The sequence below is a fragment of the Actinomycetospora lutea genome (genome assembly GCF_028737205.1).
In the GTDB taxonomy this organism is placed as follows: Bacteria; Actinomycetota; Actinomycetes; order Mycobacteriales; family Pseudonocardiaceae; genus Actinomycetospora; species Actinomycetospora lutea.
Genome location: NZ_JAQZAL010000034.1, coordinates 1 through 57,326 on the forward strand (window position 1 = coordinate 1; position 57,326 = coordinate 57,326).

Below are 57,326 nucleotides of genomic sequence, written 5' to 3' on the forward strand. Positions count from 1 at the left end.
ACTGCTCGCGTCCACTGTGCATATCCCAACGACCACACACCCCACCCCACAGGCCTGTGGGGGTGGTGGGGTGTTCCGGTGGTCACAGCGGAGGGGAAACGCCCGGACCCATCCCGAACCCGGTAGCTAAGCCCTCCAGCGCCGATGGTACTGCGACCGACAGGTCGTGGGAGAGTAGGACACCGCCGGAACACCCGACCACCCCCACACCGGGGGACACACCCAGCACCACCCAGCACCACCCCCAGAGGGGCGAGACTCCCACCCAGGAGCGCGCCCCTCTTTTCGTCTCTCCAGGTCCGTCGAACGGGCTCTGCTGCTACGGCGACCGGCCCAGGAATGGCGCGGAGTCCGCGACGGTTTGTCCACACCGCATCGCGCCATCCACAGCGCGTCGTCCGACGCTCACACTTCCCGTCGTGTCACCGGGAGGCTTTCCCCGCGGGCCGAGGAATCGCCTCGGCGCGGAGCGAGCGGAGTGCAACGTGAACGAGACGATGGTGACGGTGACGGGCAACGTCGCCGGCGACGTCATCACCAAGCGAGTGGGCGCCAACCAGGAGCACCTCCTCGTGACCTTTCGGGTCGCGAGCTCGGAGCGCCGCTACGACAAGGCGTCCGACACCTGGGTCGACGGCGATCGCTTCACTGCGTCGGTGAACTGCTGGCGGCGGCTCGCCGACGGCGCGCGGCTGCTCGTCAAGGGCGATCCCGTGGTCGTGACGGGGCGTCTGTCGGTGCGCGAGTACGAGGTCGAGGGCGTGCGGCGCTACATGACCGAGATCAGCGCCACGGCGGTCGGTCCCGACCTCGGGCGGTGCACCGCCACCGTCAACCCTTGGCGCAGCGCAGCGGTGGAGGGCACCGAGACCGTCCCCGCCCAGCCGGGCGGGACCGACGGAGGGCGGGCGGCCGACGTCGAGATGACCGGTGGCACCGAGGGTGCTCCCGGGCCGGCAGGCCCGCCCGTGGAGCCCGCGCACCAGCTGGGCGATGGTGAGGTCGGGGCGCCGACGGAGGTCGAGGACGCGGCCGCGGAGGGGGCAACGGTGACCGGCATCGCGGCGGGCGAGCGGCGCCGGACGAGCGCCGGGCGCGCGAGCGCGTGAACCGCCCCGGGGCCGGTGGGCGCCGAGTCGCGGCAACTACCATCGAGGGCGTGGCTGAGTTCATCTACACCATGAAGAAGGTTCGCAAGGCCCATGGTGACAAGGTCATCCTGGACGACGTCACGCTGAGCTTCCTGCCCGGCGCGAAGATCGGTGTCGTCGGGCCCAATGGGGCGGGCAAGTCGAGCGTCCTGAAGATCATGGCCGGACTCGACCAGCCCAACAACGGTGAGGCGTTCGCGGCCCCGGGGGCGACCGTCGGCATCCTGCAGCAGGAGCCGCCGCTCAACGAGGAGAAGACGGTCCTCGGCAACGTGCAGGAGGGCGCCGGCGAGGTCTCCACCAAGCTCGCGCGCTACAACGAGATCGCCGAGCTGATGGCCACCGACTACTCCGACGAGCTCATGGAGGAGATGGGCGCCCTCCAGGAGGACCTCGACAACGCGGACGCCTGGGACCTCGACTCCCAGCTGCAGCAGGCGATGGACGCGTTGCGGTGCCCCCCGGGCGACGAGCCGGTCACGCACCTCTCCGGCGGAGAGCGTCGTCGTGTCGCGCTGTGCAAGCTGCTGATCAGCAAGCCCGACCTGCTGCTGCTCGACGAGCCCACCAACCACCTCGACGCCGAGAGCGTGCAGTGGCTCGAGCAACACCTCGCGAACTACGAGGGTGCGGTCCTCGCCGTCACCCACGACCGGTACTTCCTCGACAACGTGGCGGGCTGGATCCTCGAGCTCGACCGCGGCCGGGCGATCGGCTACGAGGGCAACTACTCGGTGTACCTCGAGAAGAAGGCCGACCGGATCGCGGTCCAGGGGCGCAAGGACTCCAAGCTGCAGAAGCGGCTCAAGGACGAGCTGGCGTGGGTCCGCTCCGGCGCGAAGGCGCGCCAGGCGAAGAGCAAGTCGCGCCTGGCCCGCTACGAGGAGATGGCGGCCGAGGCGGAGAAGACGCGGAAGCTCGACTTCGAGGAGATCCAGATCCCGCCCGGCCCCCGCCTGGGCAACGTGGTGGTCGAGGTGAGCCACCTCGACAAGGGATTCGACGACCGCCTGCTCATCAAGGACCTGTCGTTCTCCCTGCCCCCGAACGGCATCATCGGCGTGATCGGGCCGAACGGCGTCGGCAAGACGACGCTGTTCAAGACGATCGTCGGGCTCGAGAAGCCGGACTCCGGCGAGGTCCGGGTCGGCGACACGGTCAAGCTGTCGTACGTCGACCAGGGCCGCGAGGGCCTGTCCGGCACCGACAACGTCTGGAAGGTCGTCTCCGACGGGCTCGACTTCATCCAGGTCGGCAACGTCGAGATGCCCTCGCGGGCCTACATCTCGGCGTTCGGGTTCAAGGGCCCCGACCAGCAGAAGCCGGTCAACGTGCTCTCCGGCGGTGAGCGCAACCGCCTGAACCTGGCGATGACCCTGAAGCAGGGCGGCAACCTGCTCCTGCTCGACGAGCCGACCAACGACCTCGACGTCGAGACGCTGTCGTCGCTGGAGAACGCGTTGGAGAACTTCCCCGGCTGCGCCGTGGTCGTCTCCCACGACCGCTGGTTCCTCGACCGCGTCTGCACCCACATCCTCGCGTGGGAGGGCACCGACGATCACCCGGCGTCGTGGTTCTGGTTCGAGGGCAACTTCGCCGACTACGAGGAGAACAAGATCCAGCGTCTCGGCCCGGACGCCGCCCGGCCGCACCGGGTGACGCACCGCAAGCTGACCCGGGACTGAGGACCCGGACGCGGTGGACGGGTCGGCGCGGCAGCCCGCTGCCCAGGCGCTCAGTGCGGGAGCGATCCTCGCGGTCGCCGAAGGCCTGCGGTGGACCGATCCGCAGCTGAGCGTCGCGCTGGCCGAGCACGTCGCGCGGTCGGCGGGGGACGACGCCGACGCGCGGGGTGCGGCCGAGCGCTCGGCGGTGCTCGCACTCGGGCAGTCGGACCACGCGGCCGCGGTGATCCTGCGCGCCGTGCCGCTCCTGCACGACGCCGAGCGCGAGGCGCGCGCCACCGATGCGGCGCTGCTGCGCTGCGAGCTGGCCCTCGCCGCGGTGCGCTGCGAAGAGGTCGACGGCGCCGAGGCCCTGCTCGAACCGCTCGCCGCCGGCCGCGTGCTGCCCGAGACGGTGCGTGCGGACGCGCTGGTCGCCTGGGCAGCGGCGCGCGCCGCGCGGGGGGACGTCCCCGGCGTCGACGCGGCCGCCCGGCAGGTCGAGGACCTCCTCGGCGCGCCGACCGACGACGTCCGCCGGCTCACTGTGCAGCGGTCGCGGGCGCACGCGCGCCGCGCGGCCGGCGACGCGACGGACGCCCTCGCCGTGCTCCGCGACGCCACGACCGGCGAGGCGAGCGCCGAGAGCGGCCGGGCGACGGCCATGCTCGTCGCGGAGACGGTCGAGCTGCTCGCCGAACTCGGGCGCGTCGACGAGGCCCGGGAGGCGGGCGCGCCCGTTCTCGCGACGACCCCGCAGGCCACCACGGCGCTCCCGGTCGGCCGGGTGCGCAACACCCTCGCCCGCGTGTCCCTGACGGCCGGGGACCTCGACACCGCTGCACGGCTGGCCCGCGAGGCGGAGTCCGACCTTCTGGCCCACGGTCACGAGGCCCCGGCAGCCGAGGCCGTGGAGGTGCTCGCCGACGTCGCCGCGCGCCGGGGCGAGAGCCGCGAGGCGCTCGACGAGCTGCGGCGCGCGCACGCCCACGCGACCGCGGCGCGCGAGGAGACGACCCGGGCCCGGATCGCCCTGGCCGTCGCCCTCGCGCGGGCCGAGGAGCCGCCGCCGGCGAGCGACGAGCCCGCCCCGGCTCCGGAGGAGCCCGCCGAGGTGCCCCCTGCCGCCGACCCTGATCCGCTGGCCGCCGTCCGTGCCTCGCTGGCCGCCCTGGACGTCCCGGGTGAGGCGAGCGGCCCCTCGCCCGCCGACCTGTTGAGCGCGGCGCTCGCCGCGACGGAGCTCGGCTCGTTCGAGGACCTCACGTCGCCGCAGGGGACGGAGGCCACCGCCGGTAGCGCCGAGGCGCCGCCCGCCGCGCCGGAGCAGGAGCCGGCGCCACGCCGGCGACGGACGCGGTACCGCGACGAGGAGGACCCGGGCGCCGCGCTCGCCGCGGCCCTGGCCGCCGCGCGCCAGGGAGGCATCGGGGCGTTCGCGACGGCCGCGGAGCCGACCCCGAACGGTGACCAGCCCCAGCACGGGGCGCGGGACGACGCGCACCCTGACCCGTGGGGCAGCGCCCGGGACGCCGGCAGCGACGACGGCGCGGCGGAGACCCGCAGCCGGCGTCTCGCCCGGGCCCGCGCCCGGTGGGAGACGAGCGACCCGCTCCTGCCGCCGCGGCGCCCGGAGGCGGCGATCGGCGACGGGACCGCGCCCGACGGGACGGGCGAGCAGGCCGGCGACGACCGACGGGGACGGCCCGACCGCCCCGCCGAGCAGCATCACGCGGCCCACGGCGAGCGGCACCACCGGCACCGGGCCCCGCCGGAGAAGTCCGCCGACGGGGGCGGAGCCGGCGCGCCCGACCACGACCCCGCGGCCGGCGGCCTCCAGGTCGGGCCCGGCGGGCCCAGTCGGTTCGGCGATGTCGGCGGGTCCAGCGGAATCGGCGGGGCTGGCTTGCTCGGCGAGGATCGCGAGGCGGGGCGCAACGGTCACGGCGCGGTGGGCGGCGGGCAGGTCATGCGCGACGCCGCCCGCCCGATCACTCCTCGCGACGACGGCCCCGCGCGCGCCGTCCACGCCGTGGCCACGGGCAACGGGCACGTCCCGGCGGAGCCGACGGGCACGGACACCCGGCGGGACGAGGAGCCGGTGACGGTCGCCGGACGCCGGGGCGACGCGCTGGGTACCGTCCACGGCACCTCGACCGCCGACGACGACGAGTACCGCCGCGAGCTGGCGCTGACGCTGGTCGACCTGCTCAGCGAGTACGAGGACGCCGCGCCGCCGCCCCCCGTGGCCGGGAGAACGGCGGCCACGAGCGCGGGTCCCCGGGCCGACGCGACGCCGCCGGCGCACAGCAGCCGCACCGGGGTGCCGTCGGCTCGGCGGGCGGACGACTCCGGCCCCCGCCTGGCCGACCTGCTCGCCGACGCCATGGACGCCTACCACTCCGCCGACCCCGGCGCGCACGACCGCGGCGCCCGGCGCTGACCGTCGCCACCCGCGGATCGGTGCCGTGACCCCGACGTCCGGACGGCGGCGGACCGCAAGCGGATCGTTATGGTGGCGGACGTGGACGCCCGGAGGAACGGCGACGATCCCCAGGCCGTGCGGGTAGCGGCCCGACGGCTTCGCGGACACGGGGGCGTGGCATGACGACGGGCACGCAGCCGGTCGCCACGCACGCCTCCGTGGACGGGTGGCCCGCCGACCGGGGGCGACTGCGCACGGTGGCCGCGGACCACAGCCCGCCGGACTCGGCGCTGGGTGAGCTCGCGATCGCCTACTTCGACCGCGTCCCCGACGGCGAGCTCGTCGCGGACCCGAAGGACGCGCTCGCCACGGTGCGCGCCCACCGCAGCCTCGCGCGGCTGCGGGTGCCGGGGAAGCCGGTGACGGCGGTGCTCGACACCCCGGGCTCGGCGGGGCGGATCTCGGTGCTCGTCGTCACCGACGACATGCCGTTCCTCATCGACTCGGTGCTCGCCGAGCTCGACCGCACCGGGGCGAGCGTGCACCGCGTCGTGCACCCCGTGGTGGTCGTGCGCCGCGACGTGCGGGGCGAGCTGCTCGACATCCTCCCGCTCGCCGACCCCGCGGCCCCGCCGCCGGGCACGGTCGCGGAGTCGTGGATGAACATCGAGCTCGGCGACCTCCCGGGTTCCGACCCGGCGCGTGACCTGGCCGCCGACCTGCACGCACGGCTCTCGAGCGTGCTCACCGACGTGCGCGAGGTCGTCGAGGACGGCGACCGGATGAACTCCACGGCCCGGGCCCTGGCCGACGAGCTGGACGGCGCGGGCGGGAACGCCGAGACCGCGGACACCGTCGCGCTGCTGCGCTGGTTCGCGCAGGGCAACCTGATCATGCTGGGGTACCGGCGCCAGGAGCTCGTCGACACCCCGGAGGGGCCGGCGCTGCGCGGCGTCCTCGCGACCGGGCTGGGCGTGCTGCGGCGCGACAGTCTGGTCGCCCGCACGCTCACGGCGAGCCCGGACAGCGTCAGCCCGGCCGGCACCGGCGGCGACACGACGTCACGGCGCCTGCTCGTGCTGACCCGCGCGAGCGCGCGCTCGACCGTGCACCGCCCCGAGCACCCCCTCTACGTCGGCGTGAGCATCTTCGACGAGGACGGCCGGCTGGTCGGCGAGCACCGGTTCCTCGGCATCCTGACGGTCGCCGCGCGCCACGCCGACGTGCTCGGCATCCCGGTGGTCTCGCGCCGGGTGCAGGAGGTCGTCGCCGAGGCCGGGCTGCCCGTCGACTCGTGGTCGGGGCAGCGGCTGCTCGAGGTGCTGCAGACCTACCCGCGTGCCGAGCTGCTGTGCACCGACCGCGCGTCGCTGGAGGCGACGGCCACCGGCGTGCTCGACCTCGCCGAGCGCCGCCGGGTCCGGCTGTTCCTGCGCCGCGACCCGTTCGGTCGCTACTTCTCCTGCATGATCTATCTGCCGCGCGACCGGTACACCACCGCGGCGCGCCTGCGGATGCAGGACGTCCTGATGCAGGAGCTGCGCGGGACCGACCTCGAGCACACGGCGCGGGTCACCGAGGACCAGCTCGCGCTGCTGCACGTCACGGTGCACACCGGGCGCGAGGACCCGGTGACCCCCGACCTCGACACGCTCACCGACGACCTGGCCGAGGCCGCCCGCACGTGGTCGGACCGCCTGCGCGAGGCGGCCAGCGGCGAGGAGCGGGCGGTCATCGCGGCGATCGGGGAGCCGTTCGCCGAGGCCTACAAGGAGGACTTCGGGCCGGAGCGCGGGCTCCTGGACCTGCGGGTGCTCGAGGGCCTGACCCCGGGCGACACCCACGGCGGGGACGGCATGGACCGCGACACCGCCGTCCGGCTCTACCGCCCCACCCACCCCGAGGCCGGCGACCGGCGCCTCAAGCTCTACCTCGCGGGGCGGCGCGCGACGTTGTCGTCGGTGCTGCCGGCGCTGCAGTCGCTGGGCGTGGTCGTCGTCGACGAGCGGCCCTACGGCGTGACCCGCGGCGACGGCGTCGCGTGCTGGATCAACGACTTCGGCCTGCGGCTCAGTGCGACCGAGGGCGCCGAGGCGGTGCCGCCGGGCACCGAGCACGACTTCACCGAGCGGTTCGCCGAGGCGTTCGACGCCGTGTGGAGCGGGCTGGCCGGCGCCGACGGGTACAACGCGCTCGTCGTGCACGCGGGACTGACCTGGCGCCAGGCCGCGGTGCTGCGGGCGTTCTCGCGCTACCTGCGCCAGATCGGCAACGCCTACGGGCAGAGCTACATCACCGACGTCGTGTGCGCGCACCGCGACGTCGCGGTCGGGCTCGTCGAGCTGTTCGAGGCCCGCTTCGACCCCGCCCTCGACGAGGACGAGCGGGAGCACCGGGTTGCCGAGGTCGATGGCCGCCTCACGACGGCGATCGCCGAGGTGACGAGCCTCGATGCGGACCGGATCCTGCGCTCGCTGCTCGGGGTGGTCCGCGCGGTGCTGCGCACCAACTACTTCCGCCGTGACGAGCACGGCGCGCCGCGGCGATTCCTCGCGCTCAAGCTCGACCCCGCGCAGGTGCCGGGGGTCCCGGAGCCGGCACCCGCGATCGAGACCTTCGTCTACTCGGCCCGCGTCGAGGGCGTCCACCTGCGCTTCGGCGACATCGCGCGCGGCGGTCTGCGCTGGTCGGACCGCCTGCAGGACTACCGCACCGAGATCCTCGGGCTGGTGAAGGCGCAGGCCGTGAAGAACGCGGTGATCGTCCCGGTGGGCGCCAAGGGCGGGTTCGTCGTGAAGCACCCGCCGGCCCCGACCGGCGACGCCGCCGCCGACCGCGACGCCACCCGCGCCGAGGGCGTCACCTGCTACCGGATGTTCATCTCCGGGCTCCTCGACCTCGTCGACAACCGGGCCGGGCACGCCGCCCAGTCGGCGATCCGCACCCCGGCGGACGTCGTGCGCTACGACGGCGACGACCCCTACCTCGTCGTCGCGGCAGACAAGGGCACGGCGACGTTCTCCGACATCGCCAACGGGGTCGCGTTCGACTACGGGTTCTGGCTGGGCGACGCGTTCGCCTCCGGCGGCTCGGTGGGCTACGACCACAAGGCCATGGGCATCACCGCCCGCGGCGCGTGGGAGTCGGTGCGCCGCCACTTCCGCGAGCTCGGGCGCGACGTCGCGAGCGACGAGGTCACCGTCGTCGGCGTCGGCGACATGTCCGGCGACGTCTTCGGCAACGGGATGCTGCTCTCCGAGCACCTCAGGATCGTCGCCGCGTTCGACCACCGGCACGTCTTCCTCGACCCCGACCCGGACCCGGCGGTCTCGTTCGCCGAGCGCAGCCGCCTGTTCGGGCTGCCGCGCTCGTCGTGGGCGGACTACGACGAGTCGCTGATCAGCGAGGGCGGCGGGGTGTTCCCCAGGACGATGAAGGCGATCCCGGTGTCGCCGCGCGCCGCGGAGGTGCTCGGGATCGAGGCGGGCGAGCTCGACCCGCCGTCGCTCGTGCGCGCCGTGCTGCGCGCGCCGGCGGACCTGCTGTGGAACGGCGGCATTGGCACCTACGTCAAGGCGTCGACCGAGACCCACGCCGACGTCGGGGACAAGAGCAACGACGCCGTGCGTGTCGACGGCGACGAGCTGCGCGTGGCGGTGGTGGGCGAGGGCGGCAACCTGGGCCTGACCCAGCGGGGGCGCATCGAGTACGCGCGCCGCGGCGGCAAGGTCAACACCGACGCGATCGACAACAGCGCGGGCGTCGACTGCTCCGACCACGAGGTCAACATCAAGATCCTGCTGGACTCGCTGGTCGAGCGCGGGGAGCTGGCGCCGACCGAGCGCGACGAGCAGATCGCCGCCACCACCGACGAGGTCGCCGACCTCGTGCTCGTCGACAACGTCAGCCAGAACGAGGTCCTGGGGGTGTCGCGGGCGCACGCGGCGCCGATGGCCCACGTGCAGGAGTCGCTGGTCGACGACCTCGAGGCGCGCGGCCGGCTCGACCGCGAGCTCGACGTCCTGCCCAGCACCGAGGAGTTCGCGGCCCGGCAGGCGGCGGGGGAGGGCCTGTCGAGCCCGGAGCTCTCGACGCTCATGGCGCACGTCAAGCTCGACCTCACCGACGCCCTCGCGGCGTCCGAGGTGCCCGACCTCGAGGTGTTCACGCGACGCCTGCCGTCCTACTTCCCGGCGGTGTTCGCCGAGCGCTACCCGGAGGCGGTGGCGGCGCACCCGCTGCGCCGCCAGATCGTCACGACCATGCTGTCGAACGCCGTGGTCGACGGCGGTGGGCTGACGTACGTGCACCGCCTCGGCCAGGAGGTGGCGGCGACGCCGGGCGACGCGGTGCGCGCGTACCACGTCGCCACCACGGTGTTCGGGCTCGACGTGCTCGCCGACGACATCGCGGCGGGGGACCGGACGCTGGCCACCCTCGTCGCCGACCGGCTCACCCTCGCCTCGCGCCGGCAGCTCGACCGCGCCGCGCGCTGGTTCCTCACGCACCGCCCGCAGCCGCTGGCGATCGGCGCCGAGGTCGCGCGCTTCTCGCCGTGGGTGGCGCAGCTGGCCCCGCGGGTGCCGGAGCTGCTGCGGGGCCGTGAGGCCGAGGGCCTCGCCGAGCACACGCAGGCGTTCGTGGACGAGGGCGCGCCGGTCGACCTCGCCCGGCGCGCCGTCGGCGGCCTCTACGCCTTCGGCCTGCTCGACGTCGTCGAGATCGCCGAGTTCGCCGAGCGGGAGCGGGGCGGGCTGCGCGCGGACGACGGCGAGGTCACCGACGACGAGATGTTCGCGGTCGCCGAGCTGTACTACGCGCTCTCCGAGCACCTCGGCTTCGACGCCCTCCTGACCGCGGTCGCGGGGCTCGAGCGCTCCGACCGCTGGCACGCGCTCGCGCGGCTCTCCCTGCGCGACGAGCTCTACTCGTCCCTGCGCGCCATCACGCTCGACGTGCTCGCCGACACCGGGTTCGACGAGTCGGCGGACGAGAAGATCGAGCACTGGGAGCAGGCGAACGCGTCGCGGCTGATGCGGGCGCGCTCCGCGCTCGCCGAGATCGCGAGGGTCGGTCGCGCGGACCTCGCGACGGTCTCGGTCGCCGCCCGCCAGATCCGCAGCATGGTCCGCTGACCCCACACCCTCCGGAGGCACACGCGTGGCGCCCTACGTCAACGACGTCGCGGTGCGCTGGTCCGACCAGGACGCCTACGGGCACGTCAACCACGCGCGCGTGGTGACGCTGCTCGAGGACGCCCGGACCGGCCTGCTCTTCGACGCCGCGGCCCGGGCGGGCGTCGCGGCCTTCGAGGCCGGCCTGCTCGTCGCCTCGCTCGAGGTCGCCTACAAGCGGCCGATCGCGTGGAGCCCCGCCGGGGTGCGCGTGCTGATGACCGCCGAGGACGTGCGGGCCGCGTCGTTCCGCGTCGCCTACCGGCTGCTGCTGCCGGACGGCGACGGCGACGGGTCCTTCGACGAGGCGAAGCCGGCGGTCACCGCCACCACCCAGCTCGTGCCCTACGACCTCGCCACCGAGCGGCCGCGGCGTCTCACCGGCGAGGAGCGGGAGTTCCTCGCGGGCTACACCGCGTGAGCCTCGTCGTCCCCGCGGCGGCCGACCGCGCCGCGCTCGCCGACGTCGTCGCCCGCGTGGTGCGCCTCGACCCGGCCGCGGTGGTGCGGCTGCGCGCGGGCGGGGACACGGTCACGCTGTGGGCGGGCACCCCGTTCGCGGTGCTCGTGACCACCGCGGCGCCCGGGCACGTCGATCCCGCCGACGTCACGGTGATGGGGTCCGACCTGCTCGCGGCGCTGTCGGTCGTCGACGCCCCCGAGGTGGACCCGGGCCGGGCGGTGGACGACCGCTGGCGCGGCGACCTGCCGGGCGAGGTGGGCTGGGACGTGGTGGGGGAGATCCCGGCGGCGGAGATCGACGACGTCGTCGCGCGCGCCGACCCGGCGGGGCTCGACGCGACGGCGTGGGAGGGCGGCGGCGTGCGCGTGCCCGCGCGCTGCGTCGTCGCGGTGGCCGGGATGGGCCGGCCGGAGGGCGGCGCGCCGGTGCCCGTAGCGCTCTCGGGCGACGGGGCGTGGATGCGCCTGGACCTCGGCGGCGCGGCGGTCGTCCGCCACCGCCGCCCGGCCCTCACCGTCCTTGTGTGAGCGAACTCCGGGGCTATGGCCCCGAACTTCGCTCACGTATCAGCCGAGGTGGGCGCGCAGGAAGTCGCGGGTGGCGCTCCAGGCCTTGAGGGCCTGCTCGGGGTCGTAGGTGCCCAGGTGGTTCTCCTCGTTGAAGAACGCGTGTCCCGAGGGATAGATCCGGAAGTCCGGGATGACGCCGGACTCCGCCTCGATCCGCTCGGCGAGCTCCTCGACGGCCTCCGGCGGGGCCATCTCGTCCTCCTCGCCGAAGTGGCCGAGCAGGGGCGCGGAGAGGGTCGCGAAGCTCGGGTAGTCCTCGCCCAGCACGCCGTAGAACGGCACCGCGGCACCGATCTTGTCGCCCTGCTGCGCGGCGAGGACCAGCACGAACCCGCCGCCCATGCAGAAACCGACCGCGCCGACCTGGGCTCCCACGACGGCCTCGTGCCCGAGCAGGAAGTCGACGGCGCCGGCGAGGTCGGTGGCCGCCTGATCGACGGGCAGCTCCTGCATGAGCCGGCCAGCCTCGTCGGCGTCGTGGGTGGTGGTGCCGCCGTAGAGGTCGGGCGCGAGGGCCACGAACCCCTCGGCCGCGAGGCGGTGGGCGACGTCGGCGATGTGGGCGGTGAGGCCCCACCACTCCTGGATGACGATGACGCCCGGTCCCGACCCCGATTCGGGCAGCGCCAGGTAGCCGTGGGCGGTGCGCCCGCCGGAGGGGAACGAGACGTTCTGCAGCGGGTTGTCGGGCACCGTCACCAGGCCTTGTTCATCATGCTCGTCGCGGCCATCTCGAAGTACTCCCACATCTGCCGGCGCCGCTCCTCGGGCAGGTCGGCCTCGTCGACGGCGACGCGCATGCAGCGCAGCCACGCGTCGCGCTCGAGCGGCCCGATGGGGAACGGGCCGTGCCGCATGCGCAGCCGGGGGTGTCCGCGCTGGTGGGAGTAGGTCTGCGGGCCGCCCCAGTACTGCTCGAGGAACATGAGCAGCCGCTGCTCGGCCGGGCCGAGGTCCTCCTCCGGGTAGAGGGGACGCAGGACCGGGTCGTCGGCGACCTGCTCGTAGAAGCGGTGCACGATCCCCGCGAACGTCTCGTGCCCGCCCACGACCTCGTAGAACGTCTCGGGTCGGCCGGCCTGTGGTGCGCTCACCCCACCACCGTCCCAGATCCGGTGCCGGCGGGTGGCACCAGACCTGCCCACTCACACCGCGGGGGTGCCGGGTCCCGCGACCCCGGGCCGGCCGGCGAACGGGTAGGGCGCGGGCACGCCCGAGGCGTCGAGCTGGGTCTTGATCTCGGCGGCGACGGCACGCTGCACGGCCCACTGCTCGCCGGGGCGGGTCTTGATGGTCAGGCGCATGAGCACGCCCTCGGCGGTGACGGACTGGACGCCGAGCATCTCCGGCGGCGCGATCACCTTGCTCGCGATCTTGGGTTCGGCGCACTCGGCGTTCGCGGCGCGCTCGGCGATCTCGAGGGCATCGTCGACGTCGGCGCTGTGCCCGACGGGGATGTCGACGACGGCCACCGAGTAGCCCTGGCTGGAGTTGCCGACGCGCAGCACCTCGCCGTTGCGGACGTACCAGACGGTCCCGGCGATGTCGCGCAGCGTCGTCACCCGCAGGCCGACGGCCTCCACGGTGCCGGTGGCCTCGCCGAGGTCGACGACGTCGCCGACGCCGTACTGGTCCTCGAGCATCATGAAGATGCCGGACAGGAAGTCGCGGACGAGGTTCTGCGCGCCGAACCCGATCGCGACGCCGACGATGCCCGCCGAGGCGATGATCGGGGCGAGGTTGACCCCGAACTCGCCCAGGATCAGCACGAACGCGACCCCGTAGATCAGGATCGTCGAGAACGACCGCAGGACCGACCCGATCGCCTGGGCGCGCTGCGTGCGCCGCTCGACCATCAGCGGGGCGGCGTCGCGCAGCGTGCGCACGGCGCGGTCGCGCAGCGGGCGCAGCAGCGCCGGGACCCGGCCCTCGCGCGCCCCGCTGGTCAGGCGCCCGATCGCGCGGTGCACCGCGAACCGCAGCACCACCGCGACGACGATGATCAGGAGCACGACGACGAGGTGCGTGATCAGCTGGTCGGCCGAGCGGGAGAGCCAGTCGGTCTGCGTGAGCTCGTAGACGCGCTGGCACAGCGAGCCCTGGTCGGCGGCGCACGCCGGCGGTTGCGAGGGCAGCGACAGGGGCGACGAGAAGTCGAGCGCGGGCCCCGGGGCGGGCGTCGGGGTGGCCGGGGGCGGCGTCGGCGGCGGCACGGTCACGTTCCCCGACGGTAGAGCACGGTCCGGCGGCCCTCCCGACGTCCACCCGACAGCCGGCGACGCCCCGGTGACACGCCGGTGGCGCCCCGATGCGTTCGGTGAGAACACACGTGCGATCGGGCCCGTTGTGTGGTCGACTAGGGCCAACTCGGCGGGAGGTGGTCGTGTGCACGAACGACAACCCGGCAGCGTGACTCCGCTGGTCAGCGAGGTCCCGCCCACCACCGCGCCCCTCGGCGCGTCCGACCCTCCCGATCCCCCCGGCCTGACCGTCGCTCCCCCTCTCGCTCTCGACTCCCCGGACGATCCCCTCGCCCCGCCGCCGTCGCCGCCGTGGGGCCGACGCCGGGTCCTGCTCCTCAACGCCACCTTCGAGCCCCTCACCGCGCTGCCCCTCCGGCGCGCGATCGTGCTGCTGGTCTGCGGCAAGGCCGAGGTGGTCCACGGCGACGCCGCCGGCCTCGTCCTGCACTCGGCCACCGGCTCGGTGGAGGTCCCGTCGGTCATCCGGCTCCGCACCTACGTCCGCGTGCCCTACCGGGCGCGGGTGCCGCTGACGCGGGCCGCGCTCATGCACCGCGACCGGTTCCGGTGCGCCTACTGCGGCGGGCGCGCCGAGACCATCGACCACGTGGTGCCCCGCAGCCGTGGCGGCACGCACACCTGGGAGAACTGCGTCGCGTGCTGCGCGCGGTGCAACCACCGCAAGGCGGACAAGCTGCTCGCCGAGCTCGGGTGGCCCCTGCGCACCATGCCGACCGCGCCCCGCGGGCGGCACTGGCGCCTGCTCGCCGGGCTCGTCGACGCCGACCCGCTCTGGCTGCCCTATCTCGGGGAGACCGCCGCCTGACGCGTCGCCCGGACCGCCGATGCGGCACCATCGGGCAACCGTGAGCGATCTCCACGAGCTGAGCGCCCTCGAGACCGCCGCCGCGGTGCGCCACGGCGACGTCACGGCCCTCGAGGTGGTCGACGCCGCCCTCGCCCGCGCCGAGCGCCTGGGACCCGCCCTGGGCGCGTTCACGGTGCTCACGGCCGAGCGCGCCCGCGCCGCGGCCCGCGCGCTCGACCGTGACGGGGTGGACGGCGCCGGCCCGCTCGCCGGGGTGCCGACGGCCGTCAAGGACCTCACCGCCACCGCCGGCGTCCCGACGGGGCGGGGCTCGGTGATCTACGACGGCTGGGTCCCCGACCGCGACGACGACGTGGTGGGCCTGCTGCGCGGCGCCGGGACGATCAGCATCGGCAAGACCGCGGTGCCCGAGTTCGGGCTGCCCTGCTACACCGAGCCCGCCGTGGGCCCGCCGGCCGTCACCCCGTGGGACCGCTCGCGCTCGGCCGGCGGCTCGTCCGGCGGGGCGGCGGCCGCGGTCGCCGCCGGCATCCTGCCCGTCGCGCACGGCACCGACGGGGGCGGCTCGATCCGGATCCCCGCCTCGGCGTGCGGGCTGGTCGGCCTCAAGACCACCCGCGGGCGCATCCCTGCTGGTCCGGCCGGCGGCGACCCGGCCGGGCTCTCGGTGCACGGCCCGCTCGCGCGCACGGTCGCCGACGCCGCGGCGCTGCTCGACGCGATGGCCGTGACCGCGCCGGGGGAGCCCTTCGTCCCCGCCGCGCCCCCGCGGGGCGGTTTCCTGGGGGCGCTGGCCGGGCCGGCGCCCCGGCGGCGGATCGCGCTGGCCGTGGACGCGCCGCTGGACGGGGTGGCGGTCGACCCCGCGTGCCGCGCCGCCGCCGAGGACGTCGCGACCCTGCTGGCCGAGCTCGGGCACGAGGTCGAGCCGGTCGCGCTCCGGCTGCCCGACGAGGGCGTCGCCGCGTTCCTGACGCTGTGGACGGTGCTCTCGCTCGGCGACCCCGTCGAGCCCGCCGACGAGCCGCGCCTGCAGCCGCTGACGCGGTACCTGCGGGCCCGCGGGCGGGAGGTGACGGGGGCGGCGGCGATGGCCGCGCTCCACACGGTGCAGGTCGTCACGCGCGCCGTCGTCGCCGAGCGCGCGGGCTACGACGCGGTCCTGACGCCGACCGTCGCGCTGCCGCCGCGCCCGCTCGGGTGGTTCACCGAGACCGGCGACCCCGCCGACGACTTCGCGCGCCAGATCGCGTTCACGCCGTGGACCGCCATCGCGAACCTCACCGGCGAGCCCGCGATCTCCCTGCCGCTGGGGTGGTCGGCGGGCCTGCCGCTCGGGGTGGCGCTGCGGGGGCGGCGCGGCGAGGAGTCGGTGCTGCTGGGCCTGGCCGCCGAGCTGGAGGCCGCGCGCCCGTGGCGGGACCGTCGTCCGCCCGAGGGGTGGAACGAGGTGTGAGCGAGCGTCCTACGACGGGACGTCGTGGGAGACGGAGCGCAGCGGGAGCTCGACCCGTCGGGATCGGCGCCGATCCACTACGGTGCTGCGCGTGAGCCCGCTGACCACCTTCCTGCTCTACGGTGTGACCTCCATCGCGGGGATCGCCCTGATCGCGGCCATGACCCTCATCCGCCCGTCGTCGCGCGGCGCGCGCTACCGCTCCGGCGACGCGTGGGACCACGAACCGCTGTGGTGGATGGGCAACCCCCGAGGCTCGGGCGTCGCCGGGCCGACCGTCGAGGCCGTGCCCGCCGGCGCGGCCGCCGAGCACACCGCCCGAGGAGGCGCTCGTGGCACGTGGTGAGGTCGTCCCGGCCGTTCAGGACGCGCCGGGACAGACGACCCGACTGACCAGCGGTCCCGGTGTCCTCGAGGACCCGGTGTACGGCCAGGCGCGCGTCGCCACCGCCTCCGGGCGGATCTCCGAGGCGGCCGACGTGCTCGCCGAGGACTCGCGCACCCCGTTCTCCGCGTCGCAGCTCTCCCGGCTCGACGAGGCGCTGACGCTGGCCTGCCGCGAGACCGGGCTGCTGTTCACCCTGTGGGTGGGCGCGCTCGGCACCCGCTCGCGGGAGCGCGCCGAGGAGCTGCACGCCTCGCTCGGCGACCGCGCCGACGAGGCGATCGTCGTCGCCGTGTCCCCGGGCGAGCGCGTCGTCGAGATCGTCACCGGCGCCGAGTCGAGCCGCCGCATCGACGACCGCGCCGCCAAGCTCGCGGTGATGAGCATGGTCGCCTCCTTCAAGGAGTCCGACCTCGTCGGCGGCATGGTCGAGGGCATCACGATGCTCGCCGACCAGGCCGGCGGCGCCCACTAGCGCATCCGGGGGTACCCGGGCCGCCTGTTCGCGCCATTCGTTCGTGCCCGGGGGCGGCCTCAGCCGCGGTCGAACTCCCGGGCCGCGAGGGCGCGCACGACGCCGGCGCGCCCCTCGGTGACGAGGCGGCGCAGGGCCGGCGGGTGGTCGCCCGCGAGCCAGACGTCGGCGGCCTCGACCGTCGCGGGCTCGACGGCCCAGGACGGGAAGAGGCCCTGCACCATCGGCTGCGCTTGCTCCGACGAGCGGCGCGCCCACACCTCGTCGACGACCGCGAAGTACGTCCCCACGTAGTCGGCGAGCAGCGCCTGCTGCGCCGGGTGCGAGAAGCCCATGATGATCGCCGAGTTGATGGCGTTGGGCAGGGTGTCGTCCTCGACCGCGCGCCGCCAGGCCTCGGCCTTGGCCTCCGGGGTGGGGATCAGCGCGCGGGCCCGCTCGGCCATCCGGCGCCCGGTCGCGGTGTTGTCGCGCGCGTACTCCTCGTCGATCTCCGCCTCGCCCGCGGCGCCGTGGGCCACGAGCGCGTGCAGGAGCCGCCAGCGCAGGTCCGTGTCGACGGTCAGGCCCTCGAGCGGTGCGGACTCCGAGCGCCACCCGGCCAGGGCGTCGAGCGCCTCGGGGGTGAGCACCGAGCCGGCGAGCGCGTTGACGATCGCGAGCTGGTGGTCCGAGCCGGGAGACGCAGCGGAGCGGAGCTCGACCTCGTCGGAAGGCTCGGCGTGGGCGAGCTCGAGCAGGCGGGCCACGAACGTCGGCCACCCCTCGGCGACCGCCCAGGACGGCTCGGCGTACGACGCGAGGGCCGTCTGGGCCTGCAGGAGCAGCCGCTGCACGACGCCGACCTCGGACTCGGCGGCGATGCCTCCGGTGACGAGCGTGACGAAGTCGCGGGCGCGCAGCTCGGCCTCGCGGGTCATCTCCCAGGCCGCCGACCAGCACAGGGTGCGGGGCAGGGGCTCGGCGATGTCGCCGACGCGGTCGATCAGCGTGACCAGCGAGCGCTCGTCGAGTCGCATCGTGCAGTAGGTCAGGTCGTCGTCGTTGACGAGCACGAGCGCGCCGGCCTCGACGCCGATCAGCTCCGGCACCTCGGTGCGCTCGCCGCTGACGTCGAGCTCCACGCGGTGCCGGCGGACGAGCTGGCCCGAGCCCCGCCCGTTCGCTTCCTGGCCGTCGCCGTAGATCCCGACCGCCAGCCGGTGGGTGCGCAGCTCGCCGGCGCCGGGGCGGGCGCCGCCCTGGACGACCTCGAACGCCGTGTACTTCCCGTTCTCGCCCACCGAGAACGACGGCGCGAGCGAGTTGAGCCCCGTGGTGCGCAGCCACTGCGCGCTCCACCCCGACAGGTCGCGGCCCGACGCCTCGGTCAGGGCGCCGAGCAGGTCGTCGAAGGTCGCGTTGCCGTAGGCGTGGCGCGAGAAGTACAGCCGCAGCCCGGACAGGAACTCCTCCTGCCCGACGTAGGAGACGAGCTGCTTGAGCACCGAGGCGCCCTTGGCGTAGGTGATGCCGTCGAAGTTGACCTCGACCGCCTGCAGGTCCGGGATGTCGGCGGCGACGGGGTGGGTCGAGGGCAGCTGGTCCTGGCGGTAGGCCCACGACTTCTCGACGTTGGCGAACGTCGTCCACGCGTTGCGGTACTCGGTGGCCTCGGCCTGGCTGACGACGCTGGCCCACGTCGCGAACGACTCGTTGAGCCACAGGTCGTCCCACCAGCGCATGGTCACGAGGTCGCCGAACCACATGTGCGCCATCTCGTGCAGGACGGTCTCGGCGCGGCGCTCGTAGAGGTAGCGGGTGACGCGGCTGCGGAAGACGTAGTCCTCGAGGAACGTCACCGCGCCGACGTTCTCCATCGCGCCCGCGTTGAACTCGGGCACGAAGAGCTGGTCGTACTTGTCGAAGGGGTAGGGCACCCCGAAGTTGCGGTGGTAGAAGCCGAAGCCCTGCCTGGTCTCGGTGAACAGCCGCTCGGCGTCCATGTACTCGGCGAGGCTCGACCGGCAGTAGATGCCGAGCGGGATCGAGCCGTGCTCGTCGGTGTAGGTGTCGGTCCACTTCGCGTACGGGCCCGCGACCAGCGCCACCAGGTAGGTCGAGATGCGCGGCGTCGGGGTGAACACGTGCCGGGTGACTCCGCCGGCCTCGCTCGCCTCGGCCGCCGCGCCGTTCGCGATGACCTCCCAGCTCGACGGTGCCGTGACTGCGGCGGCGATGGTCGCCTTGAGGTCGGGCTGGTCGAAGCAGGCGAACATCCGCTTCGCGTCCGCCGTCTCGAACTGGCTGTAGAGGTAGACCCCGCCGTCGACGGGGTCGACGAAGCGGTGCAGGCCCTCGCCGGTGTTCATGTAGCGGCAGTCGGCGTCGACGACCAGCTCGTTGTCCGCGGCGAGGTCGGGCAGCGCGAGCCCCTTCTCCTCGTCGTAGTCGGACACGTCGAGCTGCGTGCCGTTGAGCACGGCTGCGCGCACCCCGGCGGCGACGATGTCGATCCAGCTCGACGCGCCGGGCTGCGCGCAGCGGAAGCGCACGGTGGTGATCGACCGGAACGTGGACTCGCCGGGTCCGCCGGTCGCCGGGTCGGTCAGGTCGAGGTCGATGTCGTAGGAGTCGACCTCGAGCAGCTCGGCGCGCGTCGCGGCGTCGTCGCGGGTCAGGTTCGGGGCAGCCACGGCGCCACCCTAGGCCGACCGGGAACATCACGGGCCGTCCCGGGGGTTGGCCCGAGTGAGGACCTCGGAGAAGGGAACCCGACCGTCATGGCAGACAAGACCCGCGTCGACTTCTGGTTCGACCCGCTGTGCCCGTTCGCCTGGATCACGTCGCGCTGGATGCTCGAGGTCGAGAAGGTGCGTGACGTCGAGACGCACTGGCACGTCATGAGCCTGGCCGTGCTGAACGAGGGCAGGGACCTGCCCGAGAACTACGCCGAGATGATGAAGAAGGCGTGGGGTCCCGTCCGGGTCGCGATCGCCGCGGCGCAGCAGAAGGGCGACGACATCCTCGCCCCGCTGTACACCGCGATGGGCACCGAGATCCACAACAACGGCAACAAGGACTTCGACGACGTCATCGCCAAGGCGCTCGACGAGGTCGGTCTCGACAGCTCGCTCGCGCAGGCCGCGCACACCGACGAGTACGACGAGGCCCTGAAGAAGAGCCACCACGAGGGCATGGACCCCGTGGGCATGGACGTCGGCACCCCGGTCATCCACGTCGAGGGCTCGGCGTACTTCGGTCCCGTGCTGACCCGCATCCCCAGGGGCGAGCAGGCCGGCCGGATCTTCGACGGCGCGAAGCTCCTCGCCGGCTACGAATACTTCTACGAGCTCAAGCGCACGCGCGACACCGAGCTCCAGTTCGACTGACCGCCCGGGAGGACCGACGCCGGCGTCACATCGACGCCGGCGCCTCCTTCTGCTGGAGCGCGAACAGGCTGGTGTAGCCGCCCGACCAGTCCGGCGGCACCAGGCACGGCCGCGGGTCGTGGTGCGCCCAGCGCGCCCGCTCGCCGCGCACGACCTCCTCGGCGTGGCTCGAGGGCAGCGGGTTCGCGGTGTACGGGAACGCGTCGGCGGCCTTGTAGACGTTGAGCAGCAGCGGGCGCCCGATCGGCGAGTCGTTGGCCGCCGAGTGGTGCGCCGCGCGGCAGTTGTGGATCGTCACCGAACCCGCGGGGCCGGGCAGGTAGGCGGTCCGGTTCACGTCGAGCCCGGCCGCGTCCTGCGGGTTCAACGCGCCCGCCCACGCGCCGTCGTCGCCGTACAGGTCATACAGCGGCCCGTCGTGGCTGCCGGGCAGGACCCCGAGCGGGCCCTGCTCCATCCCGCAGTCGTACAGGTAGGTCCCGAAGGTCAGCGGCGTGTAGTTGGTGTGCGGCCAGTACTGGATGTCCTGGTGCCACTTCACCTCGGCGCCGCCGCGCGCCCACTTGAAGTTGAGCTTCGAGTGGTGGAAGGCGACGTCGGGACCGACGAGATCCGCGGCGACGTCGGCGAGCACGGAGTCGCGGGCGTAGGCCCAGTAGTCCGGGTGCTGGTCGACGGGGCTCGTGACGCGGCGCAGGCGCGGGGCGTCGGCGGTGTGGTCGGGCTCGAGGTCGAAGACCCGGTCGGACGCGGTGAGCGCCCGGCTGCGCTCGACCATCTCCTCGGTGGCGGCCCGCAGGCGCTCCAGCCACTCCTCGGGGATCAGGCGCTCGAGGAGCAGGTAGCCGTCCGCCCAGTACGACTCACGCTGCTCCTCGGTGAGCACCTTCGCGGGTGTGCGTCGGATGTCGTCGATGAGCATGAGGGGCCTCCACGCTGTGTGTCCGTGCTCACACGGTAGGTCACAGCAGCGGCCACGTCGCCCCGTCGGGCAGGGTGGGGACATGGAGACGACGACCGGGACGGACACGCTGACGCGGCACTGGATCGACGGGGCCTGGCAGGAGGGGTCCGGGTCGATCGCCGTGGTGAACCCGGCGACGGAGCAGACGATCGCGGAGGTGCCCGCCGGCGGCACGGCCGAGGTCGACGCCGCGGTGCTGGCCGCGCGGCACGCGTTCCCGCGGTGGGCGGCGACGCCGCTGGCCGCCCGGGTCGCGATGGTCCTGGCGATCCGCGAGGGCATCAAGGCGCGCAGCGGTGAGATCGCGGCGTCGATCACCGCCGAGATGGGCTCGCCGACGAAGTTCGCCAACTCGGTCCAGGTCGGCATGCCGATGGCGACCTCGAAGGGCGTCGCCGGGCTCGCGGAGTCGTTCCCGTGGACCGAGGAGATCGGCAACTCGCTGGTCGTCCGCGAGCCGGTCGGCGTGGTCGGCGCGGTGACGCCGTGGAACTACCCGCTGCACCAGGTGGTCGCCAAGGTGGCGCCGGCGCTGGTGGCGGGCTGCACGATCGTGCTCAAGCCCAGCGAGGTCGCCCCCCTGACCGCCGGCATCCTCGCCGAGATCACCCGCGAGGCCGGCCTGCCCGCCGGCGTCTTCAACGTCGTGCACGGCACGGGCCCCGGGGCCGGCGAGGCGCTGGCCGCGCACCCGGGCGTCGACATGGTGTCGTTCACCGGGTCGGTGCCCGCGGGCCGGCGGGTGCAGGAGGTCGCCGCCGGCACCGTCAAGCGCGTCGCGCTCGAGCTCGGCGGCAAGTCCGCCAACATCGTCCTCGACGACGCCGACCTCACCCAGGCCGTCAAGCTCGGCCTCGGCAACTGCTTCATCAACGGCGGGCAGACCTGCACCGCCTGGACCCGGCTGCTCGTGCCCCAGTCGCTGCACGACCAGGTCGTGGAGATGGCCGTCGAGCAGGCCGCCAAGTACACGGTGGGCGACCCCACCGAGGAGTCGACCCGCATCGGGCCGATGTCCTCGGAGCGCCAGCGCGAGCGCGTCGAGGGCTACATCACCCAGGGCGTCTCGGAGGGCGCCGAGCTCGTCGTCGGCGGGCCCGGCCGTCCCGAGGGGCTCGACAGCGGCGCGTACGTCCGCCCGACGATCTTTTCCGGCGTGCGCCCGGACGCCACGATCGCCCAGGAGGAGATCTTCGGCCCGGTGCTGTCGGTGATGCCCTACGGCGACGAGGACGAGGCCGTCGAGATCGCCAACGCCACCGTCTACGGGCTCGCCGGCGCGGTGTTCGCGGGGTCGCAGGAGCGCGGCCTCGAGGTCGCGAAGCGCATGCGCACCGGCCAGGTCGACGTCAACGGCGGCGCGTTCAACCCCCTCGCCCCCTTCGGCGGCTACAAGCAGTCGGGCACCGGGCGCGAGCTGGGCCGCTACGGGCTCGAGGAGTTCCTCGAGGTCAAGTCGATCCAGCTCTGAGGACCTCCGCCAGGACACGGGCATGGCTGTGGTCGGTGTCCCTGGTCGCGGTCAGCAGCGTCAGCGGGCCCGTCGTGTCGCGCAGTATCGCGAGCGCCGACGCGGCGGGCTCGACCGCGAGCTCGGCGCGGTAGCGGCGGGCGAACTCGTCGTACTTCGCCGGGTCGTGGGCGAACCACCGGCGCAGCTCGGCGCTGGGCGCCACGTCGCGCAGCCACGCGTCGTGGTCGGCGTCGGCGGCGGCCAGCCCGCGCGGCCAGAGCCGGTCGACGAGCACCCGCGTCCCGTCGTCCTCGGCCCGCTCGTCGCGCACCCGCTTCACCTGCACCCTCATCGTCGGGGATGGTGCCGGACGTGACGACCGAACGGGGCGGCGGGCCGCGCGCACCCGCCGGCGTCGCGGCGCTCGCCGACGCGACCCCGGCCGAGCGCGACCGGCTGGTCGACGGGGTGCGCGCCGCCGCGATCGTGGTCGTGATCCTGTGGCACTGGGTCGGGTCGCTGACCCACCGCGGCCCGGACGGCGTCGTCGTCATGCCGAACCCGGTCGACGCCGTGCCACTCGGGTGGGCGGCGACGTGGGTGCTGCAGGTGATGCCGGCCTTCTTCGTCGTCGGCGGCTTCGCGCACCTGGCCGGCTGGGACGCCGCCGGTCGCCGCGCCGGTCCGTTCTACCGGCGGCGGGCGCGGCGCCTGCTCGCACCGGTGGCGGTGTGGGTCGTCCTGTGGGCGGCGGTCGAGCTGGTCGCGACGCTCGCCGGGTCGGCGACGCCGCTGGTGGCGTGGTTCCCGGGGGTCCTGACGCCGCTGTGGTTCCTCGGGGTCTACGCGCTGGTCACCGCCCTCGTGCCGGTGACGGCGACGTGGCACCGGCGCGCCCCGGCGGGGACCCTCGGCGCGCTGCTGCTCGCGATGGTGGTGGCCGAGACGCTGCGCTCCGTCGTCGCGCTGCCCGTCCTCGGTGCCGTGTCGTCGGGGCTGGTCTGGCTGCTCGTCCACCAGCTCGGCTACCTCTGGCGCGACCACGGCCGGGTCCCGCCCGGTGTGGCGCTGGCGGTCGCCGGTGGGGGGCTCGGGTCGCTCGTGGTGGTGACGGGCGTGCTCGGCTACCCGCGGTCGATGGTGGGCGCGAACCTGTGGCCGACGACGCCGGCGATCGTCGCGCTGGCCGTCCTGCAGCTCGGCCTCGTGGCGCTCCTCGCCCCGGCGGCGGACCGCCTGCTGCGCCGGCGCCGACCCTGGCGGTGCGTCGTGGCGGTCAACGCGACGGCGATGACGCTGTTCGTGTGGCACATGACGGCGTTCGCCGCGGTGTTCCTCGTGGTGGAGCGCCTCGGCGCCGCGCCGGGCGGGGTGCCGGACGCCGGCTGGGTGCTGGCCCGCCCGTTCTGGCTGCTGGCTCCGGCGCTGGTGCTCGTCGGGCTCGTCGCCGTGTTCCGACGGGCCGAGCTGCGGTAGGGGTCAGGGCACCGCGCGCCACAGGACCTGCTGCAGGTCGTCCAACCAGCGCCGGTACGACTGACCCGACGACGGCGGGTGGTACTCCAGGCCGAGGGACTCGGCGGCGGCCCGCGTGGCGTCCTCGGTGGGGAAGCGCTCGAGCAGCTGCTGCGCCTGGCCCGCCGCCGCCCACACGTCGTCGCGCGGCCACTGCTGCGCGAACGCGGCGAGCCCGCCCTCGACCGACCCGTGGTCGTCGCCCACGTCCTGGTGCAGGTAGCCGGTGAACACCCCCGCGAGCGCCTGCCACTCCGGTGCCGTCGGGTCGGCGCCGTCGACCCGACGCCAGGGCACCGGGTAGGCGGTGTGCACGTGGAAGCCCTCGGACATGGTCGGGTCCCGACGCAGCACGACGAGCGAGGCCGTGACCTCGACGATGTCGGCGGCGGTCTCCGCCCACTTGGGCACGTGGCGCCCCGTGACGGTGCCGTGGTCCCACGTCACGCCGAGCGTCGGGCGCGCGGTGGCGAGCCACGCCCGGATGACGGCGTCGTTGCCGGCCAGATTGTCGGCGACGCACCGCTCGGCCACCTCGCGGTCGGTGAAGCTCGACGACTCGATCGACCGCCCGGACGCCGCGACGTCCTGCCTCCCGGGCTGCCAGCCCCAGGCGATGCCGTCGAGGTCGATGCGGGGGTTGGTCACGACTCGGGTCCTTCGATGGACGGGCGCGGACGACCGCGACGCTCGTTGAGCCGGGTCGGGCGCTGTGGGTTTCGGAGGACCCGTTCGAGCTCGGCGAGCCAGTCACGGATGCTCCACCCCGCGGCCTCGGGATGGTAGTCACGCCCGAGGGGCTCCAGGGCACGCAGCGTGTCGGCATCGTCCGTCGTGCCGTCCAGGACTCTGCGTACCTCGTCCGCGGCGCTGAGGCGCTGCGCCTTCGAGGCGTCGCCGCAGAAGGCGAGCACGGTGTCCTCCGGCGGGCCCCAGATGTCCTCGAAGTCCTGGTTGAAGTAGGCCACCAGCAGAGTGCGCAGCTCAACCCACTCAGCAGCTTCTCTATCGATCTTCACAAGGCTCCTCACTAGGGGCGCGGGTAGGAGGTCAGGATGCGATAGCCGTCGGGCATCGACGTATCGCGAAGCAACACGATGCGTGATGTCGTGGCGTCGGTGATGTCGTGCAGACCGGTGGCGGTGACGGGTGAGAAGCGACCAATGACCTCTCCATGCGCGTACTCGAACTCCTTCGGCAAGGTCGGCGGTGGAGTCGATTGCAGCCACTGCTCGATCGCGGCCCGATTGGCGACAGCGTTCTCGTGGATCCGCTGCTCAGCTGTCGGCCTGTCCGTGTAGGTCGAGGCCTCGATCGGGTCGTGTGCCCGTGCCTGGCGGTCCAGCAGTTCTTGATCTGTGGCTCCGACGTGGGCCTTGCGCGGGGAGAGCGTGTGGCCGCCCGCCGCCTGGTGGCTCGCGAGCCCTCCGTTCGGGGCGATGGGTGTGTGGTCGCTCGGACTTGGATCGGGCGCCAGGTCGCCGAGGCGTCCGAGTTTCGTGAGCCCCTTGCCGCCCAGGGCGGCGGCGATGACGCCGGGGCTGCGGCCGATGGCCTCGTCCAGGCCGCCGGTCCGGTACGAGTCGACGACCGGCGCGACGGTGCCCTGGACGATCGTCCCGACGGCGCCGAGCGGGTCGGTCACGGCAGCTTGGGTGGTCTCCCAGGTCCTCGCCCAGGTGGCCCCGACGTCGTCGCCGAAGACGTTGACGTGGTCGACGACCCCGCCGACGGTGTCGGTGACCTCGTCGACCACGTCCCCGCCGGCCTTGACCAGCCCGTCCCACGCGTTGCCGTCGGGCGGGCGCGCCGGGGCCGCGAGGAGGCCCGCCAGGCCCGCGCCGGCCGCGTCCAGGGCGCGCGCCGCGACCTCCGCCGCGCCCCGCGCACGGTCCTCCGCGGACAGCATGATCGCGGTGCCGTCCTGGACCGCGAGGCGCCCGGACTCGCGGGCGGCGTCGGCCGGGGCGCCCGAGCCGACACCGACCAGCAGCGCCCGGCCCTGCACCGCCATCCGCTCGCCCTCGAGCCAGTCCTGCTGCGCCCGGCGGAGCTCGGCCGCGAACACCCGCAGCGGCTCGGCGGCGGCGCGCACGGCGTCGGCGGCGGTGCGGGCGCCCGTGGCGGCGGTCCCGACGGTCGTCGCCGCGAGCACCGCGGCGCTCCCGGACCACGCCACGGTCGCGCTGCGCCCGTGAGCGTCCACCGCTCCGCCGACCGCAACGAGGTCCTGCGCGGACCGGGCGAGGGCGTCCGCGGCGGCCTCGACCGCGGCCGGGTCGCCGGGGAGGCCGGGCATCAGCGCCCGCCCAGCCCGGGCAGCAGGACGGGTGGTGCTCCCGGAGCCGCCGGTCCGCCCAGCCCGCCCGCGACGCCCTCGTCGCCGGTGCGGTACGTGGCCGCCGAGGCCTCGAGCGACGCGGCCGCGTCGGTGATCCGCGTCGACACGGTGCCACCCGCGCCGTCGAGCGCCTGGCCGAGCCGGGACGCTGCCGTCGCCAGCGGTTCGGTGCCGCAGGCCCCGGACGCCGAGGCGATGGCCGCCGAGGCCGCGCGGCATGCCGCCACGAGCTCGCCGGCGTCCCCGCGCAGTGCCGCCGCGCCCGCCCGCAGCTCCTCGGGGCGGACGTCGAACCCCTCGCCCGGTGCGGTCACGCGGCCCCCGTCCGATCGCTCCTCGGATCGGATGCTGGCAGGGATGCGGGTGGCGCCGAGGGCGTTTCGCGGAAGTCGGGGATCCGGGTGCGGGCTGCTCGCCGCATCGATCTCTCGAGGGTGTCACCGGTGCACTCGCCGCACCGGCGACACCAGCGGCACTCTCGAGAGATCGTCCTGGCGAGCTACCCCGCGTCCGCGCGCACGTCGAGCCCGAAGTGTTCGACGAGCCAGTCGACGCACTCGTGGATGAAGCGCACGCGGTTCTCGGTGCGCTGGATCTCGTGGCCCTCGTCGTCGAAGAGCAGGTAGCGCACGGGCACGCCGGCGGCCTTGGCGCCGTGGACGGCGAGCTCGGCCTCGTGGACGGGCACGTTGGTGTCCCACCTGCCGTGCACGACGAGCAGGGGCGCGCGCAGGTGCTCCATGCGGTGCACGGGAGAGAGCTCGCGCAGCAGGTTGCGGTCGTGGATCGGGTGGCCGTACTCGCCGACCGCGGCGTCGGCGATCCACGGCTCGGTGCGGGCGAAGAACGTCTCGAAGTCGGCCATGCCGCACACGTCGATGCCGACGGCGAAGAGCTCGGGGTGGTTCACGAGGGCGGCGAGGGTCAGGTAGCCGCCGTACGACCGGCCCATCACCGCGACGCGGTCCGGGTCGGCGACGCCGGACTCGACGAGGTGCTCGACGCACGTCGCCACGTCGCGGATCGCCGCGAAGCGCCCGGCGCCGTTGTCGGCGTTGACGAACGAGCGCCCGAAGCCCGACGAGCCGCGCACGTTGGCGGCGTAGACGGCGACGCCGCGCGCGAGCAGGTGCTGGTAGAGCGGCGTGAACACCGGGCGCTCCTGCGCCTCGGGCCCGCCGTGCAGGTAGATCACGGTGGGGAAGGGGCCCGCCTGCCCGCGCGGCCGGTAGAGCCAGCCGGGCAGGCGCAGGCCGTCGGGGGTACTGACGACCTCGAGCGTCGGGTGCACGAGCTGGCCCGCCGCCCAGCGCGGCTCCTCCTGCGGGCAGATCAGGGCCGTCGTGTCCGACGACAGCTCGTGGCACCACACGGCGGCCGGGACCTCGGGCGACTGGATGCCCATGACCAGCGAGTCGCCGTCGTGGCTGAAGATCGCGCTGACGACGACGTCGCCGGGCGGGGCGTACGACGAGCACTTGCCCGAGCCGAGGTCGAGCAGGTCGACCTCGCTGCGCCCCTCCACGTTCCACACGAGCGCGGCGAGCCCGGCGTCCTCGGTGAGCGCGAACCGCTCGAGCTCAGCGTCGGTGCGCTCGGCGAGCACCTCCGGGGTCATGGGGCTCGCGTCGGTGGCGACGTCGACGGCCACGAGCGCGGCCCGTTCGCGGCCGCCGTCGGTGAGCAGCAGCATCTTCGTGCCGTCGGGGGTGAAGCGGCCGGCGACGACGCTGGAGTCGCGGGTGATCGCGACGGGGTGCTCGACGGCGCCGGGCGGGCCGCCGGGGCCGCGCTGAACGTCGATCTCGTGCCAGCCCTCGGTGCCGTCGAGGTCGACGATGCCGACGTGGCGGGACCCGCGGCGGCCGCGGCGCAGCAGCACGCGGCGCCGGTCGCGGCTCACGTCGAGGATCTGCAGGGCGTGCCCGGAGCCCAGGCGCTGGCGCTGCCCGCTGTCGGCGTCGACCAGCCACGCCGTCGTCGTCTCGGTGTCCGACTCGGTGATCGCGAGGACCGAGCCGGTGTGCGTGAAGCGGTCGAGGGTGACCGCGCCCCGGTCGTCGTCGCCGACCCCCCGGACGGGCCGCAGGTCGGTGCCGTCGGGGCGCACGATCGCGACCTGGGTGCGCTCGCCGCCGTCGGGGGCGGTCTCGACCGCGAGCCAGGCGCCGTCGGGGGACCAGCGGACGGTCGAGACGAGGTCGTCACCCGTGTCGAGCGACCACTCCTCGCCGGTGGCGCGGCGGTGCATGCGGACCTGCGGCCGGCCGTCCCCGTCCCAGACGAACGCGATCGTCGTCCCGTCCGGGGAGGGGCTCGGCGACCAGCAACGCGTCGCGCTGATCCACTCGTCCACGGCCCGCACGCTACCTACGTGATGCCGTGGGCCTGCAGCCACATCTCCAGCAGTGCGACCTGCCACAGGGCGTTGGCGCCGAGGTTGGTGCGCCCCGAGTTGGGGTTGTCGAGCATCTGCGCGACGGCGTCGGCCCGGAAGAGCCCGCGGGAGGTGGCAGCGGGGTCGGTGAGGGCGCCCCGCACGCGCTCGAGGACCGGCCCGGAGAGCTGGCGGATCGCCGGGACCGGGAAGTAGCCCTTCTTCCGGTCGATGATCTCGTCGGGCAGCACCCCGCGGGCCGCGGCCTTGAGCACGCCCTTGCCGCCGTCGGCGAGCTTGTACTCGGGCGGGCAGGCGCCCATCGTCTCGACGAACTCGTGGTCGAGGAACGGCACGCGCGCCTCGAGGCCCCACGCCATCGTCATGTTGTCGACGCGCTTCACGGGGTCGTCGACGAGCATGATCGTGGTGTCGAGGCGCAGTGCCGCGTCCACGGCCGAGTCGGCGCCGGGCCGGCCGAAGTGCTTCGCGACGAACGCCCGGCTGACGTCGTCGTCCACGAGCGCCTCGGGCGTGAGGAGCTGGGCGACCTCGCTGTGCGGGCGGTCGAAGAACGCCTTCTCGTACGCGTCGAGCGCGCCGTCGCGCGGCACCCCGGCCAGCGGCGGGTACCAGTCGTAGCCGCCGAGGATCTCGTCGGCGCCCTGGCCGGACTGCACCACCTTGATCGACCTCGAGACCTCGCGCGAGAGCAGGTAGAAGGCGACGACGTCGTGGCTGACCATGGGCTCGGCCATCGCCGCGACCGCGCCCGCGAGCGCGTCGTCCGTCTCGTGCTTGGCGACCTTGAACCGCGTGTGGTCGGTGCCGTAGGTCTTCGCGACCAGGTCGGAGTAGTCGAACTCGTCGCCGGTCTCGCCCGCCTCGGCCTCGAACCCGATCGAGAACGTCTTGAGGTCGGACTGCCCCATCTCGGCGAGCAGGGCCACGACGATCGACGAGTCGATGCCGCCGGAGAGCAGCACGCCGACGGGGACGTCGGCGACCATCCGGCGCTCGACGGCGGTGCGCAGCGACGCCAGCGCGGTCTGCGCCCACTCCTTCTGAGACTTCTCGCCGTTCCGCGTGAACGTCGGCTGCCAGTAGAGCCAGTCGTCGGTGCCGCCGTCGGGGGAGACCGTGCGGATCGTGGCCGGCGGCAGCTTGCGGACGCCCTGCAGGATCGTGCGCGGCGCGGGGACCACCGAGTGGAAGCTCATGTAGTGGTGCAGGGCCACGCGGTCGACGTCGGTGTTGAGCCCGCCGCCCGCGAGCAGCGCGGGCAGCGAGGACGCGAAGCGCAGCGCGCCGGGGACCTGCGCGACGTAGAGCGGCTTGATCCCCAGGCGGTCGCGACCGAGGACGAGCTCACCGGTGCGGCGGTCGGCCACGGCGAACGCGAACATGCCCTTGAAGCGCTCGACGCAGGCCTTGCCCCAGCGGTGGAAGGCCTTGAGCAGCACCTCGGTGTCCGAGGTGGAGAAGAACCGGTAGCCCTGGGCGTGCAGCTCCTCGCGGAGCTCCTTGTAGTTGTAGATGATCCCGTTGAAGACGGCGGTCAGGCCGAGGTCGCTGTCGACCATCGGCTGGGCGCCCGCCTCGGACAGGTCGATGATCTTGAGCCGCTGGTGGGCGAGGGCCAGCGGCCCGTGCCCCACGACGCCCCAGCCGTCGGGCCCGCGGGGCTCGAGGACCTGGGCCATGTCCAGCACCGTCGCGACCTCGGCCGCGCGGCCGTCGAATCGGAACTCACCGGCGATGCCGCACACGTGTGGCCTCCTCGGTCGTGATCAGCGCAGGATCCAGGTGTCCTTCGAGCCCCCGCCCCGCGAGGAGTTGACCACGAGGGAGTCGGCGGGCGCGACACGGGTGAGCGGCGTCGGCAGCACCGTCGGGGTCGGTGCGAGGACCACGAACGCCCGCAGGTCGACCACTCTCGGCTCGAGCGCCGTGCCGGTGAACGTCGGGTGCGTGGAGATCCGGATCGTCTCCTGCGCGACGAAGCTCGCGGGGTCCGCGCGCACCGCGGCGGCCGCCGCCTCGAGCTCCGCGGCGTCCGCGTGGGGGCCGACGACGATGCCCTGCCCGCCGTAGCCGTCGACGGGCTTGAGCACCAGCTCGTCGAGGTGGGCCAGGACGTGGTCGCGCTGGTCGGGATCGGCGCACGACCAGGTCGGGACGGCCGCGAGGGTCGCCTTCTCGCCCAGGTAGTACTCGGTGAGCGCCGAGACGTAGGGGTAGACGCCCTTGTCGTCGACGAGGCCGTTGCCCGGCGCGTTGGCGAGCGTCAGGCGGCCCGTGCGCACGGCCTCCTGCACGGGTCCGCCGAGCGGGACGCCGGACGCGTCGGTGGCGGCGAAGAGGACCTCCTCGTCGATGCGCCGGTAGAGGACGTCGACGGGCCGCCCGGTCGCGGCGATCGTGATCATCCCGGCAGCCGCGCGGAGCTCGCCGGGCGTGAGCAGCGGCACGCGCATCTCCTCGGCGAGCATGCGGTGCTCGAAGTGGGCCGCGTCGCTCGGTCCTTCGGTGACGACGGCGAGCACCGGGTTCTCGCCGGCCGCGGGCGGGGCGCACGCGAGCAGCGCCTCGCGCAGCATCGCCGGGCCCTCGTCGGCGTCGAGCACCCCGTCCGGGGCCTGGAGCTCGGGCAGGACGCTGCGCACCACGCGGCGGTCGGCCATCGCGAAGCCGATGCCCGAGGGGATGCGCAGGTTGTCCTCGAGGACCTTCCACTCGCCCTCGGCGTCGCAGACGAGGTCGAGCCCGCTGACCAGGGCCCGCACCGATCCGGGGTGCAGGTTCATCGCGGCCTCGTGCGGGCGGGGGATCCAGCGCAGCGCGGACTCGGGCAGGACGCCGTCGTGCAGGCACGCGCGCTCGCCGTGGAGGTCCTGCAGCAGGGCCTCGCAGGTCCGGGCGCGCTGGACGAGCCCCTCGGACAGGGTCGCCCACTCGCCGGGCCGGATCAGGCGCGGGACGAGGTCGAGGGGGAAGAGCCGCTCGGCGTCGTCCTCCTGGGGGAAGAACATGGCGCGGGCGCGCTGCTCCGCGTCACGGCTCTTCTCGTGGACGAGCAGCCCGGACGGCCCGATCCGCTCAAGTGTCGAGACCAGCCACGAGTACGCCGGACGCACCGTGCCGTCCTCCGCGACGGCCTCGTCGTACCCGCGCGGCGCGTAGCCGGCGAGCAGCACCGGGGCGACGGTCGTGCCGACCGGGGCGTCGACGGGGGAGTCCGGGGCGCCGCGGGTCTCGGCGACGAGCATGTCGACGACGGCCTCGAGCCCGCCGCTGCGGTTGGCGCGCTGGCGCTGGCGGGCCGCCGAGCTGCCGCGGGCGAGCGCCTCGAGCGCCAGTTCCTCGACGACCGCGCGGTCACCGGCCTCGTCGAGGTCGTCGGCGAGGTGCTCGAGCATGAGGCGCACCGCCCTCGACGGCGGCACGAGCTCGCGGCCCGGCACGTCGACGAGGTCGCCCTCGAGGCCCGAGCGCGCGGCCCGCCAGCTCGCCGCGCGCAGCAGCTCGGGGCGGTAGCGGGGTGTGGGGCGCCCGTCGACGTGGGCGCGGACCCCGTGACGCACCAGCGCCCGCGCCAGGCCCGCGATGAGCACGACGCCGTCGACGCTCGGGCCGGCGTCGCAGATGCGGACCTCGACCGTGTCCTGGTGCGCCGAGGGCCGCATGTCGAAATAGACCATGCCCGGGTCGGACATCGTCCCGGAGGCGAGCAGGTCGCCGATGAGCGCGTCGTACTCGGCGGCGTCGCGCAGGGGCGCCGGGGGGCCGGCGGTGGGCCAGCGGTGCCAGGCGAGCGTGCGGCTGCTGGCGTAGCCGGTGTCCTCGCTCTTCCAGAACGGCGAGCTGGCCGAGAGCGCGAGCAGCACCGGCAGCCACGGCCCGCTGTGCTGCATCACGGCGATCGCCGCGTCGCGGTCGGGGACGTCGACGTGCACCTGGGTGCCGCAGATCTGCTGCTCGAACGCCAGCATCTGGTACTCGTCGCGCATCCGCTCGTAGCGCGGCGAGGGCGTGATCTGCTGCGACGACCCGTCGATCAGGGGCACGCTGCCGGCGCCGACCACGCCCAGGCCCCGCGCGTCGGCGATGTGGGCGAGCATCCCGCGCAGGCGCACCAGGTCGGTGCGCAGGTCGGAGAGGTCCGCCGTGGGCCGCGAGTTCGTCTCGATGATCGAGGGCTTGAGCTCGGCGGCGAACGCCTCGCCGTCGAGCGACTGCAGCTCGTCGAGGAGCTCGGGCACCCGCGGCACGGCGGACCGTGTCTCGAGGTCGACGAGGTGGAACTCCTCCTCCACCCCCAGGACGACGTCGCGGGCGGGCGTCAGTGACATGGGCGTCAAGGTAGGGGTGACGTGTCACAGCAGTGTTTCTCAGGTCCTGATCGTGGGCCTCGTCGCGTCGTGCCGCCCACCTCATCGATGGTCGGGCACTCGCTGCACTTCGTCTCCTGAGAGACTTCGCGGGTGCGCGTCTTCGTCGGATCGGACCACGCAGGGTTCGAGCTCAAGGCCCATCTGCTGCGCGAGCTGGCCAAGGCCGGCCACGACGTCGTCGACGTCGGCCCCGCCGAGCTCGACCCGAACGACGACTACCCGCCGTTCTGCGTCCAGACCGGTCTGCGGACCGTGTCGGCGCAGGGCAGCCTCGGCATCGTGATCGGCGGCTCGGGCAACGGCGAGCAGATCGCGGCCAACAAGGTCCCGGGCTGCCGGGCGGCGCTCGCGTGGAGCGTCGAGACCGCGCAGCTCGCGCGCAAGCACAACAACGCGCAGGTCGTCGCCGTCGGCGCGCGGATGCACACCGCCGAGCAGGCCACCGAGATCGTCAACGCCTTCCTCGCGACCGCGTTCGAGGGCGGGCGCCACCAGCGCCGCATCGACATGCTCACCGACTACGAGCAGACCGGGGTGCCCCCGGCGCTGCCCGAGGAGTGACGTCCGCTCAGCGGTCGTCGGGATTCGGGTAGTCGAAGCGGCCCCCGCGTCCCACTCCGAGCGCTGCTGCAGGCTGTAAAGGACGTTCATGGCGCAGTGCTTGACGTCGTCCTCGTTGCCCGTCCGATCGGACTGCTCCTGCGGGCGCGCCGTCCAGCGGCGAAGGGCCCGGACCGGGGACTGGGCGGCCGCCGGGCGGGGTAGGCAGGCGCGTGCCCGAAGGCCACACGATTCGCCGCCTCGTGCGGACCCACACCCGGCGGTTCGTGGGCCACGAGGTGGCCGTGTCGTCCCCGCAGGGCCGGTTCGCGCGGGACGCCGAGCTGGTCGACGGCCGGGTGCTGCAGCGTGCCGACGCCCACGGCAAGCACCTCTTCCACGTCTACGCCGACGACCTCGTCGTGCACGTCCACCTGGGGCTGTACGGCAAGTTCTCGATGCACACCGGGGACGTGACGCCGCCGCGCGGCCAGGTCCGGATGCGCATGGTCGGGCCGAGCCACTGGGCCGACCTGCGGGGGCCGATCGCCTGCGAGGTGCTCACCGAGGGCGAGGTCGACGGGCTGCGCTCCCGGCTCGGTGCCGACCCGCTGCGCCGCGACACCGACCCCGAGGGCGCCTGGGCCCGCATCTCGCGCTCCCGCGCGCCCCTGGCCACGTTGCTCATGGACCAGTCGGTGATCGCCGGGGTCGGCAACGTCTACCGCGCCGAGGTCCTCTTCCGGCACGGGATCGACCCGCTGCTGCCCGGCCGCGAGCTCGGGCGGGAGCGGTGGGAGGCGGTGTGGGCCGACCTCGTCGACCTGCTCGCCGACGGCGTGCGTCGCGGGGCGATCGACACCGTGCGGCACGAGCACCGGTCCTGTGATCACGAGCACGGCCAGCCGCACCGACGCAGCTGTGGCCGCGAGGTGTACGTGTACCGCCGGACGGGCCAGCCGTGCCGCGTCTGCAGCACGGAGATCAGCGAACGGACGCACGCGAGCCGGAACCTGTTCTGGTGCGCCCGATGCCAGTCCGCGACCTGACCGTTACGTTTCGCCCCCCGCCGCCGATGCGTCACCCGAGGGGATGACGCGTGGCCTGTCCCGAACGGGCGAAACGGTCACGTACCGTCCCCCGGCGAGTCCGTTCTGTCCGGGTCGTTCGGCCCGGCGAGGAGGTGTGCGTGGCGCGGGAGACGGAGCGGAGCGGAGCTCGACCCATCGGTCGGGAGACGGGGCAGCGTTCTCGGTGGCAGCTGACCACCCGCTCACGGTTCGCGCTCGTCCTCGGGCTCGCCGGTCTCGCGGTCGCGGGGGTGCAGGTCGCGATGCTCAGCGACCCCCCGACCGTCATCCAGATCGTCGTGGTGGCCTTCTGGGGCCTCGTCGGCTTCGGTTACCTGCTCTCCGCCGCGGCCACGCGCCTGCGCGAACGCCGGCGGCCCGCGCCCGTCCCCGTCGCGGCCGCACCCGTCGAGGAGATCGTCCCGGTGCCGGTCCGCCCGGCCCGTCCCCGGCCGCGGGGGGCGTCGGCGGCCGGCAGGACGGACGGCGCGGACGGCACGGCCGGCACCGCGGCAGCCGGCGCCGCCCGGACCGAGGTGGTGCCGGCGTCGGCGCGCCCCGCCCGCGACCGGCACGATGCGCAGGACCGCGAGCCCGCGCGGCCTGCGGACGGTGCCCCTCGCACCGAGGTCGAGCGGCCCGCGGCGGCGCCGACCGAGGTCGTGCGGCCGGCGCCGGTGCGCCCGGGACCGGCGCGCCCGGGACCGGCGCGCCCGGAGCCCGCGCGGACCACGGCCGTGCGGCCCCCGGCGCCCGCGCGCCCGGTCGCCGCGCCCACCGCTGCCACCACCGCGGCCGCCCCCGTCGCGACGTCGCGTGTGGCGATCCCGGCCCGGCGCCCCGAGCGCCCGGCGCCCGCCGGCGCGCCCGACCCGACCACCGTCGCGCTCCGGCGCGCCTCGGCGACGACGGCGACGAGCGCGGCGACCCGCACCGAGTCGCGGCCGGCCACGGCGATGCCGACCGGGGCCGGTTCCTCGCTGTCCTTCGGCGCCGGGCCGGACGCCGACCCCGCGCCGCGGATCGCCCGGCCCGACCCGCTCGACCCGTCCACGCCCCTGCCGGTGCTCGCGGAGCTCCCGCTCGACGCCGCACCGGCGCCCCGGACGCCCTCGCCGATCTCCGGGCCGCTGGCGACAGCCGGTGCCCGGGCGTCCGGGGACGCGCCGCGGTCCACCGGTCGCCGGCACGCCGCGCAGGACGCCGACGCCCCGGCGCCGCGCCGTCCCCGGCACCGCGCGGACGTCGAGGACCCGGTCGCGGCCCGGCGCGGCACCCCCGGACCGAGCTCCGGGCGGCACGCGAGCGTCGGCCCCGCCGCTCGGTAGCCTCGAGGGTGTCCGATCCGTCCCGTCCGTGAGGAACGTGATGACCGAGCCCGCCGAGCGCACCGACCCGACCGAGGGCGCCTCCGAGCCGGGAGTGACCACGCACCGGCCCTGGATCCGCATCGTCACCCTGATCGTCCTGGCGGTGTTCGTCATCGCGACCCTGGTGAGCGCCCTGGCCCTCTAGGCAGGATGCCGGGGTGCACCCGGACGAGCTGGTCGAGCGCCTGCGCCAGGTGTGCCTCGCGCTCCCCGAGACCACCGAGAAGATCAGCCACGGGTCGCCGTCGTGGTTCGTGCGCAGGATGTTCGTGAGCTACGTCGGCCACCACCACGGCGACGAGCACCTGGCCATCTGGGCGGCCGCGCCCGAGGGGGCGCAGGAGGAGATGGTCACCGCCGACCCCGAGCGGTTCTTCGTCCCGCCCTACGTGGGGCACCGCGGCTGGCTGGGGCTGCGGCTCGACGTCGAGCCCGCGGGGCCCGACTGGGACGAGGTCCGCGAGGTGGTCACCGACGCCTACCGCCACATCGCGCCGAAGCGGCTCGCGGCGCGACTCGGCCCGGGCCCTTGACCTCGACGATGCTCGAGGTTCCACCCTGGTCGCCATGAGCACCGACCTGCCGGCCCTGCCCGACGACTTCGCGCGGGTGCTGGCCGTGGCCGCCCACCCCGACGACCTCGAGTACGGCACGGCCGCCGCCGTCGCCGCCTGGACGGCCTCCGGGCGCGAGGTGGCCTACGTCCTCGTCACCCGCGGCGAGGCCGGGATCGCCGACATGCCGCCCGAGCAGGCGGCCGCCGTGCGCGAGGAGGAGGAGCGGCGCAGCGCCGCGGCGGTCGGCGTCCACGACGTGCGCTTCCTCGGGCACCGCGACGGCGTGGTCGTCGAGGGGATCGACCTGCGCCGCGACCTCGCCCGCGAGATCCGCCGCGCCCGCCCGGAGATGGTGGTCGTCAACAGCCACCACGAGACCTTCGGACCCGGGGCGTGGAACAGCGCCGACCACCGGGCGGTCGGCCGCGCGACCATCGACGCCGTGAGCGACGCCGGCAACCGGTGGATCTTCCCGGAACTCGTCGACGAGGGCTTCGAGCCGTGGGGCGGCGTGAAGCGCGTCGCGGTGGCGGCCTCGACGCAGCCGACGCACGAGATGGACGTGAGCGGCCACCAGGAGGCCGCGATCGCCTCGCTGTCCGAGCACGCCGCCTACCTCGCCGCGCTCGACCCGCGCCCGGTCGCCGAGCAGGCCCGCGAGGTCGTGCTCATGACCACCGGCGGCGAGGACGGCCGGGCGCGGGTGTCGTTCGAGGTCTTCGGCTGACGGGCGTCAGCCCGGGAACAGCCCGGGGGCCGCGCGCCCGTCCGCCGGAGGCACCGGGGCGGTGGGGGCGGCCGTCGGGTTCGGGGCCGGCGCGGGCGCCGGAGCGGCCGCGGCCAGCGCGGGCAGGACGCCGAGCGCGTGCCCGTCGGCGGACGGCCCGCCGGCGAGCAGTGCCTCGCCCGCGGTGAACGGGGTGAGCCAGGGCGCGGGCGCGCAGACGCCGTGACCTGCGAAGGCCGGGCGGACGTCGACGAAGCGCATCCCGGCCGCGGTGACGCGCTCGGCGAGCACGGTGTCGAGGCGGTTCACGGCGTCGTCGAGGCGCGCGGCCCGCGCGGCGTCGGCGGCCCCGTCCGGGCAGGCCTTCACCTCCGCGAGCAGGGGGAAGCCGGTGACGGTCACCGCGGCGCGCGGGGCGCGGCGGCGGACGTCGGCGAGCGCCGCGTCCAGCGACCCGGGCAGCGTCCGCAGGGCACGGTCGAAGCGGCCGACCGCCTCGTCGCAACGCGCCGGCGTGCCCGCGCTCGAGCACGCGGCCGCGAGGGCGCCGAGCCCCGTGGCGTCGGCGCCGACCGTGGCGGTGACGACCTCGGTGGTGTCCGAGAGCGAGCTGAACTGCCCGTTGCCGCCGCTGCCGGACGCCGACGCGCACGCCCGCGAGGTCCAGGCGGTCTCGCCGGCGGCGCGGGCGAGCAGGGCCGGGTAGGCGAGCGGGCTGCGCCGGCACGTCCCGGAGGCGGCCTCGACCGCGCCCGCCGCGGTCCCGGCGGCCCAGGAGTCGCCGAGCGCGACCCGCCGGTCGCCGTCGCCGCCGCTGCCCGGGCTGCCAGGCGGTGCCGCGGCGGCCTGCGCCGCGCCGAGCACCAGCGTCGCCGCCACGAGCGTCGCCGCCACCACCGAGCGACCGCCCACGCCGCCCCCCGATCTCCGCAATGCTCACTCCGCATCGGCGGCGGTCAGTGTCGGTCTCGACAGCCACACGAGGGGGTGGCGTCACGCCATCGAGGGTCGACGACCACCCACACGGGTGGAGTGATCGCGGGGGACCTGCTGACGTCCACCGTCGGCCGCCGGCGGCCGGCGAGCCGACCCACGGGTCAGGCCGCGGCGGCGAGGGCGGGGCGGTCGAGGGCGAACGAGCCGATCGGGCGGCGGCTGGTCCCGGTGGTGGCGAGCTCGGCGAGGACGCGGCCGAGCAGCGAGGCGAACGTGGACGCGTGCCCGGCCCCGACGCCGACGCTGACGCGGGGCTCGCCGGGCAGGGTGTCGACCACCGGGTGCCCGTCGGGCGGGATGGTGCTCAGGCGCGTCCTGGTGCGGATCTCGGGGCCGAGGAAGCCGGGCACGTGCGCGGCGAGGAACTCGTGCCGGCGCCGCGCGTCGGTGGAGGCCTCGTGCCCGAGCTTCGTGGCCACCTCGCCGTCGACGGGGAAGCCGTGGACGATCTGCGCGCCGTGCCAGGTGAACACCGGGAAGCGGGCGGGCGAGAAGTCGAGCAGGTGCGGTGTCGCGTAGGAGGTCACCTGCTCCTGGTGGAGCGTGAGCGGCACCGGGGCGACCAGCCCGTCGAGGACCGCGTTGGTGCCCGCCTCGGCGGCGACGACCACGTGCTCGGCGCGGACGACCTCGTCGTCGAGGACGACCTCCACGTGGCCGGCGGTGGGGCGCAGCGCGCGGACGGGGCTGTGCGCGCGGACCTCCGCGCCGTGCCCGCGGGCGAGCGCGAGGTGGGTGGCGTCGGCGCGCGCGGCGTCGAGGATGCCCGTGCGCCGCTGGTACATCGCCTCCTCGGTGCCCGCGAGGCGGAACTGCGGCCAGCGGCGCTGCACGGCGCGGGCGTCGAGGAGCTCGAAGTCGACGTCGTGGCGGTCGGCCACCGCGGCGTGGCCCCCGAGGACCCGCCCGCAGGCACCGCGGCCGGCCAGGTCCTCGATGACCAGCCCGCCGGTCTCGGCGACCAGCGTCTGCCCGGACACGCGCTCGACGTCGCGCCACGTGGCGTAGGCCTCGCGGGCCAGGGCGGCGTACGCGTCGCGCGGCTGGGCGTAGCGCAGGACCCGCGCGTGGTCCTCGTCGGCGCCGCGGCCCGGCGCGTCGCGCTCGAGCACGAGCACGCGGGCGCCGAGCGCGCGGGAGAGCCAGTAGGCCGCGGCGGAGCCGAGGGCCCCGCAGCCGACGACCACGTGGCGGAGATCGGTGCGAGGCACGGTGTGATCACTCCGGACGGGTCGGCGGCGTGTCCACCATCGCCGCTCACCCGGCCGCGTGGTCCGGATCGGCGATCGTCACTGCCTCTGCTCTCATCAGGTCGGACTTATGAGTTCGCCCCGTTGGCGGCGTGGGCGGGGCAGGATCACGGTCATGGACGTCGAGCTGCGGCAGCTGCGGGTGTTCCTCACCGTGGCCTCCGAGCTGCACTTCAGCCGGGCGGCCAAGCGGCTGCACGTCAGCCAGCCGGCGCTCTCGCAACAGATCCGCGCGCTGGAGAAGACCCTCGGCGCGGCCCTGTTCGACCGCTCGAGCCGGGCCACGGAGCTCACGCCCGCCGGGCGGGTGCTGCTCGACGCGGCCCCGCGCGTGCTGTTCGAGGCCGAGCGGGCGCAGTCGCTGGTGCGGCAGGCGTCGAACGGCGCGGTCGGCCTGCTCGTCGTCGGGTCGGTGGGGACGGCGCTGGCCTCGATCACCCCGCGCATCCTGCGGTCGATGCGGGAGTCGTTCCCCGATCTGCAGCTGGAGGTGTCCCAGCTGGACACCGCCGCGCAGCTCGTGGCGATCGCCGACGGGCGGGTCGACGTCGGGCTCGTGCGCGCGGCGCCGTCGACGGAGACGGTCGCCGTCGAGCACCTGGTCTCCGAGCCGCTGCTCGCCGCGCTGCCGGGCGACCACCCGCTGGCGGCGGAGGACGAGATCGAGCCCGAGGCGCTGGCCGAGGAGCCGTTCGTGCTCTGGCCCCGGCCGCTGGGCACGGCGTTCTTCGACATCATCACGGGCTACTGCCGCGACCACGGCTTCAGCCCGGACATCGTCGCCGAGGGCGCCGACATCGAGACCCAGCTCGGCCTCGTGGCCGCGGGGCTCGGGGTGTCGCTGCAGCCGGCGTACTACGCGAACCTGCGCCCGCCCGGCGTGGTGTTCCGCCCACTGTCGGGCGACGTGCCGATGGTCGCGCTGCAGGTCGCCTGGCGCCGCGCCGACCGCTCGCCCGCCGTGGCCCACTTCGTCGACGCGGCGCGCGCCCTCGGCACGTGAGCGATCTCCCGAGCCGTGGCTCAGGGGATCAAGCACGTCCTACCAGGGGACGTGCTCGCCGTCCTGCAGGTACGAGCCGGAGGGGAAAGCGCCGGGGGAGCGGACGACGTCGACGATCCCGGCCGCGCCGTCGGCGATCGGGCGCCCGCCTGCGCCGCCCATGTCGGTGGCGGTCCAGCCGGGCGACACGGCGTGCACGGCGATCCCGTCGCGGGTCAGCGCGTCGGCGAACACGCGGGTCAGCGCGTTCACGCCGGCCTTCGACACGCTGTAGGCCGGCGACGACGCGCCCATGCGCGCCAGCGACCCGAGCCCGCTGGTCACGTTGACGATCACCGGGTCGCGGCCGGCGCGCAGCAGCGGGGCGAACGCCTGGCTCAGGCGCCACGGGGCGAGGACGTTGGTGCGCCACGCCCCCTCGGCGACCTCGAGGTCCTCGGTGACGGGGTCGGCGCCGCGGTCGAAGTTGACCGCCGCGTTGTTCACCAGCGCGTCCAGCCGCCCGTGGCGCCGGTCGACCGCCTCCACGGCGGCCTGCACGGACTCGGGCTCGGTGACGTCGAGGGTCAGCGACCAGGCGCCGTCGCCCAGCTCCTTCGCCGTCGACGCGCCCGCCGCGGGATCGCGCGCCGCGACCACCACCGTGTCGCCCGCGGCCACCAGCTGCCGCGCGATCTCGACGCCGAGCCCGCGCCCGGCCCCGGTCACGAGCACGACGCGCCCGTCGTTCGGTTCGCCCATGCCCCGCGAGTGCCCGCCGCCGCCCAACGGCCAACGTCTCCAAACGAAAGTTTACTGTCACTTCGCGTACGGTCGGGTCATCCGACGTCCCGACGACGGGAGCGACGATGTCCACCACGACCATCCCCCGGCACATGCAGCGCGACCGGTTCGCGCCCGTGCCGGAGACGCAGGCCGCCCGCGACGAGGACGACTTCCCGACGATCCGCACGGCGATCGGCACCGCCGCCCGGCTGGTGACGCGCTACGCCGACGTCCGCGAGGTGCTCGGCGACGCCGAGCGCTTCTCCAACGAGGGCCTGCCCCGGCGGCCCACCCCCGAGGACGGCGTCGACCCCCGCGCCGGCAACCTGCTCGCGACCGACCCGCCCGAGCACACCCGGCTGCGCCGCCTGCTCACCGGCGAGTTCACCGTCAAGCGCATCCGGTGCCTCGAGCCGCGCATCACCGAGATCGTCGACGACCACCTCGACGCCATGGCCGCCCCCGGCCCCCCGGCCGACCTGGTGGGCGCGTTCGCCCTGCCGGTGCCCAGCCTCGTGATCTGCGAGCTGCTCGGCGTCCCGTACGCCGACCGCGAGGAGTTCCAGGGCCGCGCCACCCGCCAGATCGACCTGAGCCTCCCCCTCGAGGAGCGCGGGCGCGTCGCCGCCGAGTCGCGCGCCTACATGGGCGAGCTCGTCGACCGCGCGTGGTCCGCACCCGGCGACGACATGCTCGGCATGCTGATCCGCGAGCACGGCGACGACCTGTCCCGCTCCGAGCTCATCGGGATCGCGTCCCTGCTGCTCATCGCCGGCCACGAGACCACCGCCAACATGCTGGGCCTCGGGACGCTCGCCCTGCTGCGCGCGCCCGACCAGCTCGCCCTCGTGCGCGACGAGCCCGGCGCCGTCGCCCCGGCGATCGAGGAGCTGCTGCGCTACCTGTCGGTCGTGCACTCGGGCATCCCGCGCCTCGCCCGCCACGACACGACGGTCGGCGGGCGCCCGGTCCGCGCCGGCGAGCTGCTCGTGCTCTCGCTGCCCGCCGCCAACCGGGACCCGGTGACCACCGACCACCCCGACGTCCTCGACGTCACGCGCGCGATCGCCCCGCACGTGGCCTTCGGGCACGGCGTGCACCACTGCCTCGGCGCGCCGCTGGCCCGCGCGGAGATGGCGGTGGCCTTCCCCGCGCTGCTGCGACGGTTCCCGGGGCTCGCGCCGGGCATTCCGTTCGACGAGGTCGAGTTCCGCTCGGCCACCGTGGTGCACGGGCTGCGCGCGCTGCCCGTGACCTGGTGACCACCACCACCCCGGAAGGACCACCATGAGGATCCAGGCCGACCGCGACATCTGCATCGGTGCCGGCAACTGCGTGCTCGCGGCCGAGGACGTCTTCGACCAGGACGACGACGCGGTCGTCCTGGTGCTCCAGGAGTACCCGGGTCCCGACCAGGAGTCCGAGGTCCGCAACGCCGTCGCCCAGTGCCCGTCGGGCGCCCTGTCGCTGGTCGAGGACTGAGACCGGTCGAGCACGACCGGTTAGGGTGAGGGCGGTGTCGGCCCCGTCAGACCCGGTGATCCGGCCCCTGCGCGCGGACGCCGCCCGCAACCACGCCGCGATCCTCGCCGCGGCGCGGGCCGCCCTCGAGGCCGACGGGCCGGACGTGGCGCTCGAGGAGGTCGCCCGGCGCGCGGGGGTCGCCCCCTCGACGCTCTACCGCCGCTTCGCCGGCCGCGACGACCTGGTCACCGCGGTGCTCGAGGACTACGTCGCCGAGTCCGTCGAACCGCTGCTCGCGCGCGCCGCGGCCGTCGAGGACCCGTGGGCGGCGCTCACCGGCGTGCTCGAGGGCCTCGTCGACGGCGTCACCCGCCACCGCGGCCTGCTCGCCGCCGCCAAGGCGGTGGGGGCCTTCACCCCCGAGCTCGCCGACCGGACCCTCGCGCCCCTGGGCGACCTGCTGCGCCGCGGGCAGGCCGCCGGCGTCGTCCGCGGCGACCTCGAGCCCGAGGACCTGTTCGTGGTCGTCCAGATGGCCGTGGTGACCGCGGAGCGCGACGCCCGCCGGTGGCCGCGGTACCTCAACCTGCTGCTCGACGGGATGGCCGCGCGTCCCGGGTGATCCGCGCGCCTAGTCTCTGCAGCCGTGCTGAGGGGATGGACGGTCCACGGCGACGGTCGGGCGCCCGCGCCCGGCGAGGTCGTGAAGCCCGACGAGCGCCTGTCGTGGGGCCGCACGGTGGGCCTCGGCGCCCAGCACGTGCTGGCGATGTTCGGGGCGACCTTCGTGTTCCCCGTGCTCATGGGCCTCGACCCCAACCTCGCGATCCTGCTCTCGGGGCTCGCGACGATGCTGTTCCTGCTGATGACGCGCGGGCGGGTGCCCAGCTACCTCGGGACGAGCGCGTCGTTCGTCGGCGTCGTCGCCGCGGTCCGGGCCGACGGGGGCACCAGCGCCGAGGTCACCGGGGCGATCGCGGTGTGCGGCGTGGTCGTCGCCCTCGTCGGGCTCGCCGTGCACCTCGGCGGCGCGCGCTTCGTCTCCGCCGTGCTGCCACCGGCCGTGACGGGCGCGGTCGTCCTGCTCATCGGCTTCAACCTCGCCCCGGTCGTCGCCGGCACCTACTGGCCGCAGGACGAGGCCGTCGCGCTGATCACGATGCTCGTCGTCATGGGCACCGCCGTCGCCGGTCGCGGCATGCTCTCGCGGCTCGGGGTGCTCGTCGGGCTCGTCGTGGGCTTCGGGCTCTCGCTGCTGCTCGACGCGACGCTGGGCCCGATCACCGGCCCGGACGCCTCGGGTGTCGTGTCCACCCACCCGCGCGTCGACCTCTCCGGGGTCGGCGAGGCGCCGTGGATCGGGCTGCCGCTCGGCACGCCGGAGCTGCCCGGGCTGCACCTGCCGGCGTTCAGCGCCTCGGCGATCCTGCTCGTGGTGCCCGTGGCGATCGCGCTGATCGCCGAGAACACCGGGCACGTCAAGGGCGTCGCGAGCATGACCCGCGAGGACCTCGACCCCTACCTCGGCCGCGCGCTCGCCGCCGACGGTATCGCGACGGCCGTCGCCGGCGGCGTCGGCGGCTCGCCGACCACCACCTACGCCGAGAACATCGGCGTCATGGCCGCGACGCGCGTCTACTCGACCGCGGCGTACTGGGTGGCGGCCGTCGTCGCGATCCTGATCGGCTTCTGCCCGAAGTTCGGCGCGGTCGTCGCGGCCACGCCCGGCGGCGTGCTCGGCGGGATCACCGTGGTGCTCTACGGGATGATCGGACTGCTCGGGGCCCGGATCTGGGTGGAGAACAAGGTCGACTTCTCCCGCCCCGAGGTCCTCGTCCCGCTCGCCGCGGGCATCGTCATCGGCATCGGTGACGTGGCCCTGTCCGCGGGCGGCGGCTCGCTGTCGGGGATCGCGCTGGGCTCGATCGTCGTGATCGTCGGCTACCACGCGCTGCGGCGGCTGGCACCGCCGTCGACGCCGGCGCCGGACGAGCAGCGCCAGGAGCAGCACGAGGAGCAGCCCAGAGGCCGCGACGGGCGCTAGCCCGTGGCCAGCCCGTCGAGCAGCGCGAGCAGGGCACGGCCGTAGAGGTCGGCCGGCACGGTGTCGCGCGCGAGGCGCGGATCAGCGCGGTGACATCGCCAGCTCAGGCATCCATCGCGATGACGACCTTGCCGAGCACGTGCCCGTCCTCCACGGCGGCGAGCGCGTCGGCCGCCCGCGCGAAGGGCAGGACGGTGCGCACCCACGGGTCGAGGTCCTCGGCCGCCACCCGGGCGGCGAGGGCCTCGAGCACCGCCGTGCTGCGGTCGCGGGGCACGTCGCGGCCGCCGAGTTCGGCGACCAGGGGCTTGTCGGCGACCGAGAACAGCCGCGACGGGTCGACGAGCGGGGCGACCGCGCGCAGGGCGTCGCCGCCGACCAGGTCGAAGACGCCGTCGACGCCCTGCGGTGCCGCCGCGAGCACGTGGTGGGCGACGTCGTGGCCGCCGACCACGGCGGTCGCGCCCAGCTCGCCGAGCAGGTCCTGCTTGCCCTCGCTCGCGGTCCCGACGACGTGCAGCCCGCGCGCCCGGGCGAGCTGCACCGTGGGGATGCCGACCCCGCCGCCTGCGCCGTTGACGAGCAGGGTGGCGCCGGCGGGCAGGTCCAGCGCCTGGAGCGCGTCGTACGCGGTGCCGGCCGCGACGGGCAGGGCGGCGGCGTCGCGGGCGGAGACCCCGTCCGGGCGGTGGGCCGCGAACGACGCCGTCACCAGCGCCTGCTCGGCCCAGCCGCCGACCATGCCCGGGCAGCCGCCGAACACCTCGTCGCCGACCGCGACGCCCGTGACGCCCGGGCCGAGCGCGACGACCGTGCCGGCCACCTCGCGGCCGAGCACCGCCGGGCCCTCGTGGCCGTACTCACCGCGCCGCAGCCGCCAGTCGCCCGGGTTCACGCCGGCGGCGGCGACCCGGACGAGGAGCTGGTCGGGGCCGGGGTCGGGCACCGGGACGTCGAGGTAGGCCTGCTGGTCGGGGCCGCCGGCCCGGAGGAATCCGTACGCGCGCACGGCTCCTTCCTACTCCCCGCGGCGGGCCCTCCACGTGGCGAGCAGACCGGTCGCGACCGCCCCGGCCAGCGACAGCCCGGACAGCGCGAGCAGGTACGCGGCGAGCCACACGTGCTTGAACACCTCGACGTAGCCGTCCCCGGCGACCGCGACGACGACGAGCCCGAGCGCGGTGCCGGCGGCCAGCCCCGCGGCGAGCGACCAGCGCCCCGCGCGGCCCTGCCACCGCGCGGTCGCCGCCGCGGCGAGGGCGACCACCACCAGCGCGGTCGGCAACCACGGCGGGAGGCGGGGGTCGGCGAGGACCTGCGCGAGGTCGGGCTGGCGCGCCCCCGACCAGCCGGGGTTCCCCGAGGGCGCCGAGAGCCTCGACGGCGAGGCCGGTCCGGAGTCGAGGTAGGGGAGGTCGGCGAGCGTCGTGGCCTGCAGTCCGACGCCGACCGCCCGCGCCGCGACCGCCGGGTGCTCGGCGAGCAGCAGCAGCGCCGCGCGTCGCGTCTCGGCGGGCCGGTCGAGGATCGCGCCCTCCCACCACGGCGTGTTGTCCGGGCGCGGCGGGCCGTTGAAGTAGCCGTTGCCGGTGAGCGCGACGGCGTCGGGCGGCAGGCCCAGCTCGGCGGCCGCGGGCGGGCCGAGCTCGAGCAGGACGGTGGTGAAGACCAGGTTGTGCGCGTTGACGGACCCGTAGAACTCCTGCTGGCGCTCGAGCGCGGCCGTCACGGGCAGGACGGCCACGAAGGCCGTCACGACGGCGAGCGCGGGACCGGCGCGGCGCGCGTGCCGGACGCCGACGGCCGTGAGCGCGCAGACAAGTACCGCCGCGGCGAGCACCGGGACGTAGGCGACCTTCGCGGTGGTCGCGACCAGCCCGCCGACGGCGGTGAGCACGAGCGCCGTGACCCGCGCGGACCGGTGATCGGGGCGGGTCGCGAGCACCGCGGCGACGCCGACCCCGACCGTCAGGGTGCCGAGCAGACCGCCGGGCTCGTTGTAGGTGGAGACGAAGAAGCGCGGGAAGGTGGCCGCCGCGAGCGGGAGCACCGGGACCGCGACGGCGAGCGCGCGTCGTCGCCCCGCGGCCGATGCGGCCCACGCGCCGGCACCCACGACCAGGCCGACCAGCAGCGCGTACGTCCACCCGAGCACCACCGGCGACCACGTGCCCGACGTGAGGTGCGTCGTGGCGCGCGCGATCACCAGCGAGGAGGACGGGACCGGGTCGGCACAGGTCGGCGGGCCGATCGCGTACGAGCGGACCCAGCCCTCCTGCCAGCTGGCGAAGCCGTCGAGGGTGTCGGGTCGCAGCCCCGCGCCGCAGTAGAGGCGGTAGCCGTCGCCGTTGTCCTCGACGCCCAGCGGGCTCCCGCGGAACAGCCGGGCACCGAGCACGACCACCAGCGACGCGGCGAGTCCGGCGACGACACCGAGCAGGACGCGGTGCGCCCGCTGCGCGGGTGGCCCCGGCCGGGAGGTCTCGCTCGTGTCGGTCACGTCCGCCGTCCCGGTGGCCATCGGCGCCCATGATGCCCGAGGGGCGCGGGTCAGCTCCGGGCCCGGTGCAGGTCGAGCAGCAGCGCGATCTCGGCGCCGTGGTGCAGCAGCTCGCGGTGGATGTGCAGCACGAGCATCGCCATCGGCGCGTCGGCGTAGGGCCCCTCGCTCGGCCCGCACGGCGCCTCGAGGTCGGCCTCGCGCACGCCCGCGGTCCACGCCGCGTAGGCGTCGTCGAGCTGGACGAGGGCCTCGCGAGCGGTCGCGGCGTAGTGGTGGGTGGCGTAGTCGACCGGGGGGCCGCCGAAGTGTCCCGCGACGCGCATCCCGAGCACGCCGACGATGACGTGCCCGAGGCGCCAGGCGATGGTCGTGACGGGCGGGGGTCCGGCTCCGGGAACGCGAAGTCGATCACCAGGTCACCCGCGCCCGCCGCCATCGGCGTCGTCGCCTCCGCGCGGGGCCGCACGCCCCACGCGCCCGGGGCGGGCTCCCACGCGTACTGCTCGTCGGTCAGCCCGTCCAGGCGTGGGCGCCACACGCGCCACGGGAAGTCGACCTGGTCGAGCAGCAGGGCGTTCCAGTCCAGGGCCACGCCGTGACGGTAGCGAGGGGGACCGACGGCCCTGCCCGGTCGGACGGGGACGTCAGGACCGTGGGCGCAGCAGACTGTGTGCTGCCGATCACTCCAGGAGGTTCACCATATGAGCAGGACGATCGACGGATCCGGGATCGACCAGGTACTGGCGGGCGCGGTCGAGGCCGGGGCCGTGCCGCACGTCGTCGCGATCGCCGCCGACGCCGACGGCGTGTTCTACGAGGGCGGCTCCGGGCCGCGGGCCGTGGGTGAGGACGACCAGGTCTCCGGCAGCACCCACTTCCGGATCATGTCGATGACCAAGATGATCGCCACGACCACCGCATTGCAGCAGGTGGAGCGCGGCGAGCTGGACCTCGACGCGCCGGTCGAGGAGTACGTCCCGTCGTTCGCCGGGATCCAGGTGCTCGACGGCTTCGACGGCGACGCCCCCCGGCTGCGCGAGCCCGCGAGCAAGGCCACCGTCAAGCAGCTCGTCACCCACACCTCGGGCCTGAGCTACTGGTTCTGGAACGCCGACATCGGCCGGTACGAGCAGCTCACGGGGCACCCGAACGTGGTGCCCGGCGACAAGCGGGCGCTCTTCGCGCCGACGGTCGCCGACCCGGGCACGCGCTTCGAGTACGGCATCAACACCGACTGGCTCGGCCAGGTCGTCGAGGCCGTCGCGGGCACGACGCTCGACGTCGTCATCAAGGAGAACGTCACCGGCCCGCTCGGCATGGACGACACGATGTTCGCCCTCGACGACGGTCGGCAGGGCAACAAGACCCCGGTGCACGTGCGCGGCGAGGACGGCGCGTGGATGTCGGTCGGCAACTTCCTCCCGGACCACCCCGAGTGGTGGCCCGGCGGGCACGGCCTGCACTCGACGCCCCGGGACTACATCCGTTTCGAGCGCGCCCTGCTGCGCGGCGGCGAGCTCGACGGGACGCGGATCCTGCGCCAGGAGACCGTCGACGCCGCGTTCTCCGACCAGCTCGGCGGCCTCCCGCTGCCGGAGGAGATCGCGAGCGCCGACCCCGCGACCACCGACACGCTGCACCTCGGTCCGGGCTGGACCTGGGGCTACGGGCTGCTGCTCAACACCGAGGACGTCCCCGGCCGTCGGCGGGCGTGGAGCGGTGCGTGGGCCGGCCTGCTCAACACGCACTTCTGGATCGACCGCACGACGGGCATCTGCGCGTCGATCTACACCAACTCGCTGCCGTTCATCTCCGAGCACGAGGCGTGGAAGCTCTACGGCGACTTCGAGTCGGCGCTCTACGCGGCCCTGTGAGGTCCGTGTGACCGGGGACCGTTTGCGTTGTCGTTAGCGGTGCTATGGACTGGGGGCCATGCTCCGTGACAGGCGCGTCGGTCCCGTGGCGCGGCCGACCGGCGTCGCGGGGCCGTCGCGGACCTTTCTCGTCCCCGTGCTCAGCGTCCTGTTCGTGCCCGTCTACGCGTCCGGGTTCGTCGTCGGCAAGATCGCCACCGCACACATGGCGGTCCCGACGGTGCTGCTGTGGCGGTTCCTCATCGCGCTGGTCGTGGTGCTGGTCGCCGTCGTCGTGATGCGCCCGGCCCTGCCGAGCGGACGGGCCTGGGGTCACCTCGTCGTGACCGCCCTGCTGCTGCAGGTCGGGCAGTTCGCCTTCTGCTACTCGGGCCTGGCCGCGGGCGTGCCAGCCGGCGTCACGAGCCTCGTGCTCGGCATGGCGCCCCTGCTCGTCGGCCTGCTCACGCCGCTGGTGCTCGCGACCCGCCTCGGCGCCGCGCCGGTCATCGGCCTGATCGTCGGGGCCTGCGGGGTCTACATCGTCCTGTCCGACCGGCTCGGCGGTGACCTCGGCGCGACGATCGTGCTGCCGGTGCTGGGCGCGCTGTCGATGGCCGCCGGCACGCTGTACCAGAAGCGGTTCAACGACGACACGCCCGTCGCCACGAGCGTCGCGGTGCAGATGGGGACCTCGCTCGTCGTCACCGCTGCCGCGATGCCGTTCCTGGGCGCGTTCCTCGGTGCCGCCTGGCTGCCCTCCGACGCGGCGGGCTGGTGGACCTCCGCGTGGCTCGGCGTCGTGAACTCGGCGGGCGCCTTCGTGCTCATGTTCGTCCTGCTGCGGTGGCGCTCCACGGTGCACGTCAGCTCGCTGCTCAACCTCGTCCCGGCGGTCACCGCGCTCGCCGCCGTCCCGATCCTCGGCGAGCCGCTCACGCTGCACGCCCTCGCCGGGCTCGCCGTCGCGCTGCTCGGCATGTACATCGGGCTCGGGCTGGTGGGGCGACGACGAGGACCCGACCTCACGCACCCGGCACGGACGGACAGGACGGGTGCCTGTGCGGATCGCGCATGACCACGACGTCGCCGCACGGCCCGGGCGTCCGGGGTGGACCCGGCACCGATGAGGTTTCCGCGGCGCGGTCGTCGGTACCTGTGACATCGACTCACGGGAGGCCGGCACGATGCGGAAACTGATCTTCGGGACGAACGTGACGCTGGACGGCTACGTCGCCGCGCCCGGCGACGATCTCGGCTGGAGCGCGCCGAGCGACGAGCTGTTCGCGTGGTGGCTCGACCAGGAGCGGGCGATCAGCCTGTCGCTGTACGGGCGCAAGCTCTGGGAGACCATGAGCGCCCACTGGCCGACCGGCGACCAGCAGCCGGGCGCCACCCCGGCGCAGATCGAGTTCGCGCGGAACTGGCGCGACACGCCGAAGGTGGTGTTCTCGTCGACCGTCGAGGAGGTCGACGGGAACACTCGCCTGGTCAGCGGTGACGCGGCGGCCGAGATCGCTCGGCTCAGGGCCGGGGACGGTGGTCCCATGCGGGTCGGTGGCGCGTCGCTCGCCGGGGCGGCGATGCGCGGCGGGCTGGTCGACGAGTACGCGATCGTCACCCACCCGGTCCTGGTCGGCGGCGGCACACCGGTCTTCGGCGCGCTGGACAGCTGGATGAACCTGGACCTGGTGGAGACGCGGACGTTTCCCGGCGGTGTGGTGCTGACCCGGTACCAGACGAGGCGATGAGCACGACGTGACGCGGGGCTCCTCGACGGTTGGGGGCCCGTTCGTTCAGAGCGTCGCGGGCAGACCCAGCCACGGCTTGTCGGTCGCCTCGAATCCGGTGAGCTCGGCGACCTTCCCGTCCACGACGTGCAGGACCGCGATGTTCAACAACCGGTACTGGTCGTCGTCGGGGGCGCGGAGGTACAGCCCGGCGGCGGGCATGCGGTTGACGGTCGTGGCGATGCAGCGCCAGTCGTCGTGGCCGCGCCGGAAGAGCCCTCCGGACAGCCACCCGTCGACCGCGTCCTTCGCCGTCGTGGTCACCGTGCCCGGATCGGGCACCATCGCGAAGCGCAGGTCGTCGCGCAGCAGGGACGTCAGCCCCGCGAGGTCGTTGCGCTCATGAGCATCCATGTACGACCTGACCACGCCGCGCTCGTCGTTCGACAGCTCGTGCGTGGCGGGGCTGCGCCAGTCGAGGCGGCGGCCGGGCAGCTGGTCGCGCATCGTCGCGCGGGCCCGCTGGAGGGCGCTGGTCACCGAGGCGACGGTCAGCTCGAGGGCGTCCGCGGTCCTCGACGCCGGCCAACCGAGGACGTCGCGCAGGATCAGCACCGCCCGCTGCCGCGGCGGCAGGTGCTGGACGGCCACGATGAACGCCAGCTCGATCGTCTCTCTCGCCACCACCGATTCCTGCGGGTCCACGGGGAGCATCTGGTCGGGGTACGGCTGCAGGTGGGGCAGCTCGGAACCCGGGTCCGGCAGCTCGAACGGTACGGGTGCGCGATCCTTGCGCTTCTCGAGGAAGTCGAGGCAGGCGTTCGTCGCGATCCGGTACAGCCAGGTCCGGAGCGTGGCGCGGCCCTGGAACGACTCGCGCTTGTTCCACGCGCGCAGGAACGTCTCCTGCGTCAGGTCCTGCGCGTCCTCGTAGTTCGCGAGCATGCGATAGCAGTGCACCTGCAGCTCACGTCGGTGGCGCTCCGTGAGGAGCGCGAACTGCGCCGGGTCCCCGGCGCGCACCGCCGCGAGGAACGTGGCCTCGTCGGTGCCCAGCAGTCCGGCGTCGGTCATGGTCATCGATCCTTCCCCCGGGTGCGACGGCCTACCAGGACCGACGACGTGGCGGAGGATTCCTGATCGGTGACGCCGCGGACACCGGGCGAGCGGTCACGTCCGCGGCGGCCGGCGGGGAGACCGGTCGTGTTCCCGATCGGCATCGCGGTGACCTGCACCGACGGTGTGGAGCGGGCGACGGGAATCGAACCCGCGTAGCCAGTTTGGAAGACTGGGGCTCTACCATTGAGCTACGCCCGCGACGGGCCATCGGGCCCGGTTCCACCGTAGCGGATGCGCCCTCCCCGCCCTGTCCGGTGGGTCGAGCGGCGCCCTCGCGGCCGACGGCCGGCGGCCGCACCACGGCTTCGTGAACGATCAGGATCGGAACTTGACCGATCGACTGGAACGGTCCTCCCGGAGTGACGTCCTACGGATAGGCGACGGTAGGGACCGGCTCCTCACCACCATGGGGAGACGGAGCCGCACAACGGAGGAAGGAGACCGGGATGAGCACCGCCACGGAGGTCGTCGACAGGGTCGAGGGCATCGAGGACGACCACATCGTCCGCGGGCTGGACTGAGCTCTCGCGCGACACCGGACCGGGAGGCAGCGGCGCCTCCGCGGTCCCCGCGCCTCGCCCCTAGACTCGCCGTCACGGGGTGTGGCGCAGCTTGGTAGCGCACTCGCTTTGGGAGCGAGGGGCCGTCGGTTCGAATCCGGCCACCCCGACCGTGTGCAACCGGCGTGGACTCGACCGCCGACACCGCCCGCCACGCCGCCGGAGTGACGTGCGAGGTCCTCCGCCGTCGGCTCGTCGCGCAGGACGAGGTGGTGCCCGTGCCCAGGTTCAGCTTCCGGGTCGACGTGCGCGAGCCGCCCGAGCGCGTCATCGGCGCGATGGTCGACTTCTCGGAGCGCCGCCCGGAGATCTGGCCGAACCTCACCGCCCGCCTGTTCCGGGTGCACGCCCTCGGGCCCGGGAGCGCCGACGTCACCGAGGGGACCGCGCTGCCCGGCGTGGACGTGTGGGAGCGCGTGTCCTACGAGTGGACCGACTCGGTCGTCCGCGGCGTGCTCACGGACGGGAGGATCTTCGCGCCGGGCGGCACGTTCGAGTTCCGCGTCGAACCGCGCGGCGAGGGCAGCCGCATCACCCAGGACTACGACCGGCGGTCGAGGACGGTCCTGGGCCGCTGTCTCGGCGCCGTGTTCCAGATGAGCGGTGGCGCCCCGATCAGGCGGACCTTCCTGCAGGTCTACGGCCGACCCGACTGATCACCACCGCACGCGGAGCAGGAGAAGGCTTGTGGCCCCCGCCGGGGGCGCAGGAGGGTGACCTCCTCGCACTCACCACGGAGGTGCCCGTGACCACCAAGAGCACGCCCGTCGAGCTGACCGTCGTCGACACCACCACCGAGGCCTGGCAGGGCTTCCCGGTCGAGTACATCGGGGCGAACCTCGAGCACGTCCCGCTCGTCCAGGACCCCGAGACGGGCATGACCGTGCTCAAGATGGTCTACCGCGCGGGCTTCACCAACCCGTGGCACAGCCACCCCTGCGCCCACGGCGTCTACGTCCTCGAGGGCGTGCTCAACACCCACCAGGGCGACTACCCGGCGGGCAGCTTCGTGTGGTTCCCCGAGGGCGGGGTCATGCAGCACGGGGCGACCCAGGACCAGGACGTCACGTTCCTGTTCATGACGAACAAGCCGTTCGACATCCACTTCGTCGGTGACGAGAGCGATCCGCAGGCGCCGACGATGTGATCCCCCGTGCCCGGTTCCCGCGGGCGACCGGGCACGATGGCGGCGAGCGGTTCACGCGAGCAGCCGCCCCGGCGGCCCTGCCGTGCAGATGGCTCTTCACCGGCAGGGCCGCCACTTCCTCCCCACGGCCACGAATGCGCTCGCCCCGCCCGGGAGGATCGTGTCGTGACCACGACCACCGAGATCCACGGCGTCCCCGTGCTCGTCCTCGACCGCGAGGGTCCGACGATCCGCGACGAGGCGACGGCGCTCGACGTCATCGGCGAGACGTACGGCACGGACGTCGACGTCGTCGCGGTGCCCGTGGAGCGCCTCGACCCGGCGTTCGCGCAGCTCGCGAGCGGGGTGGCCGGCGCGGTGGTGCAGAAGTTCGTCAACTACCGGCTGCGCCTGGTGATCGTGGGCGCGCTGACCGACACGTCCGGGCCCGTCGAGGACTGGGTGCGCGAGGCGAACGAGGGGCGCGAGCTGTGGTTCGTCGCGGATCTCGCGGAGCTGGAGCAGCGGCTCAGCGCGGCGCGTACATGATGACGCCGACGCCGACGAGGCAGAGCGCGGCGCCGACCAGGTCGTAGCGGTCGGGCCGGTAGCCGTCGAGCACCACGCCCCAGGCCAGCGAGCCCGCGACGAACACCCCGCCGTAGGCGGCCAGCACGCGGCCGAAGGCGGCGTCGGGCTGGAACGCGGCGACGAAGCCGTAGAGCCCGAGGGCGAGGACGCCGAGCGCGGCGAACCACCACGCCCGGCCCTCGCGCATCGCCTGCCACACCAGCCAGGCGCCGCCGATCTCCAGGACCGCGGCGAGGACGAAGAGCGCGACGGAGCGGGCGGTCACGGGGCGGACGCTAGTCAGGCCCAGTGCGCGGGTCGCGCGAGGTGCTCCGGCACGGTCGTGGCCGCGTCGCCGCGGGCGGCCTCGAGCTGCGGGGCGGTGAGCAGCAGCGCGCCGCCCAGCCGGGCACCGCGGACGTCGGCGCCCCGCAGGTCGGCGCCGAGCAGTTCGGCGCGGTCGAGGTCGACGCGCCGCAGGTCGGCCCCGACGAGCAGCGCGCCGCGCAGGCGGGCGGAGCGCAGGTCGCGGCGGCGCAGGTCGGCCCCGAGCAGGTCGGCGCCCCGCAGGTCGGGGCCCGACCGCCCGGCGTGCGCCGCCGCGACGACCTCGTCGAACAACGCGCCCGCCTCCCGGCGCACGGCGCCCACGTCGATGCCGCCGAGCGCCTCGGCGGGCAGCGCGACCAGGCGCTCGACCCGGTCGCGGAGGTCCCGGGCCCCGGCGGCCACGGGCGACCGGGCGGCCTCGTCGAGGAGCGCGAGGACCTCGTGCAGCGGGCGCAGCACCTCGAGGGCGTCGAACATCGCCGGCGTCCGGTGGCGGGCGCCGGAGAACGTCACCTGCACGACCTGCTGACCGGCCCCGAAGCAGTCGAACACCGCGCAGCCGGGGAAGCCGCGGGTCCGGAGCCGGTCGTGGATGCCGCACCCGTCGTCGGGGCGCAGGTGGCGGCACGGGGTGTGGGCCGGCTTGTCGACGGCGAAGTCGGCCGAGGCGGCGAACGACGGCCCGACGCAGCACAGCGCCAGGCAGCGCGAGCAGTCCGCCGACCTCGGGGCCGCCGTCACTCCGTCAGCGCCGGGCGCGCTTGCGGCGCTTGGTCCCGTAGCCGGCGAGGACCTCGAACGTCTCGAGGGCACGCTCGATGTTGGCACGGATCTTCTTCATGGGGTCGAGTCCCTCCTCGTGGCGGGCCCCGCGGCGGGGAGCGTGTGCGAGGCGATCCCCACCGTGCCAGGCGGCACCGGACGTGTCCCGCGCTGCGGCGGGGAGGTGCGGTGTCCTCCGAACGGTGGCATCGCTCGGCGTGTCGCCGCCCGGACGAGCGACGCGGAGCCCCGTGCGGGAGACGGGCGGCGAGCGCCGACGACACCCGCCCGCGGGGGCCGTGATGATCGTGAGATCGGCGGTCGGCACGGCGAGATCGGCGGTGTCGGCGACGCGTCGGCACGGGCGCCACGGCGAACGGTCGGGGGTCACGTCTAGACTCGCCGCCACGCCCGGGCGGGCGCGTCAGCAGGTACAGGCACCGGATCGCCGGTGCTCCTCGACCGTGAGCGGTGAGGACGGCCTCCCGCGTCACGCCACGGACCGATCCGCCCGTACGCCCTGGGGATGCGGGCAGGTCACCGCACGAGCGCACGATGGCCCTGCCCCGAGGAGAGACGACCAGTGAAGTCCACCGTCGAGCACCTGTCGCCGACGCGCGTCAAACTCGCCGTCGAGGTGCCCTTCGACGAGCTCAAGCCCAACTTCGACAAGGCCTACAAGAAGATCGCGCAGCAGGTGCGCATCCCGGGCTTCCGCCCCGGGAAGGCGCCCGCACGGATCCTCGACCAGCGCCTGGGCCGCGGCGTCGTCCTCGAGGAGGTCGTCAACGAGGCCGTGCCCGCCAAGTACGGCGAGGCCGTCACCGAGGCCGAGGTCCAGCCGCTGGGCCAGCCCGACATCGAGGTCACCGAGATCGAGGACGGCGACAAGCTCGCCTTCACGGCCGAGGTCGACATCCGGCCCGAGATCACGGTGCCGGACTACGCCTCGATCGCCGTGGAGGTCGACGCCGCCGAGGTCACCGACGACGACGTCGACGAGCAGCTCAAGGGCCTGCAGGCGCGCTTCGGCACGCTCACGGGCGTCGAGCGCGCCGTCCAGGACGGCGACTTCGTGGTCATCGACCTGTCCGCCACCGTCGACGGCGAGGCCGTCGAGGAGGCGCAGACCACCGGGATGTCGCACGAGGTCGGCTCCGGCCAGCTCATCGACGGCCTCGACGAGGCGCTCGTGGGCATGAGCGCCGGCGAGACCAAGCAGTTCACGACGAAGCTCGTCGCCGGCGACCACGCCGGCAAGGACGCCGAGGTCACCGTCTCGGTGCAGACGGTCAAGGAGCGCCAGCTCCCCGAGGCCGACGACGAGTTCGCGCAGCTCGCGAGCGAGTTCGACACCCTCGACGAGCTCAAGGACGACCTGCGCGCCCGCTACGGGCGCGTGAAGAAGATGGAGCAGGGCAGCCAGGCGCGCGACCGCGTGCTCGAGGCCCTGCTGGAGGCGGCCGACGTGCCGCTGCCCGAGTCGGTCGTGCAGTCCGAGGTCGAGGTCCGCGCCCACGAGGCCGTCCACGAGTTCGACCACGACGAGGCGCGGCTCACCGAGTACGTCGAGTCCCAGGGCCAGACCCGCGAGGAGTTCGACACCGAGCTGCGGACCAACGCCGAGCAGGCCGTGAAGACCCAGCTGCTCCTGGACAAGATCGCCGACGAGGCGAACGTGCAGGTCGAGCAGCAGGAGCTCATGGAACGCATCATGATGCAGGCCCAGCGCTTCGGG

General features: G+C 74.6%; 52 protein-coding genes, 2 tRNA genes, 1 rRNA gene and 1 pseudogene (1 of these 56 running past the window's edge). 33 read left to right on the forward strand and 23 right to left on the reverse strand.

The window, feature by feature from the left end; all coding sequences use genetic code 11:
• Positions 1–74 precede the first annotated feature (74 nt).
• From rrf to PHK61_RS27000, 7 genes are all read left to right on the forward strand, one after another.
• Positions 75–191, forward strand: a 5S ribosomal RNA gene (gene rrf / locus PHK61_RS26970).
• Positions 192–485: 294 nt separating this feature from the next.
• The gene (locus PHK61_RS26975; RefSeq protein ID WP_274284118.1) at positions 486–1,109 is read left to right on the forward strand and encodes a single-stranded DNA-binding protein; all 624 of its coding nucleotides are present in this window, start codon (positions 486–488) and stop codon (positions 1,107–1,109) included.
• A gap of 50 nt (positions 1,110–1,159) precedes the next feature.
• The gene (gene ettA, locus PHK61_RS26980; RefSeq protein ID WP_274284119.1) at positions 1,160–2,836 is read left to right on the forward strand and encodes an energy-dependent translational throttle protein EttA; all 1,677 of its coding nucleotides are present in this window, start codon (positions 1,160–1,162) and stop codon (positions 2,834–2,836) included.
• A 13-nt stretch (positions 2,837–2,849) separates the two neighbouring features.
• On the forward strand, positions 2,850–5,258 hold the full coding sequence (locus tag PHK61_RS26985) for a hypothetical protein (protein WP_274284120.1): 2,409 nt from the start codon (positions 2,850–2,852) through the stop codon (positions 5,256–5,258).
• 161 nt (positions 5,259–5,419) lie between these two features.
• Complete coding sequence (locus PHK61_RS26990; protein WP_274284121.1) at positions 5,420–10,375, forward strand: NAD-glutamate dehydrogenase; 4,956 nt, start codon at positions 5,420–5,422, stop codon at positions 10,373–10,375.
• Positions 10,376–10,400: 25 nt separating this feature from the next.
• Positions 10,401–10,835 (forward strand): acyl-CoA thioesterase, encoded by a 435-nt coding sequence (locus PHK61_RS26995; protein WP_274284122.1) that lies wholly within the window; start codon positions 10,401–10,403, stop codon positions 10,833–10,835.
• Positions 10,832–11,404, forward strand: coding sequence for a DUF8010 domain-containing protein (locus PHK61_RS27000; RefSeq protein ID WP_274284123.1), 573 nt, complete (start codon positions 10,832–10,834; stop codon positions 11,402–11,404). The genes PHK61_RS26995 and PHK61_RS27000 overlap by 4 nt, the downstream gene beginning before the upstream one ends.
• A gap of 39 nt (positions 11,405–11,443) precedes the next feature.
• On the opposite strand, the gene PHK61_RS27005 is transcribed toward PHK61_RS27000, so the two are convergent.
• From PHK61_RS27005 to PHK61_RS27015, 3 genes are read right to left on the reverse strand one after another with little or no spacing between them, the layout of a single operon-like run.
• Positions 11,444–12,145, reverse strand: a complete 702-nt coding sequence (locus PHK61_RS27005; protein ID WP_274284124.1) for a dienelactone hydrolase family protein — start codon at positions 12,143–12,145, stop codon at positions 11,444–11,446.
• On the reverse strand, positions 12,142–12,540 hold the full coding sequence (locus tag PHK61_RS27010; RefSeq protein ID WP_274284125.1) for a globin: 399 nt from the start codon (positions 12,538–12,540) through the stop codon (positions 12,142–12,144). The genes PHK61_RS27005 and PHK61_RS27010 overlap by 4 nt, the downstream gene beginning before the upstream one ends.
• 51 nt (positions 12,541–12,591) lie before the next feature.
• A complete protein-coding gene (locus PHK61_RS27015; RefSeq protein ID WP_274284172.1) occupies positions 12,592–13,587 on the reverse strand; it encodes a mechanosensitive ion channel family protein in 996 nt (331 codons plus the stop codon).
• 430 nt (positions 13,588–14,017) lie between these two features.
• On the opposite strand from PHK61_RS27015, the gene PHK61_RS27020 reads away from it, so the two are divergent.
• The 4 genes from PHK61_RS27020 (at position 14,018) to PHK61_RS27035 (ending at position 16,834) form a co-directional block, all read left to right on the forward strand.
• Entirely contained in the window at positions 14,018–14,515 is a 498-nt protein-coding gene (locus tag PHK61_RS27020; RefSeq protein ID WP_420791444.1) for an HNH endonuclease, read from the forward strand.
• Positions 14,516–14,555: 40 nt separating this feature from the next.
• Entirely contained in the window at positions 14,556–15,974 is a 1,419-nt protein-coding gene (locus PHK61_RS27025) for an amidase (protein WP_274284127.1), read from the forward strand.
• 91 nt (positions 15,975–16,065) lie between these two features.
• Positions 16,066–16,320, forward strand: coding sequence for an aa3-type cytochrome oxidase subunit CtaJ (gene ctaJ, locus PHK61_RS27030; RefSeq protein WP_274284128.1), 255 nt, complete (start codon positions 16,066–16,068; stop codon positions 16,318–16,320).
• Entirely contained in the window at positions 16,307–16,834 is a 528-nt protein-coding gene (locus PHK61_RS27035) for a DUF5130 family protein (protein ID WP_274284129.1), read from the forward strand. The genes ctaJ and PHK61_RS27035 overlap by 14 nt, the downstream gene beginning before the upstream one ends.
• 59 nt (positions 16,835–16,893) lie before the next feature.
• Here the strand turns inward: PHK61_RS27035 and pepN are convergent, their stop codons facing one another.
• Complete coding sequence (gene pepN, locus PHK61_RS27040; protein WP_274284130.1) at positions 16,894–19,509, reverse strand: aminopeptidase N; 2,616 nt, start codon at positions 19,507–19,509, stop codon at positions 16,894–16,896.
• Between the two features lie 87 nt (positions 19,510–19,596).
• Between pepN and PHK61_RS27045 the strand changes: the two genes are divergently transcribed.
• Positions 19,597–20,205: a mycothiol-dependent nitroreductase Rv2466c family protein gene (locus PHK61_RS27045; RefSeq protein WP_274284131.1), complete on the forward strand. Its 609-nt coding sequence runs from the start codon at positions 19,597–19,599 to the stop codon at positions 20,203–20,205.
• Between the two features lie 25 nt (positions 20,206–20,230).
• Here PHK61_RS27045 and PHK61_RS27050 read toward each other — a convergent pair whose 3' ends face one another.
• A complete protein-coding gene (locus PHK61_RS27050; protein WP_274284132.1) occupies positions 20,231–21,127 on the reverse strand; it encodes a phytanoyl-CoA dioxygenase family protein in 897 nt (298 codons plus the stop codon).
• An 82-nt stretch (positions 21,128–21,209) separates the two neighbouring features.
• On the opposite strand from PHK61_RS27050, the gene PHK61_RS27055 reads away from it, so the two are divergent.
• Positions 21,210–22,640: an aldehyde dehydrogenase family protein gene (locus PHK61_RS27055; protein WP_274284133.1), complete on the forward strand. Its 1,431-nt coding sequence runs from the start codon at positions 21,210–21,212 to the stop codon at positions 22,638–22,640.
• On the opposite strand, the gene PHK61_RS27060 is transcribed toward PHK61_RS27055, so the two are convergent.
• The gene (locus PHK61_RS27060) at positions 22,621–22,974 is read right to left on the reverse strand and encodes a DUF488 domain-containing protein (protein ID WP_274284134.1); all 354 of its coding nucleotides are present in this window, start codon (positions 22,972–22,974) and stop codon (positions 22,621–22,623) included. The genes PHK61_RS27055 and PHK61_RS27060 overlap by 20 nt on opposite strands.
• Before the next feature lie 20 nt (positions 22,975–22,994).
• Between PHK61_RS27060 and PHK61_RS27065 the strand changes: the two genes are divergently transcribed.
• A complete protein-coding gene (locus PHK61_RS27065) occupies positions 22,995–24,098 on the forward strand; it encodes an acyltransferase family protein (RefSeq protein ID WP_274284135.1) in 1,104 nt (367 codons plus the stop codon).
• Between the two features lie 3 nt (positions 24,099–24,101).
• On the opposite strand, the gene PHK61_RS27070 is transcribed toward PHK61_RS27065, so the two are convergent.
• The 7 genes from PHK61_RS27070 to PHK61_RS27100 form a co-directional block, all read right to left on the reverse strand.
• On the reverse strand, positions 24,102–24,785 hold the full coding sequence (locus PHK61_RS27070) for a contact-dependent growth inhibition system immunity protein (RefSeq protein WP_274284136.1): 684 nt from the start codon (positions 24,783–24,785) through the stop codon (positions 24,102–24,104).
• Positions 24,782–25,156 carry a contact-dependent growth inhibition system immunity protein gene (locus PHK61_RS27075; protein WP_274284137.1) on the reverse strand — a complete coding sequence of 125 codons (375 nt, stop codon included), beginning with the start codon at positions 25,154–25,156 and terminating at the stop codon, positions 24,782–24,784. The genes PHK61_RS27070 and PHK61_RS27075 overlap by 4 nt, the downstream gene beginning before the upstream one ends.
• 11 nt (positions 25,157–25,167) lie before the next feature.
• Positions 25,168–26,436, reverse strand: coding sequence for an RNase A-like domain-containing protein (locus PHK61_RS27080; protein ID WP_274284138.1), 1,269 nt, complete (start codon positions 26,434–26,436; stop codon positions 25,168–25,170).
• On the reverse strand, positions 26,436–26,792 hold the full coding sequence (locus tag PHK61_RS27085; protein WP_274284139.1) for a type VII secretion target: 357 nt from the start codon (positions 26,790–26,792) through the stop codon (positions 26,436–26,438). Before PHK61_RS27085 ends, PHK61_RS27080 begins: the two co-directional genes overlap by 1 nt.
• Positions 26,793–26,977: 185 nt before the next feature.
• Entirely contained in the window at positions 26,978–28,834 is a 1,857-nt protein-coding gene (locus tag PHK61_RS27090; RefSeq protein WP_274284140.1) for a prolyl oligopeptidase family serine peptidase, read from the reverse strand.
• Positions 28,835–28,848: 14 nt separating this feature from the next.
• Positions 28,849–30,624, reverse strand: a complete 1,776-nt coding sequence (locus PHK61_RS27095; RefSeq protein ID WP_274284141.1) for an N-acetylglutaminylglutamine amidotransferase — start codon at positions 30,622–30,624, stop codon at positions 28,849–28,851.
• A gap of 21 nt (positions 30,625–30,645) precedes the next feature.
• Complete coding sequence (locus PHK61_RS27100; RefSeq protein ID WP_274284142.1) at positions 30,646–33,207, reverse strand: glutamate--cysteine ligase; 2,562 nt, start codon at positions 33,205–33,207, stop codon at positions 30,646–30,648.
• A gap of 132 nt (positions 33,208–33,339) precedes the next feature.
• Here PHK61_RS27100 and PHK61_RS27105 point away from each other — a divergent pair, with 132 nt between their 5' ends.
• The 6 genes from PHK61_RS27105 (at position 33,340) to PHK61_RS27130 (ending at position 37,513) form a co-directional block, all read left to right on the forward strand.
• Positions 33,340–33,810 carry a ribose-5-phosphate isomerase gene (locus PHK61_RS27105; protein ID WP_274284143.1) on the forward strand — a complete coding sequence of 157 codons (471 nt, stop codon included), beginning with the start codon at positions 33,340–33,342 and terminating at the stop codon, positions 33,808–33,810.
• A 212-nt stretch (positions 33,811–34,022) separates the two neighbouring features.
• Positions 34,023–34,838: an Fpg/Nei family DNA glycosylase gene (locus PHK61_RS27110; RefSeq protein WP_274284144.1), complete on the forward strand. Its 816-nt coding sequence runs from the start codon at positions 34,023–34,025 to the stop codon at positions 34,836–34,838.
• 140 nt (positions 34,839–34,978) lie between these two features.
• Positions 34,979–36,187: a hypothetical protein gene (locus PHK61_RS27115; RefSeq protein ID WP_274284145.1), complete on the forward strand. Its 1,209-nt coding sequence runs from the start codon at positions 34,979–34,981 to the stop codon at positions 36,185–36,187.
• 40 nt (positions 36,188–36,227) lie between these two features.
• The gene (locus tag PHK61_RS27120; RefSeq protein ID WP_274284146.1) at positions 36,228–36,374 is read left to right on the forward strand and encodes a hypothetical protein; all 147 of its coding nucleotides are present in this window, start codon (positions 36,228–36,230) and stop codon (positions 36,372–36,374) included.
• 13 nt (positions 36,375–36,387) lie between these two features.
• Complete coding sequence (locus tag PHK61_RS27125) at positions 36,388–36,762, forward strand: MmcQ/YjbR family DNA-binding protein (protein ID WP_274284147.1); 375 nt, start codon at positions 36,388–36,390, stop codon at positions 36,760–36,762.
• 34 nt (positions 36,763–36,796) lie between these two features.
• Entirely contained in the window at positions 36,797–37,513 is a 717-nt protein-coding gene (locus PHK61_RS27130) for a PIG-L deacetylase family protein (RefSeq protein ID WP_274284148.1), read from the forward strand.
• 6 nt (positions 37,514–37,519) lie between these two features.
• Here the strand turns inward: PHK61_RS27130 and PHK61_RS27135 are convergent, their stop codons facing one another.
• Both PHK61_RS27135 and PHK61_RS27140 read right to left on the reverse strand, forming a co-directional pair.
• Positions 37,520–38,425, reverse strand: a complete 906-nt coding sequence (locus PHK61_RS27135) for a GDSL-type esterase/lipase family protein (protein WP_274284149.1) — start codon at positions 38,423–38,425, stop codon at positions 37,520–37,522.
• A 185-nt stretch (positions 38,426–38,610) separates the two neighbouring features.
• Positions 38,611–39,720 carry an FAD-dependent oxidoreductase gene (locus PHK61_RS27140; protein WP_274284150.1) on the reverse strand — a complete coding sequence of 370 codons (1,110 nt, stop codon included), beginning with the start codon at positions 39,718–39,720 and terminating at the stop codon, positions 38,611–38,613.
• A 154-nt stretch (positions 39,721–39,874) separates the two neighbouring features.
• On the opposite strand from PHK61_RS27140, the gene PHK61_RS27145 reads away from it, so the two are divergent.
• Positions 39,875–40,762: a LysR substrate-binding domain-containing protein gene (locus PHK61_RS27145; RefSeq protein ID WP_274284151.1), complete on the forward strand. Its 888-nt coding sequence runs from the start codon at positions 39,875–39,877 to the stop codon at positions 40,760–40,762.
• 39 nt (positions 40,763–40,801) lie between these two features.
• Here the strand turns inward: PHK61_RS27145 and PHK61_RS27150 are convergent, their stop codons facing one another.
• On the reverse strand, positions 40,802–41,503 hold the full coding sequence (locus PHK61_RS27150) for an SDR family NAD(P)-dependent oxidoreductase (protein WP_274284152.1): 702 nt from the start codon (positions 41,501–41,503) through the stop codon (positions 40,802–40,804).
• Positions 41,504–41,610: 107 nt separating this feature from the next.
• Here PHK61_RS27150 and PHK61_RS27155 point away from each other — a divergent pair, with 107 nt between their 5' ends.
• Genes PHK61_RS27155 through PHK61_RS27170 form a run of 4 tightly spaced genes read left to right on the forward strand, consistent with a single transcriptional unit; the run spans position 41,611 to position 45,035 of the window.
• Positions 41,611–42,789, forward strand: a complete 1,179-nt coding sequence (locus PHK61_RS27155) for a cytochrome P450 (protein WP_274284153.1) — start codon at positions 41,611–41,613, stop codon at positions 42,787–42,789.
• A gap of 25 nt (positions 42,790–42,814) precedes the next feature.
• Positions 42,815–43,009 (forward strand): ferredoxin, encoded by a 195-nt coding sequence (locus tag PHK61_RS27160; RefSeq protein WP_274284154.1) that lies wholly within the window; start codon positions 42,815–42,817, stop codon positions 43,007–43,009.
• Between the two features lie 34 nt (positions 43,010–43,043).
• Positions 43,044–43,613, forward strand: a complete 570-nt coding sequence (locus tag PHK61_RS27165; RefSeq protein WP_274284155.1) for a TetR/AcrR family transcriptional regulator — start codon at positions 43,044–43,046, stop codon at positions 43,611–43,613.
• Positions 43,614–43,637: 24 nt separating this feature from the next.
• Positions 43,638–45,035 carry a uracil-xanthine permease family protein gene (locus PHK61_RS27170; RefSeq protein WP_420791443.1) on the forward strand — a complete coding sequence of 466 codons (1,398 nt, stop codon included), beginning with the start codon at positions 43,638–43,640 and terminating at the stop codon, positions 45,033–45,035.
• 103 nt (positions 45,036–45,138) lie between these two features.
• Here the strand turns inward: PHK61_RS27170 and PHK61_RS27175 are convergent, their stop codons facing one another.
• From PHK61_RS27175 to PHK61_RS27185, 3 genes and pseudogenes are all read right to left on the reverse strand, one after another.
• On the reverse strand, positions 45,139–46,044 hold the full coding sequence (locus PHK61_RS27175; protein ID WP_274284156.1) for an NADP-dependent oxidoreductase: 906 nt from the start codon (positions 46,042–46,044) through the stop codon (positions 45,139–45,141).
• 9 nt (positions 46,045–46,053) lie between these two features.
• Positions 46,054–47,556: a glycan biosynthesis hexose transferase WsfD gene (gene wsfD / locus PHK61_RS27180; protein WP_274284157.1), complete on the reverse strand. Its 1,503-nt coding sequence runs from the start codon at positions 47,554–47,556 to the stop codon at positions 46,054–46,056.
• A 29-nt stretch (positions 47,557–47,585) separates the two neighbouring features.
• Positions 47,586–48,130, reverse strand: a pseudogene (locus tag PHK61_RS27185) (DinB family protein).
• Positions 48,131–48,239: 109 nt separating this feature from the next.
• On the opposite strand from PHK61_RS27185, the gene PHK61_RS27190 reads away from it, so the two are divergent.
• The 3 genes from PHK61_RS27190 (at position 48,240) to PHK61_RS27200 (ending at position 51,142) form a co-directional block, all read left to right on the forward strand.
• Positions 48,240–49,412: a serine hydrolase domain-containing protein gene (locus PHK61_RS27190; protein ID WP_274284158.1), complete on the forward strand. Its 1,173-nt coding sequence runs from the start codon at positions 48,240–48,242 to the stop codon at positions 49,410–49,412.
• Between the two features lie 58 nt (positions 49,413–49,470).
• Positions 49,471–50,469, forward strand: coding sequence for a DMT family transporter (locus tag PHK61_RS27195; protein WP_274284159.1), 999 nt, complete (start codon positions 49,471–49,473; stop codon positions 50,467–50,469).
• A gap of 109 nt (positions 50,470–50,578) precedes the next feature.
• The gene (locus PHK61_RS27200) at positions 50,579–51,142 is read left to right on the forward strand and encodes a dihydrofolate reductase family protein (RefSeq protein ID WP_274284160.1); all 564 of its coding nucleotides are present in this window, start codon (positions 50,579–50,581) and stop codon (positions 51,140–51,142) included.
• A gap of 45 nt (positions 51,143–51,187) precedes the next feature.
• Here PHK61_RS27200 and PHK61_RS27205 read toward each other — a convergent pair whose 3' ends face one another.
• Both PHK61_RS27205 and PHK61_RS27210 read right to left on the reverse strand, forming a co-directional pair.
• On the reverse strand, positions 51,188–52,195 hold the full coding sequence (locus PHK61_RS27205) for an RNA polymerase subunit sigma-70 (protein WP_274284161.1): 1,008 nt from the start codon (positions 52,193–52,195) through the stop codon (positions 51,188–51,190).
• 169 nt (positions 52,196–52,364) lie between these two features.
• Positions 52,365–52,438, reverse strand: a tRNA-Gly gene (locus tag PHK61_RS27210).
• Between the two features lie 398 nt (positions 52,439–52,836).
• Between PHK61_RS27210 and PHK61_RS27215 the strand changes: the two genes are divergently transcribed.
• The 4 genes from PHK61_RS27215 (at position 52,837) to PHK61_RS27230 (ending at position 54,475) form a co-directional block, all read left to right on the forward strand.
• Positions 52,837–52,910, forward strand: a tRNA-Pro gene (locus PHK61_RS27215).
• A 15-nt stretch (positions 52,911–52,925) separates the two neighbouring features.
• Positions 52,926–53,456 carry a hypothetical protein gene (locus tag PHK61_RS27220; RefSeq protein ID WP_274284162.1) on the forward strand — a complete coding sequence of 177 codons (531 nt, stop codon included), beginning with the start codon at positions 52,926–52,928 and terminating at the stop codon, positions 53,454–53,456.
• An 89-nt stretch (positions 53,457–53,545) separates the two neighbouring features.
• On the forward strand, positions 53,546–53,947 hold the full coding sequence (locus PHK61_RS27225; protein ID WP_274284163.1) for a cupin domain-containing protein: 402 nt from the start codon (positions 53,546–53,548) through the stop codon (positions 53,945–53,947).
• A gap of 165 nt (positions 53,948–54,112) precedes the next feature.
• Positions 54,113–54,475 (forward strand): DUF4180 domain-containing protein, encoded by a 363-nt coding sequence (locus tag PHK61_RS27230; protein ID WP_274284164.1) that lies wholly within the window; start codon positions 54,113–54,115, stop codon positions 54,473–54,475.
• Here PHK61_RS27230 and PHK61_RS27235 read toward each other — a convergent pair.
• Both PHK61_RS27235 and PHK61_RS27240 read right to left on the reverse strand, forming a co-directional pair.
• Positions 54,456–54,782 (reverse strand): YnfA family protein, encoded by a 327-nt coding sequence (locus PHK61_RS27235; protein WP_274284165.1) that lies wholly within the window; start codon positions 54,780–54,782, stop codon positions 54,456–54,458. The genes PHK61_RS27230 and PHK61_RS27235 overlap by 20 nt on opposite strands.
• A 14-nt stretch (positions 54,783–54,796) precedes the next feature.
• A complete protein-coding gene (locus tag PHK61_RS27240; RefSeq protein ID WP_274284166.1) occupies positions 54,797–55,567 on the reverse strand; it encodes a pentapeptide repeat-containing protein in 771 nt (256 codons plus the stop codon).
• A gap of 604 nt (positions 55,568–56,171) precedes the next feature.
• Between PHK61_RS27240 and tig the strand changes: the two genes are divergently transcribed.
• Positions 56,172–57,326: the 5' portion of a trigger factor gene (gene tig / locus PHK61_RS27245; protein ID WP_274284167.1), read on the forward strand. 390 nt of this gene lie beyond the right edge of the window; only the first 1,155 of its 1,545 coding nucleotides appear in the window; its start codon is at positions 56,172–56,174; its stop codon lies off the right edge, out of view.

Bases quoted from the DNA above. Each gene is read 5' to 3' on its own strand.
- PHK61_RS27050 (WP_274284132.1), bottom strand. From the start codon at position 21,127: ATGCTCATCGACGACATCCGACGCACACCCGCGAAGGTGCTCACCGAG.
- PHK61_RS27205 (WP_274284161.1), bottom strand. From the start codon at position 52,195: ATGACCGACGCCGGACTGCTGGGCACCGACGAGGCCACGTTCCTCGCG.
- PHK61_RS27060 (WP_274284134.1), bottom strand. From the start codon at position 22,974: ATGAGGGTGCAGGTGAAGCGGGTGCGCGACGAGCGGGCCGAGGACGAC.
- PHK61_RS27150 (WP_274284152.1), bottom strand. From the start codon at position 41,503: ATGGGCGAACCGAACGACGGGCGCGTCGTGCTCGTGACCGGGGCCGGG.
- PHK61_RS27120 (WP_274284146.1), top strand. From the start codon at position 36,228: ATGACCGAGCCCGCCGAGCGCACCGACCCGACCGAGGGCGCCTCCGAG.
- PHK61_RS27080 (WP_274284138.1), bottom strand. From the start codon at position 26,436: ATGCCCGGCCTCCCCGGCGACCCGGCCGCGGTCGAGGCCGCCGCGGAC.
- PHK61_RS27160 (WP_274284154.1), top strand. From the start codon at position 42,815: ATGAGGATCCAGGCCGACCGCGACATCTGCATCGGTGCCGGCAACTGC.
- PHK61_RS27100 (WP_274284142.1), bottom strand. From the start codon at position 33,207: ATGTCACTGACGCCCGCCCGCGACGTCGTCCTGGGGGTGGAGGAGGAG.
- PHK61_RS27155 (WP_274284153.1), top strand. From the start codon at position 41,611: ATGTCCACCACGACCATCCCCCGGCACATGCAGCGCGACCGGTTCGCG.
- PHK61_RS27200 (WP_274284160.1), top strand. From the start codon at position 50,579: ATGCGGAAACTGATCTTCGGGACGAACGTGACGCTGGACGGCTACGTC.
- PHK61_RS27045 (WP_274284131.1), top strand. From the start codon at position 19,597: ATGGCAGACAAGACCCGCGTCGACTTCTGGTTCGACCCGCTGTGCCCG.
- PHK61_RS27195 (WP_274284159.1), top strand. From the start codon at position 49,471: ATGCTCCGTGACAGGCGCGTCGGTCCCGTGGCGCGGCCGACCGGCGTC.
- PHK61_RS26990 (WP_274284121.1), top strand. From the start codon at position 5,420: ATGACGACGGGCACGCAGCCGGTCGCCACGCACGCCTCCGTGGACGGG.
- PHK61_RS27055 (WP_274284133.1), top strand. From the start codon at position 21,210: ATGGAGACGACGACCGGGACGGACACGCTGACGCGGCACTGGATCGAC.
- PHK61_RS27130 (WP_274284148.1), top strand. From the start codon at position 36,797: ATGAGCACCGACCTGCCGGCCCTGCCCGACGACTTCGCGCGGGTGCTG.
- PHK61_RS27190 (WP_274284158.1), top strand. From the start codon at position 48,240: ATGAGCAGGACGATCGACGGATCCGGGATCGACCAGGTACTGGCGGGC.
- wsfD (WP_274284157.1), bottom strand. From the start codon at position 47,556: ATGGCCACCGGGACGGCGGACGTGACCGACACGAGCGAGACCTCCCGG.
- PHK61_RS27145 (WP_274284151.1), top strand. From the start codon at position 39,875: ATGGACGTCGAGCTGCGGCAGCTGCGGGTGTTCCTCACCGTGGCCTCC.